68 protein-coding genes and 1 pseudogene (1 of these 69 running past the window's edge) are annotated in these 53,613 nt (G+C 68.6%); 19 read left to right on the top strand and 50 right to left on the bottom strand.

Features of this window, described 5'->3' with window-relative positions; translation table 11 throughout:
- Positions 1 to 27, top strand: partial view of a universal stress protein gene (locus tag JDV09_RS08545; RefSeq protein WP_221368678.1) — the 3' end only. It extends 879 nt beyond the left edge of the window; only the last 27 of its 906 coding nucleotides appear in the window; the start codon falls outside the window, past its left edge; its stop codon occupies positions 25 to 27.
- Positions 28 to 40: 13 nt separating this feature from the next.
- Here the strand turns inward: JDV09_RS08545 and JDV09_RS08540 are convergent, their stop codons facing one another.
- The 3 genes from JDV09_RS08540 to trxA all read right to left on the bottom strand — a co-directional run bounded on the left by JDV09_RS08540 (position 41) and on the right by trxA (position 1,966).
- Complete coding sequence (locus tag JDV09_RS08540) at positions 41 to 1,225, bottom strand: alpha/beta hydrolase family protein (protein ID WP_221368717.1); 1,185 nt, start codon at positions 1,223 to 1,225, stop codon at positions 41 to 43.
- Positions 1,226 to 1,396: 171 nt separating this feature from the next.
- On the bottom strand, positions 1,397 to 1,561 hold the full coding sequence (locus JDV09_RS27685) for a DUF8730 family Cys-rich protein (RefSeq protein ID WP_504740348.1): 165 nt from the start codon (positions 1,559 to 1,561) through the stop codon (positions 1,397 to 1,399).
- A gap of 33 nt (positions 1,562 to 1,594) precedes the next feature.
- On the bottom strand, positions 1,595 to 1,966 hold the full coding sequence (gene trxA, locus JDV09_RS08535; protein WP_221368677.1) for a thioredoxin: 372 nt from the start codon (positions 1,964 to 1,966) through the stop codon (positions 1,595 to 1,597).
- Positions 1,967 to 2,168: 202 nt separating this feature from the next.
- Here trxA and JDV09_RS08530 point away from each other — a divergent pair, with 202 nt between their 5' ends.
- From JDV09_RS08530 to JDV09_RS08520, 3 genes are read left to right on the top strand one after another with little or no spacing between them, the layout of a single operon-like run.
- Positions 2,169 to 2,747 (top strand): rhodanese-like domain-containing protein, encoded by a 579-nt coding sequence (locus tag JDV09_RS08530; RefSeq protein WP_221368676.1) that lies wholly within the window; start codon positions 2,169 to 2,171, stop codon positions 2,745 to 2,747.
- A 5-nt stretch (positions 2,748 to 2,752) separates the two neighbouring features.
- Positions 2,753 to 3,628, top strand: a complete 876-nt coding sequence (locus JDV09_RS08525; RefSeq protein ID WP_221368716.1) for a sulfite exporter TauE/SafE family protein — start codon at positions 2,753 to 2,755, stop codon at positions 3,626 to 3,628.
- 58 nt (positions 3,629 to 3,686) lie between these two features.
- Positions 3,687 to 3,950, top strand: coding sequence for a metal-sensitive transcriptional regulator (locus JDV09_RS08520; RefSeq protein WP_221368675.1), 264 nt, complete (start codon positions 3,687 to 3,689; stop codon positions 3,948 to 3,950).
- A gap of 172 nt (positions 3,951 to 4,122) precedes the next feature.
- Here the strand turns inward: JDV09_RS08520 and JDV09_RS08515 are convergent, their stop codons facing one another.
- From JDV09_RS08515 to JDV09_RS08470, 10 genes are all read right to left on the bottom strand, one after another.
- On the bottom strand, positions 4,123 to 4,380 hold the full coding sequence (locus tag JDV09_RS08515) for an ANTAR domain-containing protein (RefSeq protein WP_221368674.1): 258 nt from the start codon (positions 4,378 to 4,380) through the stop codon (positions 4,123 to 4,125).
- Positions 4,381 to 4,439: 59 nt separating this feature from the next.
- Positions 4,440 to 4,700: an acyl carrier protein gene (locus JDV09_RS08510; protein WP_221368673.1), complete on the bottom strand. Its 261-nt coding sequence runs from the start codon at positions 4,698 to 4,700 to the stop codon at positions 4,440 to 4,442.
- A 7-nt stretch (positions 4,701 to 4,707) separates the two neighbouring features.
- Entirely contained in the window at positions 4,708 to 5,919 is a 1,212-nt protein-coding gene (locus tag JDV09_RS08505; RefSeq protein WP_221368672.1) for a dihydrolipoamide acetyltransferase family protein, read from the bottom strand.
- Positions 5,916 to 6,893 carry an alpha-ketoacid dehydrogenase subunit beta gene (locus tag JDV09_RS08500; protein WP_221368671.1) on the bottom strand — a complete coding sequence of 326 codons (978 nt, stop codon included), beginning with the start codon at positions 6,891 to 6,893 and terminating at the stop codon, positions 5,916 to 5,918. The genes JDV09_RS08505 and JDV09_RS08500 overlap by 4 nt, the downstream gene beginning before the upstream one ends.
- A complete protein-coding gene (gene pdhA / locus JDV09_RS08495) occupies positions 6,890 to 7,876 on the bottom strand; it encodes a pyruvate dehydrogenase (acetyl-transferring) E1 component subunit alpha (protein ID WP_221368670.1) in 987 nt (328 codons plus the stop codon). Before pdhA ends, JDV09_RS08500 begins: the two co-directional genes overlap by 4 nt.
- Positions 7,873 to 9,669 carry an acetate--CoA ligase gene (acsA, locus tag JDV09_RS08490; RefSeq protein ID WP_221368669.1) on the bottom strand — a complete coding sequence of 599 codons (1,797 nt, stop codon included), beginning with the start codon at positions 9,667 to 9,669 and terminating at the stop codon, positions 7,873 to 7,875. The genes pdhA and acsA overlap by 4 nt, the downstream gene beginning before the upstream one ends.
- Positions 9,666 to 9,932, bottom strand: a complete 267-nt coding sequence (locus JDV09_RS08485) for a hypothetical protein (protein WP_221368668.1) — start codon at positions 9,930 to 9,932, stop codon at positions 9,666 to 9,668. The genes acsA and JDV09_RS08485 overlap by 4 nt, the downstream gene beginning before the upstream one ends.
- A gap of 169 nt (positions 9,933 to 10,101) precedes the next feature.
- A complete protein-coding gene (locus JDV09_RS08480) occupies positions 10,102 to 10,995 on the bottom strand; it encodes a universal stress protein (protein ID WP_221368667.1) in 894 nt (297 codons plus the stop codon).
- A gap of 37 nt (positions 10,996 to 11,032) precedes the next feature.
- On the bottom strand, positions 11,033 to 11,290 hold the full coding sequence (locus JDV09_RS08475; protein ID WP_221368666.1) for a DUF1918 domain-containing protein: 258 nt from the start codon (positions 11,288 to 11,290) through the stop codon (positions 11,033 to 11,035).
- Between the two features lie 26 nt (positions 11,291 to 11,316).
- Entirely contained in the window at positions 11,317 to 11,991 is a 675-nt protein-coding gene (locus JDV09_RS08470; RefSeq protein ID WP_221368665.1) for an SRPBCC family protein, read from the bottom strand.
- Between the two features lie 123 nt (positions 11,992 to 12,114).
- Here JDV09_RS08470 and JDV09_RS08465 point away from each other — a divergent pair, with 123 nt between their 5' ends.
- The 3 genes and pseudogenes from JDV09_RS08465 (at position 12,115) to JDV09_RS08455 (ending at position 16,264) form a co-directional block, all read left to right on the top strand.
- A complete protein-coding gene (locus JDV09_RS08465) occupies positions 12,115 to 13,779 on the top strand; it encodes an NAD(P)/FAD-dependent oxidoreductase (protein WP_221368664.1) in 1,665 nt (554 codons plus the stop codon).
- Between the two features lie 151 nt (positions 13,780 to 13,930).
- Positions 13,931 to 15,379 (top strand): annotated as a pseudogene (locus tag JDV09_RS08460) (ATP-binding protein); the annotation flags it as partial.
- 30 nt (positions 15,380 to 15,409) lie between these two features.
- Positions 15,410 to 16,264, top strand: a complete 855-nt coding sequence (locus JDV09_RS08455; RefSeq protein WP_221368715.1) for an LLM class F420-dependent oxidoreductase — start codon at positions 15,410 to 15,412, stop codon at positions 16,262 to 16,264.
- A gap of 4 nt (positions 16,265 to 16,268) precedes the next feature.
- Here the strand turns inward: JDV09_RS08455 and JDV09_RS08450 are convergent, their stop codons facing one another.
- Positions 16,269 to 16,967: an LpqN/LpqT family lipoprotein gene (locus tag JDV09_RS08450; RefSeq protein WP_221368663.1), complete on the bottom strand. Its 699-nt coding sequence runs from the start codon at positions 16,965 to 16,967 to the stop codon at positions 16,269 to 16,271.
- 138 nt (positions 16,968 to 17,105) lie between these two features.
- Here JDV09_RS08450 and rfbB point away from each other — a divergent pair, with 138 nt between their 5' ends.
- Positions 17,106 to 18,113: a dTDP-glucose 4,6-dehydratase gene (gene rfbB, locus JDV09_RS08445; RefSeq protein ID WP_221368662.1), complete on the top strand. Its 1,008-nt coding sequence runs from the start codon at positions 17,106 to 17,108 to the stop codon at positions 18,111 to 18,113.
- Positions 18,110 to 18,715 (top strand): dTDP-4-dehydrorhamnose 3,5-epimerase, encoded by a 606-nt coding sequence (gene rfbC / locus JDV09_RS08440; protein WP_221368661.1) that lies wholly within the window; start codon positions 18,110 to 18,112, stop codon positions 18,713 to 18,715. The genes rfbB and rfbC overlap by 4 nt, the downstream gene beginning before the upstream one ends.
- A gap of 16 nt (positions 18,716 to 18,731) precedes the next feature.
- On the opposite strand, the gene JDV09_RS08435 is transcribed toward rfbC, so the two are convergent.
- Positions 18,732 to 19,712 (bottom strand): prolipoprotein diacylglyceryl transferase, encoded by a 981-nt coding sequence (locus JDV09_RS08435; protein WP_221368660.1) that lies wholly within the window; start codon positions 19,710 to 19,712, stop codon positions 18,732 to 18,734.
- A gap of 712 nt (positions 19,713 to 20,424) precedes the next feature.
- On the opposite strand from JDV09_RS08435, the gene JDV09_RS08430 reads away from it, so the two are divergent.
- From JDV09_RS08430 to mmsB, 5 genes are all read left to right on the top strand, one after another.
- Positions 20,425 to 21,042, top strand: a complete 618-nt coding sequence (locus tag JDV09_RS08430) for a TetR/AcrR family transcriptional regulator (RefSeq protein ID WP_221368659.1) — start codon at positions 20,425 to 20,427, stop codon at positions 21,040 to 21,042.
- A 94-nt stretch (positions 21,043 to 21,136) separates the two neighbouring features.
- Positions 21,137 to 21,631: a hypothetical protein gene (locus JDV09_RS08425; RefSeq protein WP_221368658.1), complete on the top strand. Its 495-nt coding sequence runs from the start codon at positions 21,137 to 21,139 to the stop codon at positions 21,629 to 21,631.
- A 248-nt stretch (positions 21,632 to 21,879) separates the two neighbouring features.
- The gene (locus tag JDV09_RS08420; protein ID WP_221368657.1) at positions 21,880 to 23,397 is read left to right on the top strand and encodes a CoA-acylating methylmalonate-semialdehyde dehydrogenase; all 1,518 of its coding nucleotides are present in this window, start codon (positions 21,880 to 21,882) and stop codon (positions 23,395 to 23,397) included.
- A gap of 14 nt (positions 23,398 to 23,411) precedes the next feature.
- The gene (locus JDV09_RS08415; protein WP_221368656.1) at positions 23,412 to 24,578 is read left to right on the top strand and encodes an acyl-CoA dehydrogenase family protein; all 1,167 of its coding nucleotides are present in this window, start codon (positions 23,412 to 23,414) and stop codon (positions 24,576 to 24,578) included.
- A gap of 24 nt (positions 24,579 to 24,602) precedes the next feature.
- The gene (mmsB, locus tag JDV09_RS08410) at positions 24,603 to 25,475 is read left to right on the top strand and encodes a 3-hydroxyisobutyrate dehydrogenase (protein WP_221368655.1); all 873 of its coding nucleotides are present in this window, start codon (positions 24,603 to 24,605) and stop codon (positions 25,473 to 25,475) included.
- Between the two features lie 128 nt (positions 25,476 to 25,603).
- Here the strand turns inward: mmsB and JDV09_RS08405 are convergent, their stop codons facing one another.
- Complete coding sequence (locus tag JDV09_RS08405) at positions 25,604 to 26,398, bottom strand: HAD family hydrolase (protein ID WP_255605026.1); 795 nt, start codon at positions 26,396 to 26,398, stop codon at positions 25,604 to 25,606.
- A gap of 61 nt (positions 26,399 to 26,459) precedes the next feature.
- On the opposite strand from JDV09_RS08405, the gene JDV09_RS08400 reads away from it, so the two are divergent.
- Together JDV09_RS08400 and JDV09_RS08395 are read left to right on the top strand one after the other, a co-directional pair.
- Positions 26,460 to 27,122, top strand: coding sequence for a response regulator (locus JDV09_RS08400; RefSeq protein WP_221368653.1), 663 nt, complete (start codon positions 26,460 to 26,462; stop codon positions 27,120 to 27,122).
- Between the two features lie 7 nt (positions 27,123 to 27,129).
- Positions 27,130 to 28,350, top strand: a complete 1,221-nt coding sequence (locus tag JDV09_RS08395) for a GAF domain-containing sensor histidine kinase (protein ID WP_221368652.1) — start codon at positions 27,130 to 27,132, stop codon at positions 28,348 to 28,350.
- Positions 28,351 to 28,455: 105 nt separating this feature from the next.
- On the opposite strand, the gene JDV09_RS08390 is transcribed toward JDV09_RS08395, so the two are convergent.
- From JDV09_RS08390 to secY, 6 genes are all read right to left on the bottom strand, one after another.
- Positions 28,456 to 28,974 carry a MarR family winged helix-turn-helix transcriptional regulator gene (locus JDV09_RS08390; protein ID WP_221368651.1) on the bottom strand — a complete coding sequence of 173 codons (519 nt, stop codon included), beginning with the start codon at positions 28,972 to 28,974 and terminating at the stop codon, positions 28,456 to 28,458.
- Between the two features lie 49 nt (positions 28,975 to 29,023).
- A complete protein-coding gene (locus JDV09_RS08385) occupies positions 29,024 to 29,740 on the bottom strand; it encodes an anti-sigma factor family protein (protein ID WP_221368650.1) in 717 nt (238 codons plus the stop codon).
- Positions 29,737 to 30,252 (bottom strand): sigma-70 family RNA polymerase sigma factor, encoded by a 516-nt coding sequence (locus JDV09_RS08380; RefSeq protein ID WP_221368714.1) that lies wholly within the window; start codon positions 30,250 to 30,252, stop codon positions 29,737 to 29,739. Before JDV09_RS08380 ends, JDV09_RS08385 begins: the two co-directional genes overlap by 4 nt.
- Before the next feature lie 93 nt (positions 30,253 to 30,345).
- On the bottom strand, positions 30,346 to 31,152 hold the full coding sequence (map, locus tag JDV09_RS08375; RefSeq protein ID WP_221368649.1) for a type I methionyl aminopeptidase: 807 nt from the start codon (positions 31,150 to 31,152) through the stop codon (positions 30,346 to 30,348).
- A gap of 10 nt (positions 31,153 to 31,162) precedes the next feature.
- On the bottom strand, positions 31,163 to 31,708 hold the full coding sequence (locus JDV09_RS08370) for an adenylate kinase (RefSeq protein ID WP_221368648.1): 546 nt from the start codon (positions 31,706 to 31,708) through the stop codon (positions 31,163 to 31,165).
- Positions 31,705 to 33,042, bottom strand: coding sequence for a preprotein translocase subunit SecY (secY, locus tag JDV09_RS08365; RefSeq protein ID WP_221368647.1), 1,338 nt, complete (start codon positions 33,040 to 33,042; stop codon positions 31,705 to 31,707). The genes JDV09_RS08370 and secY overlap by 4 nt, the downstream gene beginning before the upstream one ends.
- Positions 33,043 to 33,341: 299 nt before the next feature.
- Between secY and JDV09_RS08360 the strand changes: the two genes are divergently transcribed.
- The 3 genes from JDV09_RS08360 to JDV09_RS08350 are packed head-to-tail and all read left to right on the top strand — an operon-like array spanning position 33,342 to position 36,110.
- On the top strand, positions 33,342 to 34,280 hold the full coding sequence (locus JDV09_RS08360; protein ID WP_221368646.1) for an SAM-dependent methyltransferase: 939 nt from the start codon (positions 33,342 to 33,344) through the stop codon (positions 34,278 to 34,280).
- A complete protein-coding gene (locus tag JDV09_RS08355; protein WP_221368645.1) occupies positions 34,281 to 35,186 on the top strand; it encodes an SAM-dependent methyltransferase in 906 nt (301 codons plus the stop codon). It abuts the gene before it with no gap.
- A gap of 9 nt (positions 35,187 to 35,195) precedes the next feature.
- Positions 35,196 to 36,110, top strand: coding sequence for a class I SAM-dependent methyltransferase (locus JDV09_RS08350; RefSeq protein WP_221368644.1), 915 nt, complete (start codon positions 35,196 to 35,198; stop codon positions 36,108 to 36,110).
- A 27-nt stretch (positions 36,111 to 36,137) separates the two neighbouring features.
- Here the strand turns inward: JDV09_RS08350 and JDV09_RS08345 are convergent, their stop codons facing one another.
- The 28 genes from JDV09_RS08345 to rpsJ form a co-directional block, all read right to left on the bottom strand.
- A complete protein-coding gene (locus JDV09_RS08345; RefSeq protein ID WP_308124058.1) occupies positions 36,138 to 36,545 on the bottom strand; it encodes a type II toxin-antitoxin system VapC family toxin in 408 nt (135 codons plus the stop codon).
- Complete coding sequence (locus JDV09_RS08340) at positions 36,542 to 36,760, bottom strand: type II toxin-antitoxin system CcdA family antitoxin (RefSeq protein WP_221368642.1); 219 nt, start codon at positions 36,758 to 36,760, stop codon at positions 36,542 to 36,544. Before JDV09_RS08340 ends, JDV09_RS08345 begins: the two co-directional genes overlap by 4 nt.
- A gap of 35 nt (positions 36,761 to 36,795) precedes the next feature.
- Entirely contained in the window at positions 36,796 to 38,595 is a 1,800-nt protein-coding gene (gene sppA, locus JDV09_RS08335; protein WP_221368641.1) for a signal peptide peptidase SppA, read from the bottom strand.
- 24 nt (positions 38,596 to 38,619) lie between these two features.
- Positions 38,620 to 38,937, bottom strand: a complete 318-nt coding sequence (locus JDV09_RS08330) for a DUF732 domain-containing protein (protein ID WP_308124057.1) — start codon at positions 38,935 to 38,937, stop codon at positions 38,620 to 38,622.
- Positions 38,938 to 39,135: 198 nt separating this feature from the next.
- Complete coding sequence (gene rplO / locus JDV09_RS08325) at positions 39,136 to 39,576, bottom strand: 50S ribosomal protein L15 (RefSeq protein WP_221368639.1); 441 nt, start codon at positions 39,574 to 39,576, stop codon at positions 39,136 to 39,138.
- Positions 39,577 to 39,580: 4 nt separating this feature from the next.
- Positions 39,581 to 39,760, bottom strand: a complete 180-nt coding sequence (gene rpmD, locus JDV09_RS08320; protein WP_221368638.1) for a 50S ribosomal protein L30 — start codon at positions 39,758 to 39,760, stop codon at positions 39,581 to 39,583.
- A 5-nt stretch (positions 39,761 to 39,765) separates the two neighbouring features.
- Positions 39,766 to 40,446, bottom strand: coding sequence for a 30S ribosomal protein S5 (gene rpsE, locus JDV09_RS08315; RefSeq protein WP_221368637.1), 681 nt, complete (start codon positions 40,444 to 40,446; stop codon positions 39,766 to 39,768).
- Between the two features lie 43 nt (positions 40,447 to 40,489).
- A complete protein-coding gene (gene rplR, locus JDV09_RS08310) occupies positions 40,490 to 40,900 on the bottom strand; it encodes a 50S ribosomal protein L18 (RefSeq protein ID WP_221368636.1) in 411 nt (136 codons plus the stop codon).
- A 3-nt stretch (positions 40,901 to 40,903) separates the two neighbouring features.
- Positions 40,904 to 41,443 carry a 50S ribosomal protein L6 gene (gene rplF, locus JDV09_RS08305; RefSeq protein WP_221368635.1) on the bottom strand — a complete coding sequence of 180 codons (540 nt, stop codon included), beginning with the start codon at positions 41,441 to 41,443 and terminating at the stop codon, positions 40,904 to 40,906.
- A 14-nt stretch (positions 41,444 to 41,457) separates the two neighbouring features.
- On the bottom strand, positions 41,458 to 41,856 hold the full coding sequence (gene rpsH / locus JDV09_RS08300; RefSeq protein ID WP_221368634.1) for a 30S ribosomal protein S8: 399 nt from the start codon (positions 41,854 to 41,856) through the stop codon (positions 41,458 to 41,460).
- A 103-nt stretch (positions 41,857 to 41,959) separates the two neighbouring features.
- Complete coding sequence (locus JDV09_RS08295; RefSeq protein ID WP_079925896.1) at positions 41,960 to 42,145, bottom strand: type Z 30S ribosomal protein S14; 186 nt, start codon at positions 42,143 to 42,145, stop codon at positions 41,960 to 41,962.
- Between the two features lie 4 nt (positions 42,146 to 42,149).
- A complete protein-coding gene (rplE, locus tag JDV09_RS08290) occupies positions 42,150 to 42,743 on the bottom strand; it encodes a 50S ribosomal protein L5 (RefSeq protein ID WP_221368633.1) in 594 nt (197 codons plus the stop codon).
- Between the two features lie 2 nt (positions 42,744 to 42,745).
- Positions 42,746 to 43,063, bottom strand: coding sequence for a 50S ribosomal protein L24 (gene rplX, locus JDV09_RS08285; RefSeq protein ID WP_221368632.1), 318 nt, complete (start codon positions 43,061 to 43,063; stop codon positions 42,746 to 42,748).
- Positions 43,064 to 43,432, bottom strand: a complete 369-nt coding sequence (gene rplN / locus JDV09_RS08280; RefSeq protein WP_003883432.1) for a 50S ribosomal protein L14 — start codon at positions 43,430 to 43,432, stop codon at positions 43,064 to 43,066. It abuts the gene before it with no gap.
- Between the two features lie 290 nt (positions 43,433 to 43,722).
- Entirely contained in the window at positions 43,723 to 44,601 is an 879-nt protein-coding gene (locus JDV09_RS08275) for a formylglycine-generating enzyme family protein (RefSeq protein ID WP_221368631.1), read from the bottom strand.
- A gap of 5 nt (positions 44,602 to 44,606) precedes the next feature.
- The gene (locus JDV09_RS08270) at positions 44,607 to 45,311 is read right to left on the bottom strand and encodes a hypothetical protein (protein ID WP_221368630.1); all 705 of its coding nucleotides are present in this window, start codon (positions 45,309 to 45,311) and stop codon (positions 44,607 to 44,609) included.
- A gap of 2 nt (positions 45,312 to 45,313) precedes the next feature.
- On the bottom strand, positions 45,314 to 47,665 hold the full coding sequence (locus JDV09_RS08265) for an arylsulfatase (protein ID WP_221368629.1): 2,352 nt from the start codon (positions 47,663 to 47,665) through the stop codon (positions 45,314 to 45,316).
- Between the two features lie 261 nt (positions 47,666 to 47,926).
- Positions 47,927 to 48,229 (bottom strand): 30S ribosomal protein S17, encoded by a 303-nt coding sequence (gene rpsQ, locus JDV09_RS08260; protein WP_221368628.1) that lies wholly within the window; start codon positions 48,227 to 48,229, stop codon positions 47,927 to 47,929.
- Positions 48,229 to 48,462: a 50S ribosomal protein L29 gene (gene rpmC / locus JDV09_RS08255; RefSeq protein ID WP_221368627.1), complete on the bottom strand. Its 234-nt coding sequence runs from the start codon at positions 48,460 to 48,462 to the stop codon at positions 48,229 to 48,231. The genes rpsQ and rpmC overlap by 1 nt, the downstream gene beginning before the upstream one ends.
- Complete coding sequence (gene rplP, locus JDV09_RS08250) at positions 48,462 to 48,878, bottom strand: 50S ribosomal protein L16 (protein WP_221368626.1); 417 nt, start codon at positions 48,876 to 48,878, stop codon at positions 48,462 to 48,464. Before rplP ends, rpmC begins: the two co-directional genes overlap by 1 nt.
- A 2-nt stretch (positions 48,879 to 48,880) precedes the next feature.
- Positions 48,881 to 49,720, bottom strand: a complete 840-nt coding sequence (rpsC, locus tag JDV09_RS08245) for a 30S ribosomal protein S3 (RefSeq protein ID WP_221368625.1) — start codon at positions 49,718 to 49,720, stop codon at positions 48,881 to 48,883.
- On the bottom strand, positions 49,720 to 50,235 hold the full coding sequence (gene rplV, locus JDV09_RS08240; protein ID WP_221368624.1) for a 50S ribosomal protein L22: 516 nt from the start codon (positions 50,233 to 50,235) through the stop codon (positions 49,720 to 49,722). Before rplV ends, rpsC begins: the two co-directional genes overlap by 1 nt.
- Positions 50,236 to 50,517: a 30S ribosomal protein S19 gene (gene rpsS, locus JDV09_RS08235; protein WP_003892827.1), complete on the bottom strand. Its 282-nt coding sequence runs from the start codon at positions 50,515 to 50,517 to the stop codon at positions 50,236 to 50,238.
- A gap of 18 nt (positions 50,518 to 50,535) precedes the next feature.
- Entirely contained in the window at positions 50,536 to 51,372 is an 837-nt protein-coding gene (gene rplB, locus JDV09_RS08230; protein ID WP_221368623.1) for a 50S ribosomal protein L2, read from the bottom strand.
- Between the two features lie 36 nt (positions 51,373 to 51,408).
- Positions 51,409 to 51,711 carry a 50S ribosomal protein L23 gene (gene rplW, locus JDV09_RS08225; RefSeq protein WP_221368622.1) on the bottom strand — a complete coding sequence of 101 codons (303 nt, stop codon included), beginning with the start codon at positions 51,709 to 51,711 and terminating at the stop codon, positions 51,409 to 51,411.
- Positions 51,711 to 52,373, bottom strand: a complete 663-nt coding sequence (rplD, locus tag JDV09_RS08220; protein ID WP_221368621.1) for a 50S ribosomal protein L4 — start codon at positions 52,371 to 52,373, stop codon at positions 51,711 to 51,713. Before rplD ends, rplW begins: the two co-directional genes overlap by 1 nt.
- A gap of 1 nt (position 52,374) precedes the next feature.
- Positions 52,375 to 53,028: a 50S ribosomal protein L3 gene (gene rplC, locus JDV09_RS08215; protein ID WP_221368620.1), complete on the bottom strand. Its 654-nt coding sequence runs from the start codon at positions 53,026 to 53,028 to the stop codon at positions 52,375 to 52,377.
- 23 nt (positions 53,029 to 53,051) lie between these two features.
- Positions 53,052 to 53,357 (bottom strand): 30S ribosomal protein S10, encoded by a 306-nt coding sequence (gene rpsJ / locus JDV09_RS08210; protein ID WP_003883485.1) that lies wholly within the window; start codon positions 53,355 to 53,357, stop codon positions 53,052 to 53,054.
- Between the last annotated feature and the right edge of the window lie 256 nt (positions 53,358 to 53,613).

Genomic DNA, 53,613 nt, shown 5'->3' with positions numbered 1-53,613 from the left:
CCGGTGATCGTCGCACGCCGGAGTTGACCGGCACGGGCCCTCAGCCGGTCAGTGTGCCCCGCTGATCGGGGGGCTCCCCCTCGCCGGTTTCGGCCACCAGACCGGACTGCACCAGCGCGTCGGTGACGAAGCGCTGCACCGGCCGGGACTGGAAGAAGCCCGCGTGACCACCGTGATACCACTCGATGTTGGGTTCACCCCAGTGTTCCCAGAGCCTTTGGACCTGGTCACGCGGATGCACCACCTGGTCGGCGAGCCCCGCATAGATGAACCGCCCCTGCTCCGGGACCAGCGGCGTCAGCGCCAACGGCGAGATCATCCGGCCGAGCGGGCGGGCCAGGTCGATGGTTTCGCGTCGCGGGTCGTCGCGATGCAGTCCGGAGTGCCGGCCGAGCAGCTCGACGAGATCGGCCACGGGCACGCCCAGAACGGCGCAGGTCAGGTCGTCGTCCAGGCTGGCGACCAGCGCCGCGACGAAGCCGCCCAGCGACAATCCGTACAGGCCGGCGTCCGCGCCGGGCTGCTGCCGGCGGATCCAGCCCAGCAGGCCGCGGACGTCCCACACCGCGTTGGCGGTGGAATGGACGTCGTCGAGAATGTCCTCACCGGGGAACACGGCCCCCTTGGGCAGCCCCTTGGCCCGCGGCCCGTGCATCGGCAGGACCGGCAGCACCACGTTCAAACCCAGCCGTTCATGCAGATACCACGCCCGAAACAGGGCCAGATCGATGGCCGCGCGACCCATCTCGGTGCCGTGGATGCACACCAGCCACGGCCTCGGCTCGCGGTGTCGCAGCAGCAGCCCGTACCCGTGACACACAGAATGGTATCCGAGCCAGCGCTTGCCCCCGGGCGCACCGGGCAGCGGGCGGTAAGCACTGTCCCATCTCAGCCGGAAGTAGGACCTGTTGCGCCGGCGCACGGGTGTGACCTCGACGTTCTTCAGCGGCCCAGGCGCCCGGAAGAAATCCGCCGGGTCGTCCAGAAAGCCACGCTCGCCATAGAAGTCGAGGGCGTCGACCACCTCGGTGTGGATTCGTTCGAAGGCCTGCGGTTCGCTGACCGGACGGCGCACCCGCAGACCGAGCAGCACCACCTCGTCGCGCAGCGCCTCGGCGGCCAGCGCGACCGTGGGGCGGGCGATCGGCATCTGCGCGGGCCCGTCGTCGAGGTAGTCCCGCCACGACCGCGCGTAGTACCGCCCGGCCCGGGTCAACGGCCGCATCACCGTGCGCAGATGCTCCGCCCCGGGCACACGCCCCGTCACGGGTTTGCGTGTCTGCGGATCCGGCTCCTCGGATTCGGGAACGTCCACGACACCGACGCTAGCGGCACCGTCGCCGGTTCCGCAGGAGACCTTGGTCACCGGTGCACCCGCAACAGACATCGCGCGATGTCAGAACCACCGGCGACGGCGCGGCGCCGCTCCACCGGTATCCCCACTCGGCGGACAGGTGCACCGCTGCCCCTGCGGGACGTTGCGCATCACCTCGTCGACGTGCTGCCCACATCCCTGCCACGTGGTCTTTCCGCATACCGGGCAGACGGCCGTGTAACACATGAGATTCCTCCTGATCGGGTTGGTGTGAAAGTGCTAGCTGTGCGCGGCGGCCTTGCGCTCCGCGATCTTGGCGCGCACCCGGTCCATGTCCAGGCCCTTGACCTGGCCGATGAGGTCCTCCAGAGCGGCGGGCGGCATCGCGCCGGGCTGGCTGTAGACCAGCACACCGTCGCGGAACGCCATCACCGTCGGGATGGACTGGATGCCGACGATCGCGGCGAGTTGCTGCTCGGCCTCGGTGTCCACCTTCGCGTGCACCACGTCCGGGTGCGCGGCGGCGGAACGCTCGTAGGTCGGGGCGAACGCACGGCACGGGCCACACCACGACGCCCAGAAGTCCACCAGGACGATCGGGTTGTCGGTGATGGTGGCCTCGAAGTCCGCCAGGGTCAGGTTGGTGGTCATGTCCGGTCCTTTCGACGTCGTCTTCGACGGGGGCCTTCGAGTCGGGTGCGCCCGCGGAGCTACGCCAATTCTCTGTATACCCCTACGGGTATGTCAAGTACCGGGTGGGGTATTTTCATTCCCTAGTTGACAATACCCCTTGGGGTATGTATTCATAGATGAAGACACATACCCCCCGGGGTTTCACGAGAGGATCTGTTTCATGACCGCACCGATGCCCGCCAAGATCGACTCGGCCGATCTGAACCAACTGCTGCGCTCCTCGTCGGCACCGCGCGTGCTCGATGTCCGGACGCCCGGCGAGTTCGAGACGGTGCACATGCCCGGTTCCTACAACGTGCCGCTCGACCTGCTCAACGAGCACCGCGACGAGATCCTGTCCCACGTCGACCAGGACGTGGTACTGGTGTGCCGCTCGGGCCAGCGCGCCACGCAGGCCGAGGAGACGCTGCGCCGGGCCGGGGTGACCAACGTGCACATCCTCGACGGCGGCATCACCGCCTGGCAGGCCAAGGGCTTCAACGTCAACCAGGGCGCCCAGCGCTGGGATCTGGAACGCCAGGTCCGGCTCGTCGCCGGTCTCATCGTCTTCATCAGCGTGCTGGCCAGCATCTTCGTGCCGGGCCTGAAGTGGGTGGCGTTCGCCGTCGGCGCCGGCCTGACCTTCGCCGCGGTGAGCAACACCTGCGCGATGGGCATGCTGCTGGCGAAGCTGCCGTACAACCGCGGCGCCAGCTGCAACCTGCAGACCGTCGTGGCCAAGTTGGTGGACGCGAAATGAGCGCCATGATCGTGCTGACGGTCGCGCTGGCCGTCCTCGTCGGCGTGTCGCTGGGCCTGCTCGGCGGCGGCGGATCGATCCTGACCGTGCCGTTGCTGGCCTACGTGGCCGGCATGGACGCCAAGCAGGCGATCGCCACCTCGCTGCTGGTGGTCGGCGCGACCAGCGCGGTGGGAGCGATCTCGCACGCCCGCGCCGGCCGGGTGCAATGGCGCACCGGGCTGGTGTTCGGGGTGGCCGGCATGACCGGCGCCTACGCAGGCGGCCTGCTGGCCCATTGGATCCCGGGTTCGGTGCTGCTCATCGGTTTCGCGGTGATCATGATCGCGACCGCGGTGGCCATGCTGCGCGGCCGCAAGAACGTCGACCCCGACGCGGCCCCGAAGTCGCTGCCCGTCGGAAAGGTGATCCTGGAGGGCCTGGTCGTCGGCCTGGTCACCGGCCTGGTGGGCGCGGGCGGCGGATTCCTGGTGGTGCCCGCACTGGCGCTGCTCGGCGGGCTGCCGATGCCGATCGCGGTCGGTACCTCGCTGGTGGTCATCGCGATGAAGTCGTTCGCCGGGCTGGCGGGCTACCTGTCCAGCGTGCAGATCGACTGGGGCGTGGCCGCCGCGGTCACCGCCGCCGCGCTGGTGGGCGCGCTGCTGGGCGCCCGGCTGACCTCCGTGGTCAACCCGGACTCGCTGCGCAAGGCCTTCGGCTGGTTCGTGCTGGTGATGTCCACGGTCATCCTCTGGCAGGAAGTCCATCTGCTGGTCGGGATCGCCGCCGCGGTCATCGTGGCCTTCGCCGGGGTGGTGACCTTCCTCTGCGGCCGCAACGAGAGTTGCCCGCTGCGCCGGAAGGCCCAGCCGCCCGCGGAGAGCGTGCCGACGAGCTGAGCGGTAGATATACCCCCATGGGTACCATGGGGGTATATCTCGGAAAGGAGATACGACCATGTCGGAAGACGACGACGCCCGCACCGCGGTGCTGAACCGGTTGCGCCGCGCGCAGGGTCAGCTCGCCGGGGTCATCTCGATGATCGAACAGGGCCGCGAGTGCCGCGACGTGGTCACCCAGCTCGCTGCGGTGTCGCGGGCCCTGGACCGGGCCGGCTTCAAGATCGTCGCCACCAACCTGCGTGAGTGCGTGAACGGTGACGGCGGCGCGAAGAAGATGGACGAGACCGAACTGGAGAAGCTCTTCCTCGCACTCGCGTAATGAGCCGGGCGAAGGGGACGCGCTGAGCGCATGACATCGAATCGCCGGCCGGTGACCTGTCAGCAGGCACCGGGCGGCGCGGGGGGTGGATGTCGGGCGCTCAGCGCTCCGGCGTATTCCGGGCAGTGGGCGAACATCGGGTCGGTGTTGTCGGGCACCGTGTTCGCCGGCGTCAAGCCGGGTGACAGAGGTCGGACAGCCCCAGTAGATCGGCCCACCGGGCAGCCACCTCATCGCGGTGGTCGAACCGCCCGGCATCCCCACTCGCCAGCTCGACCAGCGCCCTGCTCAGCGCACTCACGCCGATGCCGGTATCTCGAGCGGCCTGGGCCAGTTCACTGAACGCCGCTTTCCGCGAGCAGTGACGCCTGCCCACCAGTACCCCGACGGCGACGTCCAGGTCGGTTCGGGTGACCGCATTCCTCAGCATGTATTCCTCCGGTTGTCGTTTCTCGTCTCGCGCCGAAGCGCTGCGGGGCGCAGGGCCCGTCAGCCCGAGGACAGCGCCGCGTGAGCTTGGACGTACTCGATGAGGTCGTTCAGCGTGCGCAGCTTCTGGTAGTCGGCTTCGGGGATGTCGACGTTGAGGCGCTTGTGGATTCCCAACAGGACGTTCAGCCAGTCCATCGAGTCCAGATCCACCTGGTCGCGCAGCAGGACCTCGTCGCGGATGTCCTGCGGGTCGACCTCGGGGGCGATCGCCGTGAGCGCCGACAGGATCTCGTCACGAATGTCGTTTCGCGTCATCATGGCACCGTCATTTCTCCAGGAGTTCCGGCTGTTGCAGCAGGTCGTTGATCGCAGCGAGGAACAGTGCGCCTCGATGCCCGTCGCTGGCGCGGTGGTCGGCGGCCACACTTACCTGCACCGTCGTGGCGATGCGGATGCCGCCGTCGACGGCGCAGACCTTCTCGGTGGGCCGACCGAAACCCACCAGCGCCACCTGCGGCGGGTAGATCACCCCGAAGACGGTGGCCACCCCCTGATCCCCCAGATTCGTGACGGTGATGGTCGGATCCGACATCTCCGAACTGCGCAGCGTGCCGGCCCGGGCCCGTGCCACCAGGTCGGACAGGTCGGCCATCAGCTCGTCGAGTTTCTTGCCGGGCACGTCGTGGATCGCCGGCGCGACCAGGCCCCCTCCCCGCAGCGAGATGGCGACCCCGACGTGCACACCGTCTGCCGGTTGGTACCCGTCGTCTCGCCAGAATCCGTTGAACTCGGAAAATCGCTGCGCGGCAACACCGACGGCCTTGATCAGCAGCGCGGCCGACAGCACCCGCTCGGTGATCGGTCGCTGCGCGTTGCGTTCGGCCAGCCACTGTCGTGACGACTCCATCAGCACTTCGTCGGCGAGGTAGTAGTGCGGGATCTCGCGCTTGGACCGGCTCATCGCGGCAGCGATCGCTTTGCGCATCTCGGCTGCGCGATCGGCCGCCGAACGCGGCGTGGTCTTACTCGGCGCCGGCGCCGGCGGGGCCGCCGCGGCGGCGTGCTCGACGTCGTTGATGGTCACCGCACCCTGCGGACCGGTTCCGCTGACCGCGTCGAGGTCGACCTTCAGCGAGGCGGCGAGCCGTCGGGCGGCGGGGGACACCCAACGGCGGTGCGTGGGAGCGGGTCGCGCGGCAGCAGGCGATTCGGCGGCGGCCGCCGGCGCCGCAGCGGGTTGCGCCGCTGCGGATTCGGCGACGGTCGTCGGCGCGGGGGCCGCGGCCCCGCCCGGCTTGTCACCCGGTTCCAGCAGCGTCGCCAGCGTTGTTCCCACCTGCACGGTCTGCCCGACCGGAACGAGTAACTCGCCGACGATCCCGTCGTGCCAGCACTCGACTTCCACTGCGGCCTTGGTGGTTTCGACCACCGCGACGATCTGGCCGCGGGTCACCCCGTCACCGGGCTTGACGAGCCACTGGTCGAGCGTCCCCTCGTCCATGTCCGCACCGAGCGCGGGCATCTTGAACTCGATCACGACTGGTTCCCGACCAGGTTTCGCACCGCCGCGACGATGTCGTCACGCTGCGGCAATGCCGCCTGCTCCAGGTGTTTGGCGTACGGCATCGGGACTTCTGCACTGCATACCCGGGCGACCGGGGCGTCGAGATCGAAGAACGCGTTCTCGACGATCTGGGCGGAGATCTCGCCGGCCAGGCTTCCCGTTTGCCAGGCCTCGTCGACGATCACGGCGCGATGCGTCTTACGGATCGACTCGATGAACGTCTCGGTGTCCAGCGGACGCAGCACCCGCAGGTCGATCACCTCGCAGTCGGTGCCGTGCAGCGCGAGCTCGTCGGCGGCGTCGAGGACCTTGGGCAGGCAGCCGCCATAGGTGATCAGCGTGGCGTCGGATCCGGTGCGCCGCACCGCCGCGCGCGAGATGTCGCTCGGCTGCAGCGATTCCACGTCGGTTGCGGTGTTGTACAACGCGACGTGTTCGAATATCACGACCGGATCCGGGTCGGCCTGTGCGGTGACCAGCATGCCGTAGGCATCCTGGACCGTCGCCGGCGCGAGCACCTTGATGCCCGGGACGTGGGCATACCAGCCCTCCAGGCTGTGCGAGTGCTGGGCCGCCAACTGCCGGCCCGCCCCGGTCGCCATCCTGATCACCACCGGTACCGAGAACTGCCCTCCGGACATGTGTCGCAGCGTGGCCGCGGTGTTGACGATCTGGTCCAGTGCCAGCAGGCTGAAGTTGACCGTCATCACCTCGACGATCGGCCGTAATCCCCCCAGCGCCCCGCCGATTCCGACGCCGACGAAACCCAGTTCCGACAACGGGGTGTCGCGTACCCGTTCTGGACCGAACTCCTCCAGGAGCCCCTTCGACGCGGCGTAGGTTCCGCCGTAGCGGCCGACGTCCTCGCCCATCAGCAGCGCGCGGGGATCGTCGTTCAGGATGTCGCGGATCGCGTCGTGGATCGCGGTGCGATAGGTCGTCTTCATCGGACCCCCTCCGGAATCGGGGTGAGCACGTCGCGTTCGAGATCTCCGACGTCCTCCCAGGTTCCGGCTTCGGCGAACGCGACCGCATCGGCCACCTCGGCATCGGCCGCCTCCTCGATCGCGGTGATGTCGTTCTCGTCGAGGACTCCCGCACTCAGGCACCGGTCGGCGAACGCCCGGATCGGATCGCGGGTACGCCACTGTTCGACCTCGGCCTTCTCGCGGTACAGCTCCGGGTCGAACATCGAATGAGCGCGGAATCGGTACGTGCGGAACTCGATGAAGAACGGCCCGCCGACGGTGCGGATATGGTCGGCCGCCTGCTGCGCCGCGTCATGACACGCCGTCACGTCCATTCCGTCGACCGCCAGCGTCGGCACGTTGTAGGACGCCGCCTTGGCGGTCAGGTCGGTCTGCGACTGGGCGCGCTCGAGCGCCGTCCCCATCGCGTAGAGATTGTTCTCGCAGCAGAACAGCACGGGCAGGCGCCACAGCGCCGCCATGTTCAGCGATTCGTGAAACGCACCCTCGGCGACCGCCCCGTCACCGAAATAACATGCCGTGACCCGGTTCCGGTGTTGCATCGCATCCGCGAGCCCCAGTCCCACCGCGATCGGCAACCCCCCGGCGACGATCGCGTTGCCACCGTAGAACCTGCGGGCGGCATCGAACAGGTGCATCGATCCGCCCCGGCCCCGCGAGCAGCCCTCCTGTTTGCCGAACATCTCGGCCATGATCGCGGTCATCGGCACACCGCGAAGCAGCGCATGCGCGTGTTCCCGGTAGGTCGCCACGACCGCGTCTTCGGCGTCGAGTGCCCGCAGCGATCCGGCGGCCACCGCCTCCTCCCCGACGTAAAGGTGCAGGAAGCCACGGATCTTCGTCTCGCCGTAGAGTTCGGCGCACTTCTCTTCCATCCGGCGCACCCGCACCATGTCCGACAACAGGGCGCGCGACAGGTCTTGGGACAGAACGTCGCTCATGAACGCACCGCCCCGGCATCGGCATGCTCCGGGGTCTCGATGGTGGAGGTGTCACCCTCGGGCAGGCCGAGTTCGCGGGCCTTCAGCAGCCGCCGCATGATCTTGCCGCTGCGGGTGTGTGGGAGCGCGTCGACGAACTCGATCTGCTTGGGCGCCACCGCTGCGCCCAGCCGGACGCGCGCGTGCGCCATCAACGCGCGTCGGAGCTCCTCGTCCGGGGAGTAGTCGTCCTTCAGCGTGACGAAGGCCTTGATGAGTTCGCCCATGGTCTCGTCCGGGATTCCGATGACCGCCGCTTCGGCGACCGCGGGGTGGTCGGTCAGCGCGTTCTCGACCTCGAACGGACCGATGAGGTGGCCGGCCGACTTGATGACGTCGTCGGCGCGGCCGACGAACCAGAAGTAGCCGTCCTCGTCGCGGTGGACCAGGTCGCCGGTCAGGTACAGCCCGTCGGCGAAACTGTCGCGGTAGCGCTTCTCCTGGTTGAGGTACCCGCGGAACATCGAGGGCCAGCCGGGTCGCAGCGCCAACTCACCGTCGACTCCGGGTTCGGTGACGACCTCCACCGAGCCGTCGTCTCGGCGGTGGACCACCGAAGCCTCGACCCCGGGCAGCGGGCGGCCCATCGATCCGGGCTTGATGTCGAACGCCGGGGTGTTGGCGACCATGATGCCGCCGGTCTCGGTCTGCCACCAGTTGTCGTGGATGGGCAGGCCCAGTACCCGCTGGCCCCACCACACCGCCTCCGCGTTGAGCGGTTCGCCGACACTGGCGATGAACCGCAGGTTCGGGAACGAGAACCGGGCGGCGAGTTCGGGGCCGGCCTTGATCAGCATGCGGATCGCGGTCGGTGCGGTGTACCACACGCTGACACCCTGGCTCTGCAGGATCCGGTACCACCGTTCGGCGTCGAAGTCGCCCTCGTCGACGACCGACGTCACACCGTGCAGAAGCGGCGCGATGACGCCGTAGGACATGCCGGTCACCCAGCCGGGATCGGCGGTGCACCAGTAGATGTCGTCGGCATGCAGGTCCAGCGCGTACAAGCCGGTGACGTAGTGCATGGTCACCGCGCCGTGCACGTGCAACGCCCCCTTCGGGGTTCCGGTCGTCCCGCTCGTGAAATGGAGCAGGGCCGGATCCTCGGCGGTGGTCGGCTCGATCGGCGCGTCATCGCCCACCGCGTCCATCGACGGCCAGAACCCCACCGTGCCGGGCGCCGAGTCGTCGGCGGCGTCGTCGACGATGAGTACGTGCCGCAACGACGGCACCCGGTCGCGGATCTTGGCGACCTTCCTGTCGTAGTGCGCGCGGGTGGTTACCAGGACATTGGCCTCACCCAGGGTGAGCCTGGTGGCGATCGGCTCGGGGCCGAACGCCGAGAACAGCGGCGACACGACGCTTCCGTTGCGCAACGCCCCGAGGATCGCGATGTAGAGCTCCGGGCAGCGGCCGGCCAGGGTGAACACCCGATCGCCTTTTTCGACGCCCAGCCCCCGCAGCACGTTCGTGAAGCGCCTCGCCGATCGCCCCAGTTCGGCATAGCTGAGATCGGTGACGGTCGGCTCGCCGTCACCGCCGTCGGCGGGCACGAAGCGCAACGCGGTACGCAGGCTCGCCGGACCGTCGGTGTGCCGGTCGACGGCGGCGTAGGCGATGTTGCACCCGCCACCCCCCATTCCGGCGCAGACATCCGGGACGTCCTCCCAGGCGAACGCGGCGCGCGTGGCGTCGTAATCGGCGAGATTCGGGGCGACCCGCCAGCTCTCGGCGTCCTTGTGGATGACGCTCATGACACCTTTCCCGGGCTCACCTGGGGCAACACGCCGGCCCGGATCGCGGCGCCGATGTTGGCCATGACGCGGTCCAGCAGTGCCTCGTAGGCCGAACCGTCATCACGAAACGCCTCATGCCCGCGGTGGCGCAGGAACGCGTCCAGTCGCTGCTCGATGGACCAATCCTGGTAGATCTCCCCGGCGAACTCCGAGGACAGGAACTGCCAGGCGACGTCGTCGAGCCGATCGCGGGTGCCGACGATTGGGTCTGTCGACGCCATTCTTGCGCTCCTCTCAAGCGGCCTCTCGAGAGGCCGAACGTCCCTATGGTCTGCCTCACTGCCGGGCAGCGATAGAGACGAAAGTCACATCACGACGATAGGCGCTCCCCGCCGTGCCCTGCACCCGGCCCCCGCATCAACCGCATCGATGGCGCCATCAACAGCGCCGTCAATGGCGACGCGCCACGATCACCGGCACCCGGGCGTCCCTGGCCACGGCCGCGCCGACCGATCCGAGCAACGCACCGCGGACCTCACCGCGGCCGTGGCTTCCGAGGACGACGAGCTGCGCCCGCTCGCCCTGGATGAGCAACTGACGCGCCGGGTTCGAGTACCGGATGACGTGGTGGACGCGGACTGCCGGAAAGCGGTCCCGCAACGGCGACAGGGACCGGGTGAGGGTGGCCTCGGCCGCCTCCATGAACACCGGATCCCGATGTCCGCTGGCCGGCGGCGCCTCGGCGTCATGGCACGCATGCACCGCCAGCAGGTCCACGCCCCGCCAGAGCGCTTCCTCGAAGGCGATCTCGGCCGCGAGCTTCGAGGAACGCGACCCGTCGACCCCCACCAGCACCGGCCGATGCGCACGCCACTCCGGGGCAGGGTCCTCGCGGACGATGGCGACGGGACAATGCGCATGATGGAGCAGCCCGCGGACGACCGGACCCAGCTCTCGGCGGTGCCTGCCGGCGATCCCGTGATGGCCGACCGCGATCATTTCTGCCGTCTTGGACAGACCGGCGAGCGTCGACGCCGGGTGCCCATGTGGATGGGCGGAGGCGATCTCGGGGATGTTCTCCCCGCTGTCCGCGGCGGCCGCAACGGAGCGGGCGATGACATCGTCGATGTCGGTGTCGCGGGGTTCGAGGACCTCGTCGGGGATTCGGCCGGCGGGCTGGGCCATCGTCGATGCCGGCGCGGTGGACTCCGCGACGACATGCACGACCGTCAGCCCCACGTTGCGAAACACCGCGGCCTGCGCAGCCCAGCGCACGGCGACGAGCGAATGTTCGGAGCCGTCGGTGCCCACCACGATCCCGGCAGGAGCTTTCCGTTCTGACATGTCGAAACTCCTTCGTGGGCTGGAGGATACAGATCGATCAATGCCGATGGACGTTTTCCTGGAACTCTGTCATCCGGTGTTGGGCCCGTTCGTCGGCCGCCCGCTGTTCGGCGGCGGTGACGATGATGGCATCCGATCCCGGAAAAACCGTCGCCTCGTGCTCGGAGTCCAGCCAGCGCACCACGTACGGCGGTGACCCGTCGTGAGAGTGCACGTCGGTGATCAACCCTCGCCGGTCCGGTCGATCGACGGTTGTACCTTTGATCACCAGCCAGTCACCAACTTCGGCCTTCATGGATACTCCCCTCTCCGCCGCTCGGGCTAGCCCACGCCGTGTCGATCGGGCCCCGCGACCGGCGCAGACACTACCCGCTGAACCTGGCCTTCGACCCGTCGTTTGATGCCGAGCAGCATGCCTCGGGTGATGAACGCCCTGGCCGGCCCGATCAGCTCGGCCACCACGACCTCGGCAGGGTGACGAAGCGCCAACCGTGACCTGATCAGCAGCCGGCACCGGCCGTCCCCGTACGGGATCACCCGGAACGACCACACCACGTCCCAGGGCAGGCGTGGCTGCGCACGCAACACGATCGACTGTCCGTCGGTCATGTCCGCGACGCTGAGCTCGAGACCGTCGGCAAGGCCGAGCCAGCCCCTGGGTACCAGCCTGACCACGTCGCCGACGGCGATGTGCTGCCATTCCGGATGGATGCGGTCGGCGTTGTGGTAGCGCAGCCCCATCGCGTTCTCCAGCTTCTCGAAGCTGTAGAGGCCGCCGCGGTCCTGTCCCATCTGGACCAGCCACGGCCAGACCTGCTCGGCGGAGGCGTTGATCCACACGGCCTCGGTCGCCTGCAGAACGGGAGCCGCGAGGAGTTCGTCGCCCGGCATCGCCCCGCCGGATTCCGCCTTGGTGGTGCCCCAGTCGCGGAAGTAGCGCCGGGCGGCATACAGCAACGCGCCCGCTGCGAGCGCCTTCACCGTCTTGTGCGCCATGGTTCGAGCTTCGCCCCTCGACGGCGGGGGCACAAGGGCCGGTAGTCCTCTGCTCCCGCGTCGTGGGCCCGCCCGCCCGCCGGACAGGGATTTCCGCTGGACAGCGGGCGCATACTTGAACCGATGACCGGACCCGAACACCAGCCCCGAAAACCTGTGATCCTGACGGTCGACGACGATCCCGCGGTGTCCCGCGCGGTGGCCCGCGACCTGCGCAGGCACTACGGCGAGAAGTTCCGCATCGTGCGCGCCGAGTCGGGGCCGGACGCACTGGAAACCCTCAACGAACTCAAGCTGCGCGGCGAGACCGTCGCGGTGTTCGTCGCCGACTACCGGATGCCACAGATGAGCGGCATCGAGTTCCTCGAAGCCGCGATGGACATCTTCCCGATGGCCCGGCGGGTGCTGCTGACCGCCTACGCCGACACCCACGCAGCCATCGACGCGATCAACGTCGTCGATCTCGACCATTACCTGCTCAAGCCGTGGGACCCGCCGGAGGAGAAGCTCTACCCGGTGATCGACGCCCTGCTCGAGGCGTGGCGGGCCACCGGTGATCGGGCGATCCCGCACACCAAGATCATCGGCCATCCGTGGAATTCGCGATCCTCCGAGGTGCGGGAGTTCCTGGCCCGAAACCGGCTGTACTACAAGTGGTTTCGCTCCGACGAACCCAAAGGCGCACAGTTGCTGGAGGCGGCCGGCCAGACCGGCATGACGCTGCCGGTGGTGATCACCGAGCAGGGCGAGACACTGGTCGATCCGACCGACGCCGAGCTGGCCGCCACGCTCGGCCTGACGACCACCCCGTCGGGCGACTTCTACGACCTGGTGGTCGTCGGGGGCGGGCCGGCGGGTCTGGCGGCCGCCGTCTACGGCGCGTCGGAGGGTCTAAAGACCGTGCTGATCGAACGCACCGCCACCGGGGGACAGGCCGGACAGAGCTCGCGCATCGAGAACTACCTGGGCTTCCCGGACGGACTGTCCGGGGCGCAGCTGGCCGAGCGGGCCCGCAGGCAGGCCGAGAAGTTCGAGGCCGAACTGATCACCGCCGCCGAGGTGACCGCGCTGGAGGTGGACGGCAACGCCCGCACCGTCCGGCTGTCCGACGGGCGCTCGATCGGCACCCGCGCGGTGATCCTGGCGATGGGCGTGGAGTACCGGCAGCTGCCCGCGGAGGGATGCGCGGACCTGACCGGCGCGGGCGTCTACTACGGCGCCACCGCATCCGTGGCCGCCGACTGCGAGAACGACGAGGTGTACGTCATCGGCGGCGCCAACTCGGCGGGACAGGCCGCGATGCATCTGGCGCGCACCGCGAAGTCGGTGACGATCGTCAGCAGGCGCACGCTCGAAGACTCCATGTCCTACTACCTGGTCCAGCAGATCAGGGCGCAGGAGAACATCAAGGAGTTGCCGCACACCGTCGTGCACGCGGTCAGGGGCGACGGCCACCTGGAAGGGATCTGCCTGGAGAACACCGAGACGGGCGCGCGCGAGGAGTTCGACTGCGGCCGGATGTTCATCTTCATCGGCGCGGAGCCGCGCACCGACTGGCTCGACGGCGTGGTGGTCCGCGACGACCACGGGTTCATCGTTGCCGGCCCGGACCTGCGGGACGTCAGCGGGTGGACGCTGGAGCGCCCCCCGCACCACCTCGAGTCCAGCGTTCCCGGCGTGTTCGTCGCCGGGGACGTGCGTTCGGAGTCCGCCAAGCGCGTCGCGGCCGCGGTCGGTGAGGGCTCGATGGCGGTGATGCTGGTGCACCGGTATCTGGCCGAGACGTAACCGGGCGTACCGGAGATGGCCGACCTGCGGAATCAATGCCACGCGGCACGCGTTTCACTACATCACCGCGATCACCGCGATCACCGCCGTCATCGCCGTCACTGCCGCGTAGGGCCGCCCGGAGCCGAATAGGTCACAGGAAGGATTCCCCATGGGCGAGACATGCCTGCCCGACGAACTGCGCACCCTTTTCCTGTTCGAGGCGCTCACCGACGAACAGCTGCAGACGTTGTGCGAAAACGGCCACATCGCGACCTTCGAGCCGGGCCCGATCTGCACCGAGGGCGATCCGGCGACCTGCTTCTACGTGCTGATCGACGGCGAGTTGGTGATGTCGAAACGATCCGGCGGCGTCGCCATCGAAACCAACCGGACGTCGCAGCGGGGCGTGTACTGCGGCGCGTGGTCGGCCTACATCCCCGGCGAGGAGCAGGTCTACCAGGCCTCGGTACGGGTGACCCGGACCTCGCGGTTCTTCGTGCTGGACGCCGCCGCGTTCGCCGAGTTCATGCAGAAGGAGTTCCCGATGGCGGTGCACCTGCTGGAGGGACACATGGTCGGCGGGCGCCGCCAGCGTCAGATCCTCGGCCAGCGGGAGAAGCTGCTGGCCCTCGGTCAGCTCTCGGCCGGGCTGACCCATCAGCTCAACAACCCGGCCGGGGCGACCGCCCGCGCCGTCGCCGACCTGCGTGAGGGGGTCGGCAAGATGCGCCACAAGCTGGCCATGCTCGCCGACGGCAAGTTCACCCCGGCCGCGCTGAAGGTCCTGGTCAGCATCCAGGACGAGGTCGCCGAGCAGGTGGCCAAATCGAAGTCTCAGGAGCTCTCGGCGCTGGAGACCTCCGACCGTGAGGATCAGATCGGCGACTGGCTCTCCGATCACGGGATCGCCGGCGCATGGGATTACGCGCCGACGTTCGTCGACGCCGGCCTCGACGTCGACTGGCTGGAACGGGTCGAGGCCTCGATCGACGACGTCGACTGCTCGGCGACTCTTCCGGGGGCGCTCGGCTGGCTGAAATACACCATCGACAACGAGTTGCTGATGAACCAGATCGCCGAGGCCAGCAAGCGGATCTCGGCGCTGCTCGCCGGCGCCAAGCAGTACTCCCAGATGGATCGCGCGCCGTACCAGAGCGCCGACATCCACGAGCTGCTGCACAGCACGCTGATGATGTTCGGCAACAAGATCGGTAAGGAGAACCTGGTCAAGCTGGTCAAGCAGTACGACACGTCGCTGCCCGAACTGCTCTGCTACCCGGGCGATCTCAACCAGGTCTGGACCAACATCATCGACAATGCGATCCAGGCGATGGACGGTCACGGCACCCTGACGATCCGCACCATGCGCGAGAACGAGGACACGATCCGGGTCGAGATCGGCGACGACGGCCCGGGAATTCCCGACGACATCATCGAGCGGATCTTCACCCCGTTCTTCACGACGAAACCGTTCGGCGAGGGCACCGGGCTCGGCCTGGACCTGGCGTGGCGGATCGTCGTCGAAAAGCACCACGGCCACCTGTCGGTGCGGTCGGCGCCCGGGAACACCACGTTCGCCGTCTGCCTACCGCTGCAGGCGCCCGCCCCCGAGATCCCCACCGAGACCCGACACCGGAAAGGACACCGAATGACCGGAGGCGCCTCACTCAAGCCCGACATCGGCCGCTTCGGTGTGTGGACCGGCGCACCGGTCACCCCGGAGCAGGCGGTCGAGATCGAACGGCTCGGTTACGGCGCGGTCTGGGTGGGCGCCTCGCCGGCCGCGGACCTGGCGTTCGTCGAGCCGATCCTGGAGGCGACCCAGAACCTGCAGGTGGCCACGGGGATCGTCAACATCTGGACCGCCGACGCCGGCGAGGTCGCCGAGTCCTACCACCGCATCGAGTCGGCCCACCCCGGCCGGTTCCTGCTCGGCGTCGGGGTGGGCCACCCCGAACACACCCAGGAGTACCGCAAGCCGTTCCAGGCGCTGGTCGACTACCTGGACGCGCTGGACGCGGCGAAGGTGCCGACCAGCCGGCGCGTGGTGGCCGCGCTCGGACCCAAGGTATTGCAGCTGGCCGCCCAACGCAGCGCAGGCGCGCATCCCTACCTGACCACGCCGGTGCACACCGGGCAGGCGCGGGAGCTGGTGGGCCCGACGGTGCTGCTGGCCCCCGAGCACAAGGCGGTGCTCACCGACGACCCGGACAAGGCCCGGGAGGTGGGCCGCCGGACGGTCGACTTCTACCTCGGGCTGTCCAACTACGTGAACAACTGGAAGCGGCTCGGCTTCACCGAGGAAGACCTGGCCCGGCCGGGCAGCGACCGGTTCATCGACGCCGTGGTCGCCCACGGCAGCCCCGATCAGATCGCGGCACGGTTGTCCGAGCATCTCACGGCCGGCGCCGACCACGTCGCCATCCAGGTGCTGGGCGGTGCCGACGAGCTGCTGTCGACGCTGGAGGAGCTGGCCGGGCCCCTCGGCGTCGGGGGGCGCTGACCGCTCAGAATCCGATGCTGGTCTGATCGTCGATCACGGCCATCGCGTCGATCAGCTCGGGCTCCTGGTCCACCGGCCCCTGGGCGTCGAGGGCCAGCAGAAAGACGTTGTCCGGACCGGGGATCACGACGGTTTTTCGGGCGATGAACATCTGCTCCCCGTCGATGACCGCGGTGCCGGCGATCTGCACCGCGTCGAATCCGCCCAGCTGGCTGGGCTGGCCGGTCACCGGGCCGTCCCAGCCCGGCGCCCGGGTGACCGCGTTCGGTGCGTATTCGAGCAGTTTGTCGGTGTCGACCTCGCCGTCCAGGCGCGCCATCCGGGCGACGATCGCTGGCGGGTTCGGCGTCTGCGCGGCCGAGGTCAGCACGATCGCCCCATACGCGTCGGCGGGGATGTCGGCGCCGATGTCCTCCCACCCCGGTGGCATCGGCAGGTTCAGCTGCGGTGCGCCGGGGTCACCCCGCTTCACCGCGGTCTGGCCGACCCCCTGCTCGCGCAGGTATTCGTCGATGGTCTGGTTCTGCGCCGGCGCCGCCGGGGTGGGCAGGCCGGTACTCGGCTGCGCGGAGGTCGACGTCACCTCCGAACTCGACGTCACCACCGACGACGGGGTCGACGTGTCGGTGCCGGAGCCGCAGCCCGTCAGCCCGATCACTGCCGCCGCGGTGCCCAATGCACAGATCGCCACGGGTCGTCGCATGTCGTGCCCCCTCACCGGATTCGGAGCCGAACCCGCGTTCCAGCAGACCACAGTCGGCACCCCGTCGATGCCCGTTTCGACGCGATCGCGGTGACCGTCGCAGGGCGGGCAGGACACCGGCGACTAGTGTTTGTGGTCATGCGGTTGCTGGTCACCGGCGGTGCGGGCTTCATCGGCGCCAACTTCGTGCACGCCACGGTGCGCGACCGCGCCGATGTCGCGGTGACGGTGCTGGATTCCCTGACGTATGCCGGCAGCCGGGAGTCACTGACCCCGGTCGAGGCCGACATCCGGCTGGTGGAAGGCGACATCACCGATGCCGGCCTGGTCGGCAAGCTGGTCGCCGAGTCCGACGCCGTCGTGCACTTCGCGGCCGAGACGCACGTCGACAACGCGCTGGCCGACCCCGAGCCGTTCGTGCGCTCCAACGTCCTCGGCACCTTCACGATCCTCGAGGCGGTACGCCAGCACGGCGCCGGCACGCCGATCCGGCTGCACCACGTGTCGACCGACGAGGTGTACGGCGACCTTCCGCTGGACGACCCGGCACGGTTCACCGAGTCGAGCCCGTACAACCCGTCGAGCCCGTACTCGTCGACCAAGGCCGCCGCCGACATGCTGGTGCGGGCCTGGGTGCGGTCCTACCGGGTGGCCGCGACGATCTCGAACTGCTCCAACAACTACGGGCCCTATCAGCACGTGGAGAAGTTCATTCCGCGACAGATCACCAACATCCTGACCGGCAGGCGCCCGAAGCTCTACGGCACGGGCGCCAACGTGCGTGACTGGATCCACGTCGACGACCACAACGCCGCGGTGTGGCGGATCCTGACCGACGGCGCCCACGGCCGCACGTATCTGATCGGCGCCGACGGCGAGCGCGACAACCTGTCGGTGCTGCGCGCGATCCTGCGATTGATGGGTTGCGGCCCGGATGAATTCGACCACGTCACCGACCGGGCCGGCCACGACCTGCGGTATGCGATCGACCCGACGCCGTTGCGCGACGAGCTGGGCTGGAGGCCCCGCCACACCGACTTCGACGCCGGGCTGCGCGCCACGATCGACTGGTACCGCACCCACGAAGCCTGGTGGCGGCCGATCAAGGATGCGGTCGAGGCGACGTATGCGGAGCGCGAACAGTGAAGGCACGCGAGCTGAAGGTGCCCGGCGCGTGGGAGGTCAGCCCCACCGTGTACAGCGACTCGCGCGGCGCGTTCTTCGAGTGGTTCACCGATCCCGGGTTCGCCGCGTTCGCGGGCCACCGCCTGGACATCCGGCAGGTGAACTGCTCGGTGTCGCGGGCAGGCGTGCTGCGCGGGGTGCACTTCGCGCAGGTGCCGCCCGGCCAGGCCAAGTACGTGACGTGCATGCGCGGCGAGGTCTTCGACGTCGTCGTCGACATCAGGGTGGGGTCACCGACGTTCGGGCGCTGGGACGCGGTACTCCTGGACGATCGATCGCACCGCTCGGTCTATGTGGCCGAGGGCCTGGGCCATGCATTCCTGGCTCTCGACGATGATGCGACGGTGGCCTATCTGTGTTCGGCGGGCTATGACCCCGTACGGGAGCACACCATCAATGCGCTCGACCCCGCGCTCGACATCGCGTGGCCGGAAACCGTTGGGCCACACGTTCTTTCCGATCGCGATCGCGATGCACCGAGTCTCGAGCAGGCGCAGGCCCGGGGTCTGTTGCCGACCTGGGCGCAAACCCGGGACCATGTCGACGGTCTCCGCATGAGGTAGCTACCCGGCTGCGAACCTAGTCGCTGTCGCCACCGCCGGACTTCTCGCCACCGCCGGACTTCTCGCCACCGCCGGACTTCTCGCCACCGCCGGACTTCTCGCCACCGCCGGACTTCTCACCGGCATCGGACTTCTCACCGGAACCGGACTTCTCACCGGAATCGGAGGTATCCGACTTCTCGTCGGAGCCAGGCGTGTCGGCAGCTTCTGTGGCCTCGGACTCGCCTGCGGTGTCGGATTCCTCCTCCGACCCGCCTACGGCCTCGGGCTCCTCCGACCCGTCTGCGATCTCGGATTCACCGTCGGTGGGCGCCGTGACGTCCTCGACGGGCGCTTCCGGCGTTTCGGTGACCGCGTCCACGGCGTGCTCGTCAGCCCCCGCCCCAACTTCCGGCGTTTCGGAGGTCACCTCGCCGAGGCCGTCTCCCGTGTCGGCAACCCGTTCGGCCTGCCCGTCCGTCGCATCTGGCTCGGCGGACGCGGTCGAGGCATCGCCATCGACGGACTCCGCGACCGACGCCGCCGAGACCTGGGGCGCAAGGGCGAACACCTCGCTGCGGGGTTCTACGATGCCGGTGACCACGTTGCCAAGCGCGGCGTGGAGATCGTCGCGGACGAACAGCAGCACTCCCCCGAAGCCGTTGGCGGCATCCGCGCCATAGCCGTCGAAGTACGCCGAGACCAGATCCGACGGGAAGGAGTCCTGACCGAAGACCGCGTCACTGACGGCCAACGACACATAGCCGAGCACGCCACCCAGCCCACCGTCGACGAAACTGCTGACCAACTCCGACGGGACCGAACCTGCCGGAAACACCGCATCGCTGAACGTCGACAGCGCATAGCTGAGCACGCCACCCAGCTCGCCGTCCTTGTAGGCTTCGACCAGCCCGTCGACGAAGTCCTGCGCAGATTGGGTGGTCAGCAGCAGCGCATCTTCTGCCGAACTCACCGCGGCGACCAGGTGCAATCCCTCGACGAGGGCCGCGGGGTCCACCGACGCGACATCGACCCACGAGCCCTGAGTCGCGCTGAGCCGCACCTCCGTTTCCGAAACGACAGCTCGCTCTCGCATGGAGAGCGCCGGCGAAATGGCCGGTGCAGCGACCAGGGCGCCGACTGTGATCGCCGCTGCGCCGACGGAAAGCGGGTGTCGAATTGCCATCACATTCTCCTCAGCGGGTGGGAACAAAGCAACTCAGGCGAGCGTATAGCAACGCAATGTCCCGCGCGATTCGGGCTGCCGAATACCGTGATGGAGTTTTACCGATGTTCAACTCGAGACTGGGAAGTAGCTGACACTCTCATGTGCAAGAGCCACATTTCTGCTGTTAAAGAGCGGAATATCCCGGAAAGCATGTCTGCCGAGAAGCCGCGGAGTCCGACGGGGGTTTTCCAAAAGGCGGAGTTTTTCGGGGCTCACTGCCGCGATATACCGCCATTTACGGCAAACGAAATTGAATGCTGGTTGTGCGCGCGCCCGCGCGGACCGAACGACAGGGCGATCGGCGACGCATGGCCGGTTACAGCGGCGGCGGCGCCGCGGAAACGGGGCCGGCGTCCGGCCGTGAAACGCGTCCAGGACCCGACCTCGTACGGGCAGAATGGTAGAGGAATGAAGTGAGGGTCATCTATCATTTGTCGCCGACGCCACTATCAGCCGCCGTTATGGCGGGCGACACACTTCAGCGATTGCGATAATTCCCGGAATGCCCCCTGACCACCGACGATCCGACGCTGCCGCCAATACCGACAGGATTGTCACCGCCGCCCGCCTGCTGTTCGCCCGTGAGGGCGCGGGGGCGACGTTGAGCAAGGTCGCGGCGGCGGCGGGGGTGTCGGAAGCCACGCTCTACCGGCACTTCCCCAACCGTCAGGCCCTCGCAGTGGCGGTCTTCCAGGAGATCTTCGACCGCGACGTGCGCACGGCGATACTCGATCTCGACCTCGACCGGACATCGCTGCGGCAGATGGTCCTCGACATCATCGACGACTTCGCGACGACGATGATGCACCAATCGGAGTTGTTGTCATCAATCGACGGCCTCGCCGCGGTCACGGCGCGATTCATGACGCGCGACTCGGCACGCCTCGAGGACCTCATCGCCCGGACCAAGGCCGTCCGCCTGATCCGCGCCGACGTCACGGCCGAGGAGGCCGCGACGCTGATCGCGATGATCGTCGCCAGCGCGGTTCAGATGAACCTGCCTCGCGGTCCGCGTCGTCGCTACCTGGCACTCGCCTTCGACGCGCTCACTCCCCCAGCCTCCGAGCAGTCCGATTTCCGGCGTCGGCCACAACGGCACGCCGGGCCGGTGAAGCCGTGACGTGTGCCGCGCCGCCGGCGTGGTAACGCCGCCGCCGATGCCGACGATACGGATGAGCAAGCCGACAAGTGGTGATGCCCCGTGAGGAGAGTCCGTGCTCGATCCGAACCAGGTGTTCCACAGCATGTTGGCAATGAACGCGCTCTTCGCCTCGCTTGCATGGTGTTTGGCACGGCCGAACCGGGCTTCGATCCTGTCGGTGCTGGCCTTCGCCGCTCTCTGGCCCTTTGTCAACGGGCGGTTGGAGGGACGCATCCTCGCCGTTATCAGTCCTGGCCACGGAATCACGGAATCCGACCTGCTTTCCGTGTTGGCCGTCGTCGCGGTGGTCGTCCAGGTGGCCAGGAAGACCACGGCCCGCGTATCGGCGAAACCTCCTGCGGACGCCGGCCGTCCTGTGCCGGTCGACGTGGCCGCTCCGCCCCGCCCCAGCCGTCCGCGTGCCACCCGCCAGCCACATCTGTATCCACATCCACGACCGGCGTCAGCGCGGTGGTCCGAGACCAGGGCCGCAAGTGCGCCACCCGCCGACCGGGCGCCGACCGTGCCGATCCCGCTGAGCGACCCACGGAGGGCGCGCGTGGCGTGACTCGGTCTCATCGGGCCGCAGCCGCGATCCTTCGAGTTCTGCGGCAGCGCCACCGAGTGCCAGCGGCGCCACAACCAAGACATCCATAGCCGCTTCGAGCCAGCCGAATCCGCCCGAGGCCAACAGCCGGTCGACCACGGCCCGCGCCAGGTCGATGCCGCCATCGGAGCATCTCAGTGGGGGCGCTTGCCATCCCGAGGACAGGATTACTAGGATATCCAAGTATCCACGTTTCGGAAGGCTGACAAATGACCACACGGGTTCCCCATTTCATCGACGGCAAGCGCACCGAGCTGTCGTCCACCCGGACCGCCGATGTGATGAACCCGAGCACCGGAGCGGTGCAGGCGCAGGTGGTCCTGGCGTCCAAGGCGGACGTCGACAGCGCGGTCGCCTCGGCGGTCGAGGCGCAGAAGCAGTGGGCGGCGTTCAACCCGCAACGTCGGGCCCGCGTGATGATGAAGTTCATCGAGTTGGTCAACGCCAACATGGAGGAGTTGGCGGAACTGCTCAGCATCGAGCACGGCAAGACGATTCCCGACTCCAAGGGTGATATCCAGCGCGGCATCGAGGTCATCGAGTTCGCGATCGGCATCCCGCACCTGATCAAGGGTGAGTACACCGAGGGCGCCGGCACCGGCATCGACGTCTACTCGTTGCGCCAGCCGCTCGGCGTCGTCGCCGGCATCACGCCGTTCAACTTCCCGGCGATGATCCCGCTCTGGAAGGCCGGCCCGGCGCTGGCCTGCGGCAACGCCTTCATTCTCAAGCCGTCCGAGCGCGACCCGTCGGTTCCGGTGCGGCTGGCCGAGCTCTTCCTGGAGGCCGGGCTGCCTCCGGGCGTGTTCCAGGTCGTCCAGGGCGACAAGGAGGCGGTCGACGCGATCCTGACCCACCCGGACGTCCACGCGATCGGGTTCGTCGGCAGCTCCGACATCGCGCAGTACATCTACTCCACCTCCGCCGCCAACGGGAAGCGCTCGCAGTGCTTCGGCGGCGCGAAGAACCACATGATCGTGATGCCCGACGCCGACATGGATCAGGCGGTGGACGCGCTGATCGGCGCCGGATACGGCAGCGCCGGTGAGCGCTGCATGGCGATCAGCGTGGCGGTGCCGGTCGGCGAGGAGACCGCGAACCGCCTGCGCAACCGGCTCGTCGAGCGGATCAACCAGCTGCGCGTCGGCCACAGCCTGGACCCGAAGGCCGACTACGGCCCGCTGGTCACCGAGGCCGCCCTCAAGCGGGTCCGCGACTACATCGGCCAAGGTGTGGAGTCCGGCGCCGAGCTGGTGGTCGACGGCCGCGAGCGTGCCTCCGACGAGATGACCTTCGACGACGCGAGCCTCGAGGGTGGTTACTTCATCGGACCGACGCTGTTCGACCACGTCACCACCGACATGTCGATCTACACCGACGAGATCTTCGGACCCGTGCTGTGCATGGTCCGCGCGAAGGATTATGAGGAAGCGCTGAGCCTGCCGACCGAGCACGAGTACGGCAACGGCGTGGCGGTGTTCACCCGCGACGGCGACACCGCGCGTGACTTCGTCTCCCGGGTGCAGGTCGGCATGGTGGGCGTCAACGTCCCGATCCCGGTTCCGGTGGCCTACCACACCTTCGGCGGCTGGAAGCGCTCCGGCTTCGGCGACCTCAACCAGCACGGGCCGGCGTCGATCCAGTTCTACACCAAGGTCAAGACTGTGACGCAGCGCTGGCCGGCGGGTTCGCACGGGGCCGAGTTCGTCATCCCCACCATGAAGTAGGGCTGACGTTCCCGATGGACTACTTCGGCCTCGACGAGGACGAACGGGTGATCGCCGAAACGGCGGCAGCGTTCGCCGACAAGCGCCTGGCACCGTATGCGCTGGAATGGGACGAAAAGCACCACTTCCCGACCGACGCGTTGCGCGACGCCGCGGAACTCGGGATGGCCGCGATCTACTGCCGCGAGGACGTCGGCGGCACCGGGTTGCGGCGCATCGACGCGGTCCGGATCTTCGAGCAGCTCGCCATCGCCGATCCGACCGTCGCGGCGTTCCTGTCGATCCACAACATGTGCGCGTGGATGGTCGACACGTTCGGCACCGAGGAGCAACGCAAGACCTGGGTGCCCCGGCTGGCGTCGATGGACGCCATCGCAAGCTACTGCCTGACCGAGCCGGGCGCGGGCTCCGACGCGGGTGCGTTGCGCACCAAGGCCGTTCGCTCCGGGTCGGACTTCGTGCTGGACGGGGTCAAGCAGTTCATCTCCGGCGCCGGCTCGTCGGACGTCTACGTGGTGATGGCCAGGACCGGAAGTGAAGGGCCCCGCGGCATCTCGACGTTCCTGGTCGAAAAGGGCACGCCGGGGCTGAGTTTCGGCGCTGATGAGCAGAAGATGGGCTGGATCGCCCAGCCCACCGCCCAGGTGGTCCTCGACGGTGTCCGGGTGCCCGCCGAGGCGATGCTGGGCGGCGCCGACGGGGAGGGCACCGGGTTCGGCATCGCGATGAGCGGTCTCAACGGCGGACGTATCAACATCGCGGCCTGCTCGCTGGGCGGCGCGCAGGCCGCGCACGACAAGGCCGCCGCCTACCTGGCTGACCGGCACGCGTTCGGCGGGCCGCTGCTCGACGAACCGACGGTCCGGTTCACGCTGGCCGACATGGCCACCGCGCTGGAGACGTCGCGGATGATGCTGTGGCGGGCCGCCCACGCCCTGGACGACAACCACCCCGACAAGGTCGAGCTGTGCGCGATGGCCAAGCTGTACGTCACCGACGCCTGCTTCGACGTCGCCGACAAGGCCCTGCAGCTGCATGGCGGCTACGGCTATCTGCGGGAGTACGGACTGGAGAAAATCGTCCGGGATCTGCGGGTGCACCGCATCCTGGAAGGGACCAACGAGATCATGCGGGTGGTGATCGGCCGCGCGGTCGCCGGCCGGGCACGCGCCGGCGTCTAGCGCTGCTGAACACATGGAGGGTCGATGACGACTGTCGCGTTTCTGGGATTGGGCAACATGGGCGGCCCGATGGCGGCCAACCTGCTGGGTGCCGGCCACACCGTGCACGGCTTCGACCTGGTGGCCGCGCTGAAGGACGCGGCGGCCGCCAAGGGTGCGACGGTGTTCGACAGCGGCGCCGAGGCCGTCGTCGACGCCGACGTGATCATCACGTCGCTGCCCAACGGCGCCATCGTCAAGGCCTGCTACGCCGAGGTGCTGCCGGCGGCCAAGACCGGCGCGCTGTTGATCGACACCTCGACGATCTCGGTCGACGATGCGCGCACCATCCACGCCCAGGCCGCCGAGCGCGGGCTGGCCCAGATCGACGCGCCGGTGTCGGGCGGCATCAAGGGCGCGACCGCGGGCACGCTGGCCTTCATGGTCGGCGGTTCGGAAGATGCAGTCGCACGCGCCAAGCCGGTGCTGGAACCGATGGCGGGGAAGATCATCCACTGCGGCGCCTCGGGTGCCGGACAGGCCGCCAAGCTGTGCAACAACATGGTGCTCGCGGTGCAGCAGATCGCGATCGGCGAGGCGTTCGTGCTGGCCGACAAGCTCGGACTGCCCGCCCAGTCGCTGTTCGACGTGATCACCGGCGCCACCGGCAACTGCTGGGCCGTGCACACCAACTGCCCGGTGCCGGGACCGGTCCCGACGTCACCGGCCAACAACGACTTCAAGCCGGGCTTCGCGACCGCCCTGATGAACAAGGACCTCGGCCTGGCGATGGACGCGGTGAACTCAACGGGTTCGGCCGCACCGCTGGGCGCGCACGCCGCCGAGATCTACGCGAAGTTCGCCGAGGACAACGCGGACAAGGACTTCAGCGCCGTGATCGAGATGCTGCGGGGCTGACGTTCATACTGCACTGGCGGCGGGCTCCACTTGGAATTCCTCTCCGCCAGCGCAGTCTCAACGAGAGCTCAGGCCGCAGACGCAGTCTCAACGAGGGCTGACGCCGCCAGCGCAGTCTCGACGAGGGCTCAGGCCGCGGACGGCCTGTGCGAGTCCCGCCAGTGGTCGTGTATCCGCCGGCACTCGGCCATCCGCAGCGGTGCACCTGCCACGTCGTCCCGGTCGATCGCCACGGTCGGCATCCCGGCCACGGTGGCCGCACGCTCGGCGATGTGTGTCCCGACGAACGCCAGCGCGTCCGCGCCGGCAATGCCGAGTTCGGCCAGCGCGGCGGCGAACAGGTTGCCTTCGTGCGCGTCGTCGCCGGTGACCACCACCCCGGCGACACCCTCGCCGACGAGTTGGCGCACCAGCGGTTCGACCCAGGCGTGACTGCCGTTGCTGACGACGCCGATGCCGATGCCTGCGCCGAACGCCTCGGTGATCAGGTCGACCAGGCCGGCCCTCGGTGAGATGTCCGCGTCGAGGATGGTCTCGCCGAGGATCATCTCCTTCGTCACACAGATCTCGTCGACCAGGAGTTCGGCCAGCACGTCGCATTCCGTGCAGATGCCGCGCTTACGAAGTTCGGCGGCCACCCGCCGGCGCTCGTCGCTGAGCACCTGCAGCTGCCGGTAGCGCGACTCGGACCATTCGACGTCCAAACCGAGCTCGGCGAACGCCGCGTTGAACGCCGGGCGGTGCCCCGCGCTGTCGAGGTCGGCCAGGGCGTCCAGGTCGAAGATCATTGCTCGCAATGGCTGCACTTTCGTCTCGCCGGGCTGCGGCCAGTCCCACCAGAAGCGACCGGCTCGCCAAATTTTCTGCTGTGTGGGCTGCACAGGTAGATCGTGTCCCAAGTCACACGCCCGCGCCTCCCCCATGCGGGGGATTCCGGACGCCAAGTTGGCCGAGGGGCGCGGCAACCGCCTCTAAAGTGGGCATATGGCGACAGCTCCGCCGGTGCGGATCGTACTGGTAGACGACCACGAGATGGTCATCGAAGGGCTCAGGGCAATGCTGACGGCCTTCGAGAACCGGGTCACCGTCGTCGGGCACGCCGTCGGCGCCGATCGCGTGGCCAGCGTGGTCGCCGACCTCGACCCCGACATCGTGCTGTGCGACGTGCGGATGCAGGGGTCCAGCGGGCTCGATGTATGCCGCCAGCTGCGAGAACGCGACCCCGGCCGCAAGGTCGTGATGCTGTCGGTCTACGACGACGAGCAGTACCTGTTCCAGGCGCTGCGGATGGGCGCGTCGGGCTACCTGCTGAAAAGCATCAGCAGCGAGGAACTGGTCCGCCAGCTGGAATTCGTCAACAGCGGCGAGACCGCGATCGATCCCGGCATGGCGGCCCGCGCGGTCGACACCGCGGCGCGGATCCAGCGTGATGAGTTCTGGCCCGGCGCTCGGCAGGGCCTCACCCAGCGGGAGAGCGAGATCCTGGCGCTGGTGGTCAACGGGCTGTCCAACCGGGCCATCGCGGCCAAGCTGGTGATCGGCGACGAGACCGTCAAGACCCATCTGAGCTCGATCTACCGCAAGCTCGGGGTCAGCGACCGGACCACCGCGGTAGCCACCGCGCTGCGCGAAGGCATCTACCAGTGAGCACCCGGTGAACCCCGGGCCGCGGCCGCTGCTGGCCGCCGACCGCGAGCTGGCGCTGCTACGCGCGCTCATCCAGGCGGCGTCCAGCGGACCGGGGGTCGAACCGCTGGCCGCGGCGGCGGCGCGGATGATCACCGCCGCCACCGACAGCGACGTCTGCTTCGTGCACGTACTCGACGACACCGAGCGATCGCTGACGCTGGCGGGCGCCACGCCGCCGTTCGACTCTCAGGTCGGCAAGATCAGACTGCCCCTCGGGCAGGGCATCTCGGGATGGGTGGCCAGCCACCGCGAACCGGTGGTGATCCTCGACGACAAGGAGTCCGACCCCCGGTATCTGCCGTTCGAGTCGTTGCGCGGGCGCGATTTCACGTCAATGGTGTCGGTGCCGATGGAAACCGACCCCGGCGGCCTGGTCGGGGTGCTGAACGTGCACACGGTGGCCCAGCGGGAGTTCGGCGACCGGGACGTCGAGCTGCTTCTGGTGATCGGCAGGCTCATCGCCGGGGCCATGCACCAGGCGCGGCTGCACCGTCAGCTGGTCGCCCGCGAGCGGGCCCACGAGAACTTCGTCGAGCAGGTCATCGAGGCACAGGAGATGGAGCGGCGCCGGCTGGCCGGAGACATCCACGACGGCATCTCCCAACGGCTGGTCACGCTGTCCTATCGGCTGGACGCGGCGGCGCAGGCGGCGAAGTCCGGCGGCGACCGCGACACCCTGACCGAGCAGCTCGACCGCGCACGCGAGCTGGCCGAGCTGACCCTGCAGGAGGCCCGGGCGGCGATCAGCGGGCTGCGGCCACCGGTCCTCGACGATCTCGGGTTGTCCGGCGGTCTGGCCAGCCTGGCCCGCTCCATCCCGCAGATTCCGATCGAGGTGGACGTCGCCGACACCCGGCTGCCCGACCACATCGAGCTGGCGATCTACCGCATCGCCCAGGAATGCCTGCAGAACGTCGTCAAACACGCCCACGCCGACCACGCGCGACTGTTGTTCACCCTCGACCGGGGCGAGCACTCCGACATCGCGCGGCTCGAGATCGTCGACGACGGGGTCGGTTTCGACACCCTCGAGCATCCGCTCGGCGGGGACGAGATGGGCGGATACGGGCTGCTGTCGATGGCCGAGCGCGCCGAGATCGTCGGCGGGCGGCTCAACATCCGCTCGCGGCCGGGGTCGGGCACGGCGGTCACCGCGACCATCCCGGTGCCCGCGTCCGCGAAATAGCGTTCCGGCTCACGCACGGGGCGCCGATCACCGGCTCGCACACAGCGCCGATCACCGGCTCGCACACAGGGCCGATCACCGCCGTGGCTTCTCCCTCGCGACGGGTCAGTAGTCGCCCGCGTTGCGGCGCAGCGTCTGGATGGACGACGCGAGCGCGTGCGACTCCTGGTCGGACATTCCGATATCGGCGAAGACGTCGGCGTTGAGGGTGACCGTGGCGTCCTCGACGGTGGAGCGGCCGAGGTCGGTGATCCGCACCAGGGTGGTGCGGCCGTCGGTGGGGTGCGGAAGCCGTTCGACCAGCCCGTCGGATTCCAGCCGCCGGATCGCGTGGGTCACGCTCGTGACGTGGACCTGCAGACGGTCGGACGCCTTGGTGATCGGCAGCGCTCCGGTGCGGCTGAAGGCCAACAGCCTGAGCAACTCGAAACGGGAGAAGCTCAGATCGTAGGGCCGCAGCGCGGTCTCGACCCGGGCCAGCAGGATCTGGTGGGCGCGCATCACCGAGGTGACCGCGACCATCCCGTCCGCGACGTCACCCCAGCCGCTGCGCTCCCAGTTGCCGCGCGCCACCGCGATCGGGTCGGGCTTGTCGTCCTGATTCCCTGGTTGTTGCGAGGGCACGCCCCTTCATACCGCATACCGGACGGCACCCCGAATCGGTCCGCGCCGGCTAGAGCCGCTTTTCCAGCAGGACCGCACCGGAGTCCACCGACACCAACTGCACGGCGGCGATCTCTTCGGGCTGCAGCGGCGTGGTCGCGCTGGGCAGCGCGGTGGCGCCCGAGATGCCCAGCCAGGTGGCCACCTGGTCCCGGCTGCCGTCGTGTCCGACGACGACCATGCCGAGCGGTTCGGAAACGTCGTTGCGGGCGCCCCACTCACCGTAGGAGCAGGCCATGTCGATACGGGTGCCCCAGCCGTACCCGGTCAGGTCGACGGTCGCGTGGATCGGGGTGGGTGTCACCTCGGTCATCGGCGCCATCGACGCGCCCTGAGCGGCCGGTTGCTGCTCGCCGCGCTGCAGGCCGACGATCTCCGGCCGGGCCAGCACCGCCACCCCGCCGGCCAGCAGCACCGCGGCTGCGGCGGCCAGCGCCGCGGCCACCACCCGGGTCCGGCGACGCCCGGACCGAACCCGGGAAACCACCGTGTCCCGCAGGGGCGGCGGTGGGCCGTCCGGTTCGCCGTCCAGCGCGCAGACGTCGGCCAGGTCCACCTTGGCGAGCAGGCCGGGCATGCCGCTGAGCTCGGCGACCGCGGCCCGGCACGCCGGGCAGGCCGGCAGGTGTGTCTCGAACTCGCGCCGCTCGGTCGTCGACAGCGATCCGAACACGTAGGCCGCATCCCAGGTCGAGTACCGGTCGCGGCTGACATCGTGGACTGTCATCGCGTCACCCCCATCTCCTGCAGGCTCAGCCGCAGCGCGCGCACCGCGTAGTGCAGCCGGGACTTGACCGTGCCCTCGGCGATCTGGAGGTCCTCGGCGATCTGCGTGATCGACCAGCCCTGGTAATAGGCCCTTCGGATGACCGCCCGGTGTTGCTCGGACAGCTGATCCAGCGCCATGGTGAGCAGCAACCGGTCCAGCGCGGCGTCCACCTCGGTGGTCCCGTCGGCGGATCCGGCCTCTCTGGCCTCGGCGATGTCCTCGATGTCGGCGGCGTCGGTCTCGCGGCGGTACCGCGCGCTGCGCCGCTCGTCGATGACCAGGTTGCGGGCGACGGTGAACAGCCATGCCCGCGCGGAGTGCTCGGCCTCCGCCGCGGTGTCGGGGCGGTGCCGCCAGGCCCGCAACAGGGTCTCCTGCACCACGTCCTCGGCCCGGCTGCGATCGCCGGTGAGCCGCAGCGCGTAGCGCCACAATGCGGCGGCGTGTTCGTCGTAGAGCACGCGCATCATCGCCGCTTCCGGATCGTCGTGTTGGTCCACCGCCTGTCAGCCTCCGTCAGGGACACGACGCAGGGGGCGGTTCGGTTCAGATCGGGCGGTGCATCAATCGGCGGCGGCGGTGAGGATCCGGGGTCCGTCGTCGGTGACCGCGACGGTGTGCTCCCAGTGCGCGGCGCGCGACCCGTCGCCGGTCACCACGGTCCACTCGTCGTCGAGCACCACCGTCTTGGTGGTCCCGAGGGTGAGCATCGGTTCGATCGCCAGCACCGACCCCGGCGCCAGGTGCGGACCCCGGCCCGGGGCCCCCTCGTTGGGCAGGAACGGGTCCATGTGCATCTGCCTGCCGATGCCGTGCCCGCCGTAGCCGGCGACGATGCCGAACCTGCGGTCGTAGCGGCGCTCGGCGGCGCGGGTGCCCAGCTCGATGGCGTGCGAGACGTCGGTGAGCCGGTTACCGGGGATCATCGCCGCGATACCGGCCTCCATCGACTCCCGGGTGGCCCGGGACAGATTCTCGTCAGCGGGAATCAGGGTGCCGACGCCGAAGGTGACGGCGGAGTCGCCGTGCCAGCCGTCCAGGATCGCGCCGCAGTCGATCGACACCAGGTCGCCGGCGACCAGCACTTCGTCGGCCGACGGGATGCCGTGCACGACGCGGTCGTTGACCGACGAGCAGATGGTGGCCGGGAAGCCGTGGTAGCCCAGGAATGACGGGATGCCGCCGCCGTCGCGGATGACCGATTCGGCAACCTCGTCGAGCTCCAGCGTGGAGACGCCGGGGGCGGCGGCCTGCTGTACGGCCCTCAGCGCCGCGGCGACCAGCGCACCCGCGGCGGCCATCGTGTCCAGCTCGCCCGCGCTGCGCTGGGCGATCACCCTGCGCCCGCGCAGGCCCGGCAGTGAAACCATACGAACCTGTTTAGCGGCCGAGCGCCTTCAGCGCGCGGTTGAAGACCTCGTCGAGCTCGCCGACGGCGTCGACCGTCTTCAGGTTGGCGCTGTAGTAGTCCAGCAGCGGCGCGGTCTCCTCGCGGTACACCTTGAACCGGTTGCGGATGACGTCCTCGGTGTCGTCGGCGCGGCCACGGCCCTTGAGCCGGGTGACGAGCTCCTCCTCGGGAACCCGGAACTCGACGATCGCGTCCAGCGACAGGTTGCGCTTCGCGAGCATCTCGTCGAGCGCCTCGGCCTGCTCCACCGACCGCGGGAAACCGTCGAGGATGAACCCGGTCTGGGCGTCCCCGTCGTTGAGCCGGTCGTCGACCAGCGCATTGGTCAGCGAGGCGGGCACCAGGTCACCGGCGTCGAGGTACTTCTTGGCCTCCAGGCCGAGCTCGGTGCCGTTGCTGATGTTGTACCGGAACAGGTCTCCGGTGGAGATCTGCGGAACTCCCAGCTTCTCGGCCAGCTTGACGGCCTGCGTTCCCTTGCCCGCACCGGGCGGTCCCAACAACACGATTCTCACTTGAGGAACCCTTCATAGTTGCGCTGCATCAGCTGGCTTTCGATTTGTTTGACGGTGTCCAGGCCGACGCCGATCATGATCAGAACCGCCGTACCGCCGAACGGCAGGTTCTGTACCGCACCGGTGTTGCCGATCTCAAGGAACAAGTTCGGCAGAACAGCGATCACGCCCAGGTAGATCGAGCCCGGCAGGGTGATCCTGGACAGCACGAACCGCAGATAGTCCGCGGTCGGCTTACCCGGACGGATGCCCGGGATGAACCCTCCGTACTTCTTCATCTCGTCGGCACGTTCGTCGGGGTTGAACGTGATCGAGACGTAGAAGTACGTGAAGAAGATGATCAGGCCGAAGTAGATCGCGATGTAGACGGGGTCGGCCGGGTTGGTCAGGTAGTCGGCGACGAACGTCTGCCACCACCCGGTGCTGGGGGTGTCGCTGGCGCTCTGCACGAGCTGGGTGATCAGGTGCGGGATGTAGATCAGCGACGACGCGAAGATCACCGGGATGACGCCGGCCTGGTTGACCTTCAGCGGCAGGTAGGTCGAGGTGCCGCCGTACATCCGGCGCCCCACCATGCGCTTGGCGTACTGGACCGGGATGCGTCGCTGGCCCTGCTCGACGAACACCACGCCGACGATGATGATCAGTGCCGCGACACAGACCAGCGCGAAGACCATGCCGCCGCGGCTGTCCAGGATGGTCTTGCCCTCGACCGGAATGCGCGCGGCGATACCGGCGAAGATCAGCAGCGACATGCCGTTGCCGATGCCACGCTCGGTGACCAGCTCGCCCATCCACATGACCAGGGCGGCGCCCGCGGTCATGACGATCACGATGACGCCCAGCGTGACGAGGTTCAGCCCGTCGCTCTGACCCTCGATGATGTCCAGCGAGCAGCCCTGCAACAGGCCGCCGTTCTGGGCCAGCGCGACGATGCTGGTGGCCTGCAGCAGGGCCAGCGCGATCGCCAGGTAGCGGGTGTACTGGGTCAGCTTGGCCTGCCCCGCCTGCCCCTCCTTGCGCAGCTGCTCGAAGCGCGGGATCACCACGCCGAGCAACTGCACGATGATGCTGGCGGTGATGTAGGGCATCACGCCGACCGCGAACACCGTCAGCTGCAGCAGCGCGCCGCCGGAGAACAGGTTGATCAGCGAGTAGATCTGAGCCGAGTCACCGCCGCTCACCTGGGCGATGCACTGTTGCACGTTGGGGTAGTTGACCCCGGGCGACGGAATCGCGGCACCCACCCGGTAGAGGATGACGATGCCCAGCGTGAACAGGATCTTTCGCCTCAGATCGACCGTTCGCAGTGACGAGATGAAAGCCGAGAGCACTCTTTCCTCCTGCACGGCCGAGCGACTACGCGGCGTGCTCCGTGGCTGGCGTGACCAGCGTCTTGGTCAAGTATCGGGTTAAGTCGTGTGCGCGACGGCACGAGCAGGCAAAACGGCCTGCGCAAGTCACGCGTTCAAACAGTCTACGAGACTAACAGTTGCATCTACGTTGTCCCGAATCCGTACCCGCTGAGCAGCCACGAAAGCGATCGCCCAGCCGCGGGGCGTACAGTCGGCGACAGCTCATTAAATCGACTAACTAATGCCGTGGCGTCGCACGGCATCGGAGGGAGCTGGCAATGCCGCGAACCGCGCGCACTGACAATGACACCTGGGACCTCGCCTCCAGCGTCGGCGCCACCGCCACGATGGTCGCCGCCGCCCGCGCGGTCGCCTCCCGCGGCGAGCGGCCGCTGATCGACGACCCGTTCGCCGCACCGCTGGTGAACGCCGTGGGCATCGACTTCTTCGCACGGCTGGCGAACGGCGACCTGACCGCCGACGACCTGTCCGGCGAGGACTCCGCCACGCCGGCGGGCATGGGCCGGTTCACCGATGGCATGGCCGTACGCACCCGGTTCTTCGACGGCTTCTTCGCCGACGCCACGGCGGCGGGCATTAGGCAGGCCGTCATCCTGGCCTCCGGCCTGGATGCCCGCGGCTACCGGCTGAGCTGGCCGCGGGACATGGTGCTCTTCGAGATCGATCAGCCCGATGTGATCCGGTTCAAGACCACCACCCTGGCCGGTCTCGGCGCCGAGCCCACCGTCGACCTGCGGCCGGTACCGATCGACCTGCGTCAGGACTGGCCGGCTGCGCTGGCCGCCGCGGGCTTCGACGCGGCCCGGCCGACCGCCTGGATCGCCGAGGGTCTGCTGGGTTACCTGCCGCCCGACGGCCAGGACCGGCTGCTCGACCAGATCGGCGAGCTCAGCGCGCCGGGCAGCCGGCTGGCCGCCGAGGCGGTGCCCACCCACCACGACGTCGATCAGGAGGAGTTGCGCGAACGGATGAAGGAGTCCACCGACCGGTGGCGCAGCCACGGCTTCGACCTCGACTTCTCCGAGCTGGTGTTCCTGGGCGAACGCGCCGACGTGACCGACTACCTGCGTGAGCGCGGCTGGAGCGTCGACGGAGCGCCCGCCAACGAGCTGCTGACCCGGTACGGCCTGGCGCCGCTCGACGACGACGAGGGCTTCGGCGACGTCGTCTACGTGTCGGCGTCGAAGGCACGGTAGATGCGCACCGAGGGCGACACCTGGGATCTGGCCTCCAGCGTCGGGGCCACCGCCACCGGCGTCGCCGCGTCTCGCGCGCTGGCCAGCCTTGGACCGGATGCCCTGATCAGCGACCCGTACGCGGCCATCCTGGTCAAGGCAGTGGGCGTCGAGCACTTCATCCGGGTGGCCGACGGCGAGCTGGACTTCGGCGACGATCCGCTGTTGGGTTCCCGGCAGGTGTGCGAACAGATCGCGGTGCGCACCCGGTTCTTCGACGACCTGTTCCGTGCCGCGTGCGCCGACGGCATCCGGCAGGCGGTGATCCTGGCCTCCGGGCTGGACACCCGCGCCTACCGGCTGGACTGGCCCGCGGGCTCGGTGGTTTTCGAGATCGACCAGCCCAGCGTCATCGACTTCAAGACGCAGGTGCTGGCCGGGGCCGGGGTGCTGCCCGCCGCCGAGCACCGCACGGTCGGGATCGACCTGCGCGACGATTGGCCGCGCGCCCTGCGCGACGCCGGATTCGACCCGGCGCGGCCGACCGCCTGGATCGCCGAGGGCCTGCTGATCTACCTGCCCCCGGATGCCCAGGACCGGCTGCTGGACAACGTCACCGCGCTGTCGGCCGCCGGCAGCCGGTTGGCCACCGAACACATGGACCCCAAGGCGCTGACCGGCGACTGGGCCAGGGCCCTGACCGAGCGCAACCGCCGGTACGGCAGCACGGTCGACCTGACCGAGCTGTTCTACACCGGTCCGCGCACCGGTGCCGCCGACCGCCTGCGGGCTCAGGGGTGGCAGGTCACGGTGCAGCCCAGCACGCAGGCGTATGCCGCCAACGGGTTCTCACCGCCCGACGACACGCTGATGAGGATGGTCGGCGATTCCGGCTATCTCTCGGCGCGGCTGGGCGAGACACGGTAGGCAGTGGGGATGGCACGGACCGACGACGATTCGTGGGATCTGGCCTCCAGCGTCGGCGCCACCGCGACGATGGTGGCCGTCGCGCGGGCGCTGGCATCCCGGGAGCCGCAGCCGCTGATCTCCGATCCCTACGCCGCGCCGCTGGTACGGGCCGTCGGCATCGACTACTTCACCAGGCTGGTCGACGGCGACATGGCCGTCGATGAGGCGGCCGCGTCCGGGGTCCGGTTGCTGACCGACGCGATGGCGGTGCGCACCCGGTTCTTCGACGACTTCTTCCGCGATGCGGGCGCCGCCGGCATCCGGCAGGCGGTGATCCTGGCGGCGGGACTGGACGCACGGGCCTACCGGCTGCCGTGGCCGGCCGGCACCGTCGTCTACGAGGTCGATCAGCCGCAGGTGGTCGCCGCCAAGTCCGCCGCGATGGCGGAACTGGGCGCCACCCCGACCGCCGAGCGGCGCACGGTCGCCGTGGATCTGCGCGACGACTGGCCGCAGGCGCTGCGCGACGCCGGTTTCGACGCGTCATCACCGTCGGCGTGGAGCGTCGAGGGACTGCTGATGTATCTGCCGCCGGACGCCCAGGACCGGCTGTTCGACCACATCACCGAGCTGTCGGCGCCCGGCAGCCGGGTGTCCACCGAGTTCCATGGCGGCGACTTCGGTGCCACGCTGGCGGCGCGCGCCAAGGAGATCACCGGCGCGTGGCAGGGCTCCAGGTCCGAGGGCGTCGACCTGGACTTCTCCCAGCTGTTCTATCCCGGCGAACGCAATCACGCCGTCGACTACCTCGACGAGCACGGCTGGCGGGTGAGCACCCGCGGTCGCCCCGAACTGTTCGCCGACTACGGCAAGGTCTTTCCCACCGAGATGGCGCTTGCCCCGTTGCGCGATTCCGTGGCGATCACCGCGATCCGGGACTGAGCGCGGCGCCGGCGGTTGGCCGGCGCGTCAGGTGACAGCCTCGGCCTCAGGCCATGCGCGCGCCAAACGCTGATCGGTGGTCAGCAAGACCAGATCGGCCGCGTCTGCGAGTTCCACATAGAAGGCATCGGTGAGCCGGACAGTGTCACGACGCCTCCATGCTCCGGCGAGCAATGGCCCGAGAAGGTGCCGCGTCACCGGCGCTTGCCTCAACTCGTCAATGGCATTCTCGACCTCGGCACGGGTCAGGATGTCGGCGCGGTGGAGGCGCCCGAGTGCCGACAAAACCTCGGCGTCGAAGTGTGCCGGCGCGTGCATCACCGTGCCGGCCAGCCGGGCACGGACGGCCTGGAACCGATCACTCGTGCGAGCCAGCAGATCGACCATCACGCTGGCGTCGACGACCACCTGCTCCGAAGCACAAGTCGGACTCACGCTCCGAACTCGTCGCGCGCAGCATCGATCGCGTCCAACACATCGTCGTGCCGAGCTCCGGTGGTCCTGTCCTTCAGCGCGTCAAGCCATGAGTCAGTCGCCGAATTCTCCAACTCGGCGGCGATGGCGGCCTGCGTCAGCGCGGAGACGTTCAAGCCCCGCGCCCTGGCACGCTCCGCCAGGTCATCTGGGACATAGACGTTCAGCCTGGCCATACACACAAATATACACACAGTTGCGGCGGCAACAGCTAGAAGCGGTGTTCCCCCAGCCACAGCACGTTGGTGCCGGTCAGCGAGCGCTGGGTCTGGTCCAGCACCCCGGCCACCGAGCGAACGACCAGGCCGCCCAGCGCGTCCGGCAGCGACACCGCGGCGGGCTGCGACGACGGCTTGGGCCGCAGCATGTCCCGCAGCGAGGACCCGGGCAGGCTCTGGATCTCCACCTTGGTGTCGGCGTCGAGCCCGGCCAGCACCTTGGCACGGCGGATGGCGGTGCGCAGCCCGCCCAATTCGTCGACGAGCCCGCGCTCCAGCGCATCGGCCCCGGTCCACACCCGGCCCCGGGCGACCTCGTCCACCGCGTCGACGGTCATGTCGCGGCCCTCGGCGACCCGCCGCACGAAGTCGGTGTAGAACAGGTCGGCCTCGGCCTCCACCTGGGCCTGCTGCTCGTCGGTGAACGGCGCGTTTATCGACCAGGCGTCGGCGTTGGAGTTGGTGCGCACGGCGTCCGACCCGACACCGAGCCGGTCCTTGAGGTCGCGGGCGATCAACTTGCCGGTCACCACCCCGATCGAGCCGGTGATCGTGCCCGGGTTCGCGACGATCGCGTCGGCGGCCATCGACACGTAGTAGCCGCCCGAGGCGGCCACCGCACCCATCGATGCCACCACCGGTTTGCCGTGCTCGCGAGCGCGCACCACTTCGCGCCAGATGGTCTCCGAGCCGGTGACCGAGCCGCCCGGACTGTCGACCCGCAGCACGATCGCGGCGACGTCGTCGTCGGCGGCCGCCTGCCGCAGCGCCGCGGCGATGGTGTCCCCGCCCGCAGCCGAATTACCCAACGGGGAGAGCTGGCGCCCGCCCCGACCGCTGACGATCGGCCCGGCCACCGTCACCACCGCCACCGTCGGGCGGTCCTTGCGCCCCGGCAGGCTGGGCGACGGAACGGATGGCCGCTTAGTGTGCGCGTACCGGGCCAGATAGAGCCGCGGCGGGGCGTCGTCGGCGTCGGCGTCCCCGGTCTCCGGGGAGATCCCCTCGGCCCCGGCCAGTTCGGCGATCCGGGCGTAGGCCTCGTCGCGGAAGCCGATCCGGTCGACCAGCCCGGCGCTCACCGCGTCGTCGCGCAGCAGCGGCGCCCGGTCGGCCAGGCCGTCCAGCGCGGCGACGTCGATCCCGCGGGAGGTGGCCACCGCGTCCCACACCTGGGTGCGCAGGCTGTTGACCATCGCGGTGTCCGCTTCCCGGTGCGCGTCGGTGTACCCGTCCTGGGTGAACAGGTTCGCCGCGGACTTGTACTCACCGCGGGCGACGAACTGCGCCTCGACCCCGACCTTGTCCAGCGCATCGCGCAGGAACATCGCGCTGGTCGCGAAACCGATCAGCCCGACGGTTCCGGACGGCTGCATCCACACTTCGCCGAAGGCCGAGGCCAGGTAGTACGACAGCGTGCCCGGGTAGGTCTCCGACCAGGCCAGCGACGGCTTGACCGCGGTGAACGCGGCGATCGCGTCGCGCAACTCCTGCACCGGCCCGGGCGGGGCGGCCTGGATCTGCACCCGGGCGATCAGCCCGGCGACGCGGGGGTCCTCGGCGGCCCGGTGCAGAGCCTCGACCGCCTCGCGCAACAGCATCGGACGACTGCCCCCGATGACGCCGGACAGCACGGCCATCGGATCGAAGCCGGCGGCCTCCGGCGGCGCGGACTGCAGGTCCAGTTCGAGGATGCAGCCGTCGGGCACGCCCTGGTGACGGGCGGTGTCGACCCGCTTGATCAACCCACGCACATCGTCGAACCCCGGCACCCCGGACAGCAGAGAGAACATGCCACCGAGCGTACCGACGGGCGGCTAGCGCCCGAAGTAACGGCCGTACTGCGGGCAGTAGACGCCGACCGACAGTCGGGTCAGACCGATGGCCTGTTCGCGGCTCAGACCGTTGCCCGACAGCGTGTTCACCACACCGCGCACCACCGGGACCGGGTTGGCCTGACCGGTCAGACCCGTGGTGAGCATCTCGCAGATGCGCTTGCCCACCGTCGGCGCATCGTCGCTCGCCCCGAGCGAGATTCCCATCGAGGTCACCGCGTTGGTGAACTGCTCATCCTGGGTCTGGGCCAGGGCGGTCGCGGCACCGCCGGAGACGGTGAGGGCGGCGGCGATCGCCACGGCGACGACGGACCGACGGATACGGCGGGTACTTGCACGGGCGGCCAATGTTCTGCTCCTGAGATGTCTGCACGCGCAGTGTAGATCGCGCCGGGCGCCGGCGCTGTTACGCGGTGTCCAACACAAATACGGCGTCCAACACAAGAGCCCCCACCGTAACGGCGGGGGCTCCTGTTCGCGCGTTGACTTCAGCTGTGACTACAGCTCGGTGACGGTGCCACCCGCGGCGGTGATCGCCTCGCGGGCGCTGCCGCTGAACTTGTGCGCGGTCACGTCGACCTTGGCGGTGAGCTTGCCATCGCCGAGCACCTTGACCAGCACGTTCTTGCGAACGAGACCCTTGGCCACCAGCTCGTCGACGCCCACGGCGCCGCCCTCGGGGAACGCCTTGCCCAGGTCGCCGACGTTGACGACGCCGTACTCGGTGCGGAACCGGTTCTTGAAGCCCTTGAGCTTCGGCAGCCGCATGTGGATCGGCATCTGGCCGCCCTCGAACATCACCGGGACGTTTTTGCGGGCCTTGGTGCCCTTGGTGCCGCGGCCGGCGGTCTTGCCCTTGGAGCCTTCACCGCGACCCACGCGGGTCTTCGGCGTCTTCTCGCCCGGCGCGGGGCGCAGGTCGTGCAGCTTGATCGTCATGTGTCTAGACCTCCTCAACCGTCACGAGGTGGTGGACGGTCTTGATCAGTCCGCGGGTCTGCGGGGTGTCCTCCCGGACCACGGACTGGCGGATCTTGCGCAACCCGAGGGTGCGCAAGCTCTCGCGTTGCTTCCAGCGCGCACCGATGGTGCTGCGCACCTGGGTGATCTTGAGCTCTGCCATCGTTGTTACGCCGTTCCCTCACGCGCTGCGCTGGCGGCCAGGGCCTCCGCCTCACGGCGGGCCTTGAGCATGCCTGCGGGCGCTACATCTTCGATCGGCAGGCCGCGGCGGGCCGCGACCTCTTCGGGGCGCTGCAACAGCTTCAGCGCGGCGACGGTCGCGTGCACCACGTTGATCGCGTTGTCGCTGCCCAGCGACTTGGCCAGCACGTCGTGCACACCGGCGCACTCCAGCACGGCACGGCACGCGCCACCGGCGATGACACCGGTGCCCGGGCTGGCCGGACGGAGCATGACCACACCGGCGGCCGCCTCACCCTGGACCGGGTGGGTCACGGTGCCACCGATCAGCGGCACCCGGAAGAAGTTCTTGCGGGCCTCTTCGACACCCTTGGCGATCGCGGCGGGAACCTCTTTGGCCTTGCCGTAACCGACGCCGACCATGCCGTGACCGTCACCGACGATCACCAGCGCGGTGAAGCTGAATCGGCGACCACCCTTGACCACCTTGGAGACGCGGTTGATGGTGACGACGCGCTCGAGGTAGTTGCTCTTCTCGCCGCTGTCGCGGCCACCACGGCCTCCACGGTCGTCGCGGCGGCCACGGCCTCCACGGTCGTCGCGGCCGCCCCGGCCACCACGGTCATCGCTCGAGGGCCCGCCGGCTCCTACAGCCTGCTCGGCCATCATGCATTCCTTCCGGTTCGGTTCACATTGGTCAGTGTGCGCATCAGAACTTCAACCCACCTTCGCGGGCCGCGTCGGCCAGAGCCGCGATGCGTCCGCCGTAGCTGTACCCACCGCGGTCGAACACGACCTCGTCGATACCCGCGGCCTTGGCACGCTCGGCGATCAGCTGCCCGACCCGGGTGCTGTGCGCCTTCTTGTCGCCGTCGACGGCACGCACGTCGGCCTCGATGGACGACGCAGCCGCCAGCGTGACGCCGGCCAGGTCGTCGACCAGCTGCACGTGGATGTGCCGCGACGAGCGGTTGACCACCAGGCGCGGACGCGCGGCGGTGCCGGATACCTTCTTGCGCAGCCGGGCATGCCGGCGCAGCCGCGAGACGCGCCGCGTCTCGGAGATGTTCTTGCCGACCGGCTGATGCCCAGCCGCGGCGTCTTTGGTCTTGGTAGCCATCGCTTACTTACCCGTCTTTCCGACCTTGCGACGGATCTGCTCGCCTTCGTAGCGGATGCCCTTGCCCTTGTAGGGGTCGTTCTTCCGCAGGCGGCGGATGTTCGCCGCGATCTGGCCGACCTTCTGCTTGTCGATACCGGTGATCGAGAACTTGGTGGGCGTCTCCACCGCGAAGGTGACACCCTCCGGGGCGGTGATCAGCACCGGGTGGCTGTACCCGAGGGCGAACTCGAGGTTGCTGCCCTTGGCCACCACGCGGTAACCCACCCCGAAGATCTCCATCTTGGTGGTGTAACCCTGCGTCACGCCGGTCACCAGGTTGGCGATCAGCGTGCGTGACAGGCCGTGCAGCGACCTGTTGCGGCGCTCATCGTCGGGCCGCGCGACCACGATCGCGCCGGCGTCGTCGCGCGACACCGTGATCGGCTCGGCGACGTCCAGCGTGAGCGTGCCCTTGGGGCCCTTCACCGACACGTTCTGGCCGGCGATCGTCACGTCGACCCCGGCAGGCACCGGGACCGGCTGCTTTCCAATACGAGACATGTCTTAGAACTCCCTCACCACACGTACGCGAGGACCTCGCCGCCGACGCCCTCACGGGCGGCCTGGCGGTCGGTCCTCAGCCCCGACGACGTGGAAATGATGGCCACACCGAGCCCGCCGAGCACCCGCGGCAGGTTGGTGGACTTGGCGTACACCCGCAGACCGGGCTTGGACACCCGGCGCAGGCCCGCGATGCTGCGTTCCCGGCTGGGGCCGTACTTCAGCTGCACCACCAGCGACTTGCCCACCCGGGCATCCTCGGTGTGGTAGTCGCTGATGTAGCCCTCGGACTTGAGGATCTCGGCGATGTTGGCCTTGATCTTGCTGTGCGGCAGGGTCACTTCATCGTGGTACGCCGAGTTGGCGTTGCGCAGACGGGTCAAGAAGTCTGCGATCGGATCCGTCATGGTCATGACAGCCGGTTCACCTTTCTCGCGGCGGTTCCTCCGTGGTCAGTCCGGGAGGCCTACCGCAACCTGTTTCGAAGAGTTGGTCTTGTGTTGTCGCCGGCTGTCGTTACCAGCTGGACTTCTGCACACCGGGCAGTTCGCCCGCGTGCGCCATCTCGCGCAGGCAGATCCGGCACAGGCCGAACTTGCGGTACACCGCGTGCGGGCGGCCGCACTTGTTGCAGCGGGTGTAGCCGCGCACCTTGAACTTGGGCTTCTTGTTGGCCTTGTTGACCAGAGCCTTCTTTGCCATCTGCTCAGTTCTCCTTGAACGGGAAGCCCAGCGCCCGAAGCAGCGCACGTCCCTCGTCGTCGTTCGTCGCCGAGGTGACGACGGTGATGTCCATGCCGCGGGGCCGGTCGATGGAGTCCACGTCGATCTCGTGGAACACCGACTGCTCGGTCAGCCCGAAGGTGTAGTTGCCGGTGCCGTCGAACTGCTTGGCACTGAGGCCGCGGAAGTCGCGGATACGGGGCAGCGAGATGGAGATCAGCCGGTCCAGGAACTCCCACATCCGGTCGCCGCGCAGGGTCACCCGCGCGCCGATCGGCATGCCCTCGCGGAGCTTGAACTGCGCGATGGACTTGCGGGCCCGGCGGATCTCGGGCTTCTGGCCGGTGATCAGCGCCAGGTCGTTGACCGCGCCGTTGATCAGCTTGGCGTCGCGGGCGGCGTCACCGACACCCATGTTCACGACGACCTTGCTGACCCCGGGGATCTGCATGACGTTGGCGTAGCCGAACTCTTTCTGCAGGGCGTCGCGGATCTCTTCGCGGTAGCGCTGCTTCAGGCGCGGGAGCGTCTTCTCGGCCTGGGCAAGCGAAGCGCCGGGATGGGTTTCTGTGGTCATCTTCAGATGTCCTTGCCGTTGGTCTTGGCGATCCGGACCTTCTTGCCGGTCTCGTCGTCGATGCGGTAGCCGACGCGGGTCGGCTTGCCGTCGGAATCGAGCAGCATCACGTTGGACACCGCGATCGGCGCCTCCTGGGTGACGATGCCGCCGGAGGACGCGCCACGCTCGGTGCGCGACTCGGGGGTGTGCTTCTTGATCCGGTTGACGCCCTCGACGAGGATCTTGTTGCGCTCGGGGTAGGCCACCAGGACCTTGCCCTTGGCGCCCTTGTCCTTGCCGGAGATGACGAGCACCGTGTCGCCCTTGTGGACCTTCATCTACAACACCTCCGGGGCGAGCGAAACGATCTTCATGAAGCGCTTTTCGCGCAGTTCCCGGCCGACCGGCCCGAAGATGCGGGTGCCGCGCGGGTCGTTGTCGGCCTTGATGATGACGGCGGCGTTCTCGTCGAACTTGATGTAACTGCCGTCGGCGCGGCGGCGCTCCTTGACGGTGCGCACCACGACGGCCTTGACGACGTCGCCGCGCTTGACGTTGCCGCCGGGGATGGCGTCCTTGACCGTCGCGACGATGACATCACCGATGCCGGCATAGCGCCGCGACGAGCCGCCGAGAACGCGGATGCACAAGATCTCCTTGGCGCCCGTGTTGTCGGCGACCTTGAGCCGCGATTCCTGCTGAATCACTAGATCTCCTGACCTGGCTTTTGTGTGCACGCAGGATTACCGACCCTGACGTGCGCGGTCTTGTTGCAAATTCAGTCACCCAGGGGCACGCGGGGTCTTCTCACTGGAACATCCAATTCCGGATGAGAGAACCGAGGTCTGCCCGAGGCAACCCTTACATACTAGGTGAGCTCGGCGAATGCTCCAAATCGCCGTTCTCGACCGCCGACTGTGCGCTCAATGCGACAAATCGGCGCGGAAAACTCGCAGTAGATGCACGCTCGCCGAAGCAGACCGGACCGGTCCGCCGGTCAGCGGGCGCAGCGGAACCCGATGTGGGTGGTCGCGCTGTCCTGCGACTGCGGGGACCGGGCCGCCGGCCGGTACCGGTGGCAGTACTCCGGAGCGCACAGGTGCGAACCCCCCTTGAGCGCGTGGGTGATCGTCGGGTCCGGCGCCCCGGGGCCACAGCAGCCCGTCTCCAACGACGACTGCCCCACCCGGTGGTGGCCGGTGAACAGCGTGGTGGTCCACTCCCACACGTTGCCGATCATGTCGACCAGGCCGAAGCCGTTCGGCGGGAACGTCCCCACCGGGGAGGTGCCGGACCAGCCCAGCGCGCCGTCGTTGGCGTACGGAAAGTGCCCCTGCCAGGTGTTGGCCATCAGCCGGCCACCGGGCATCGGCTCGTCGCCCCAGGGGTATGTCGAGCTGGCGCCGGCACGCGCGGCGAACTCCCACTCGGCCTCGGTGGGCAGCCGCCGGCCGGCCCAGCGGGCGTAGGCCTGTGCGTCGGTGTAGCAGACCTGCACCACGGGATGCAGCGACTTGTCGACGATCGAGCTCTCCGGACCGAACGGGTGACGCCAGTCGGCCCCGGGCACCCACTCCCACCACTGCCGCCAGTCCCGCAGGTCGACCCGGCCGTGGGTGGGCCGGAACACCAGCGCGCCGGGAACCAGATCCTCCGGTGCGGCACCCGGATACAGCGCTGGATCGGGCGCGAGCTCCGCGACGGTCACGTAGCCGGTGTCGGCGACGAACTCGGCGAACTGCGCGTTGGTGACCGGGTGACGCTCGATGGCGAACGGCGCGACGACGACCGTGTGCACGGGCGCCTCTTCGGGGTAGAACTGCGTCGACCCCATTCGAAACGACCCGCCGTCCACCTCGACGAGTTCGGTGAGCATGGATCTCAGGGTAGGCCGATCTCGAAATCCTCGGTCACGGTCGCGGCGGCGTCGTCGAATCCCGCTGCCCCGGACGGGGCCTGGACGTGCACCGCGATCAGGTAGTCGCCCTGGGCCGTGCCCACATGCACGATGCGGTCCTCATACTGCACGGTCTCGGTGCCGTCGGACAGGATGCCGGTCAGCTTCTGCCCGGAGAAACCGCACATCTCGGCGGGCAGAACGCTCAGGGTGGTGATCACGTACCCGTCGGTCAGTTTGTCGGCATAGGCGCGGAACGCCGCCGCGGGATCCGCCGACGTCGCGGTGATCGACACGGTCGCCTCCTCCCCGGCCGGTCCCTCCAGCCGAGCCCCGACGTCACCGTCACCGGAGAGCATCGTCCAGCCGTCGGGCACCGCCACCGTCGCCGTGGGGGCGTCGGGATCGCCGACGCGCGCGACGGTCCGCAGCGGGGGCAGGTCGGTGGGCACACAGAGCTCTCCGGGCGCCGGCGGCGCGGAGGTGGGAACGACGCCGGGGACGTCGCCGGCGCCCTGCGGAGCGGGCCCCGTGGTGCCGGTGGGCAACGTGCGCGGCGCGGACGCCGACGTGGACGTCGGGGCCGCCGGGAGGTCCGCGGCGACGGGGGCTCCCCCGCTGTCCCGGGTGCAGCCGGCGACGAACAGCGCCGTAACCGTCAGCAGAACCGAGAGTGCCGTTCGCAGCATCGTCAGTCCTTGGCGAATGCGCGGTCGACGTCGCGCTCGAGGTCGGTGTACGGCGTTCCCGAGACGTCGGCGGTGACCCGGACGATGGTGCCGCCGGTGAACTCGAACGGGGCCCGGTAGGACCGCGAAACCGGTTGTCCGAGATTGCGTCCCACGCTGACCCCGCCCCCCGCCAGGCCGAAGATGACCGGGTGGGCCCGCACCCCGGACAGGCTCGCCACCGCCGCGCCGTCCACATAGAGGGTGGCGTCGCCGACCGGTGTGTGACTGCCCTCCACGGTGCCGGTGCGCGCGTAGCCGACACCGAGGACGTGGCACCCCAACGGTACCGGGTCGGGGGCGGCCACCAGTTGTTCGTCTTCGCCGAAGAAGTTGTAGACGAACGTCAGCCGGCCCTCGTCGAGGAAGAGCACGTACCCGCCGTGACCGGTGCCCTGCTTGAACAGCACCCCGTGCGCGTCCGGGCTGTCGACGTCGACCTCGGCCAGCAGCGAGAACGAGCGGCCGGCGATGTTCACGCAGGCGCCCACCGACACCTGCGCGGTGTTCGGGTAGTAGGTGTAGCTCGAACGATCGCCGGCCACCGACGGGCGCCACCGGCCGAGCATCTCGAACACCCCGAGGTCCGACAACGGCAACCCGTTGTACTTGGCCGCCTCGGAGAACCACAACGCCTGCAACTCGGCGAGCTTGTCCGGATTCTCGGCGGCCAGGTCGTGGCACTGACTGCGGTCGGACGCGATGTGGTAGAGCTCCCAGCGATCCTGGTCGAAATGCGACCAACCCGACGGCGACGCGGGGTGCACGGTGCCGGCGAACCATCCCCTGTGCCAGATGCCGCGGGTCCCGAGCATCGTGTAGAACTGCGTCTCCTTGCCGGTTGGTGCGTCCGGATTATCAAGGGCCACTTTGAAACTGACACCGTCGAAGGGACGCTGCGGAATCCCCTTCACCGATGCGGGCGGCACGATCTGCAGCAGGTCGTACACCGTCGGGGTGATGTCGCAGACATTGACGTAGTTGTCGCGGACCTCGCCGTGCGCGGCGATTCCGTTGGGCCAGGAGACGATCGCCGCGTCGGCGATGCCGCCTTCGTGCGAGGCGTAGCGCTTGTAGAGCTTGTAAGGCGTGTTGAACGCCATCGCCCAGCCGATCGGATAGTGGTTGTAGGTGCTCGGGCCCCCGAGGTCGTCGAAGAACCGCATGCTCTCCTCGACGGTGTCGATATAGCCGTTGAAGAACTTGCCCTCGTTGACCGATCCGTTCGGACCGCCCTCACCGCTGGCACCGTTGTCCGAGACCACCACGACGATGGTGTTGTCCAACTGGCCCGATTCGTCGAGATAGTCCAGGATTCGCCCGATCTGGGCATCGGTGTAGGACAGGAAGCCGGCGAACACCTCGGCCATCCGGCAGAACAACCGCTTTTCCTCGTCGTCGAGCGAGTCCCACGGCCGCACGGTGTCCTGTTCAGGCCACGGCTGCCCTTCGGGGCCCTGAACATCCAGATAGGGGTTGACCGGCGACAATTCGGTGCCGGGCCCGACGATGCCCATCCGTTTCTGATTCTCCAGCACGATCTCGCGGTAGCGCTCGTAGCCCATGTCGAACACACCGGAGTAGCGGTCCGCCCACTCCTTGAACACGTGATGGGGTGCGTGACCGGCACCCGGACACACATACGAGAACCACGGCTTGCCCGGTGCGATCGTCGTCGAATCCCGGATGAACTCGATTGTCTTGTCGGCCAGATCCTTCGAGAGGTGATAGCCCTCTTCGGGGGTGGCCGGCGGCTCGACGGGGTGGCCGTCGTAGATCAGCTCGGGGTACCACTGATCGGTTTCCCCGCCCATGAAGCCGTAGAAGCGCTCGAACCCGCGTGACAGCGGCCAGTGCCGCCGTGTCGCGGCGAGGTTGGACTCCTCGAGCGGGGTCAGGTGCCATTTGCCCACGCAGTAGGTGTTGTAGCCGTGCTCGGCGAGCACCTCCGAGATCAGCGCGGTGTCCTCGGGGATGCGCCCGTTGATGCCGGGGAAGCCCTCGGTGAACTCCTCGACGACGGCCATTCCCACGGTGGTGGCGTTGCGCCCGGTGAGCAGGGAGGCCCGCGTCGGCGAGCACAGCGCGGTGGTGTGGAACTGCGAAAGCCGCACCCCGCGTTCGGCGATGCGGCTCATTGCGGGCATCTCGACCAGTCCGCCGAAGCAGTCCCAGGTGGCGATGCCGACGTCGTCCCACACCACGTAGAGGACGTTGGGCGCGTCCGGCGCTGCCGCGGGGGCGGCGTAGGGCCCCCAGTCGGGTTCGGAGTCGCGGATGTCCAGCTCGATCTTGCCGTTGAACTCGGTTGCCATCTAGCCCCGTCCCGATCGATTCGGTGCCGCGTGCGCGGCGATCGCGGTGGAGACTACACCCGCGGGTTGCGTCAGGTCGGGGAAACGCGCAGCGCCGGCCCGTGCCCAACACTTCCGCCGAAATGGCATTCCGGCCGGCTCGCACTCGAACTTTCGCTGCCGGAATGCCATTTCGGCGGGGGCTGTGGGCGACGATGCGAAAGCCCCCGCCGCCGTGGGGCGTGCGGGGGCTCTGCGCAGGTGCGGTAGCGCCGGACGGGGCTACTTGGCCTTCTCGAGGATCTCCACGAGGCGCCAGCGCTTGGTCGCCGAGGTCGGGCGGGTCTCCATCAGCGAAACCCGGTCGCCGACACCGGCATCACCGTTCTCGTCGTGCGCCTTGACCTTCTTGGTGGTCCGGATGATCTTGCCGTACAGCGGATGCATCTTGCGGTCCTCGAGCTCGACCACGATGGTCTTCTGCATCTTGTCGCTGACGACGTAGCCGATCGCGGTCTTGCGCCGACCACGCGGCTTCTCGGTGCGCGGGGTCTTCGCGGGCCCCTTGGCATTTGCTTCAGCCATTACGAATCCTCACCTCCGGGTCCGGCGGCCAGACCCAATTCACGTTCCCGCAGCACGGTGTAGACGCGCGCGATCTCCTGACGGACCGTGCGCAGCCGGCGGTTGTTGGCAAGCTGGCCGGTCGCCATCTGGAAGCGCAGGTTGAACAGCTCTTCCTTCGACTCGCGCAGCTTGTCGGTCAGTTCGTCGTCGGTGAGCTCGCGCAGTTCGCCGGGCGTGATTCCGACAGCCATCAGAACTGCTCCTCTCTTGTGACGATGCGTGCCTTGATCGGCAGCTTGTGGATAGCCCTGGTCAGGGCGTCCCGGGCGATCTTCTCGTCCGGGTAGCTCAGCTCGAACAGCACTCGGCCGGGCTTGACGTTGGCGACCCACCACTCCGGCGAGCCCTTGCCCGAACCCATGCGGGTTTCGGCAGGCTTCTTGGTCAGCGGGCGGTCCGGGAAGATGTTGATCCAGACCTTGCCGCCACGCTTGATGTGCCGGTTGATGGCGATACGCGCGGACTCGATCTGCCGGTTGGTGATGTAGGCGTGCTCCAGGGCCTGGATGCCGTACTCACCGAAGCTGACCGAGGTCCCACCGCTGGCGATACCACGCTGCTTGGGGTGGTGCTGCTTGCGGTGCTTGACCTTACGGGGGATAAGCATGACTAGCTCTCCGTCTTCTCTGCCGGAACCGCAGCGGCCTCGGTCAGCGCCTGCGCCGTGCCGGCGTAGTCCACATCCTCGGTTGCGGCGCGGCCGGCGTCGGTGCTCGTCGCGGTGGTGCCCGACGCACCGCTGCGGCGCGGCCGGGTGCCGGACGGACGCTCCCGACGGGGACGATCCGCGGCGGGCGCGGCGGCGGACAGTTCACGCTTGCCACCGACGATGTCGCCCTTGTAGATCCACACCTTCACGCCGATGCGGCCGAAGGTGGTCTTGGCCTCGTAGAGGCCGTAGTCGATGTCCGCACGCAGCGTGTGCAGCGGCACCCGACCCTCGCGGTAGAACTCCGAGCGGCTCATCTCGGCGCCGCCCAGGCGACCCGAGCACTGCACCCGGATGCCCTTGACGTTGGGCTGACGCATCGCCGACTGGATGGCCTTGCGCATCGCACGGCGGAACGCCACGCGGTTGCTCAGCTGCTCGGCCACGCCCTGGGCCACCAGCTGCGCCTGGCTCTCCGGGTTCTTCACCTCGAGGATGTTCAGCTGGACCTGCTTGCCGGTCAGCTTCTCCAGGTCGGCACGGATCCGGTCGGCCTCGGTGCCGCGGCGACCGATCACGATGCCCGGCCGGGCGGTGTGGATGTCCACCCGAACCCGGTCACGGGTGCGCTCGATCTCCACGTCGGCGATGCCGGCGCGCTCCAGGCCGGTGGCGAGCAGCTTGCGGATCGCCACGTCTTCCTTGATGTAGTCCGCGTATTGCTTGTCGGCGTACCAGCGGGACTTCCAATCGGTGGTGATGCCGAGGCGGAAGCCGTGCGGGTTGATCTTCTGGCCCACTACTCCGAGCCCTCCTTCGCTTCTTCAGAAGCCTCAGTCTTGGGAGCCACCTTCTCGGCGGTGTCCGGTGTCGCCGACTTCGCGGCTCCGGCTGCCTTGCTGGCCTGCGCCCGGCGGGCGCGCGCCGCGCTCGCGGAGGCGCCGGCGCTCTTGCTCTTCTGCGGCCGGCTTTCCACGACCACGGTGATGTGGCTGGTGCGCTTGCGGATCCGGTAGGCGCGACCCTGCGCGCGCGGCCGGATGCGCTTGGCGGTGGGGCCCTCGTCGGCGTAGACGGCGGCGACGACCAGCGTCGCCGGATCGAGTCCCTCGTTGTTCTGCGCGTTGGCCGCGGCACTGGCGATCACCTTGGCGACCGGCTCGCTCGCAGACTGCGGCGCCCACCGCAGGATGTCGAGGGCCTCCTCGACGCTCTTGCCGCGGACCAGGTCGATGACGCGCCGGGCCTTGCTGGCCGAGACGCGCACGAAGCGCGCCTTGGCCTGCGCGGACGGATATTCAATCTGGGTTGTCATTTAGCGCCTCTTGGACTTCCGGTCGTCCTTGATGTGACCCTTGAAGGTCCGCGTCGGGGCGAATTCGCCGAGCTTGTGCCCGACCATCGCCTCGGTGACGAACACCGGGACATGCTTGCGACCGTCGTGGACGGCGAAGGTGTGCCCGATGAAGTCGGGGATGATGGTCGACCGACGGGACCAGGTCTTGATGACCTGCTTGGTGTTCTTCTCGTTCTGGACGTCGACCTTCTTGAGCAGATGGTCGTCGACGAACGGACCCTTCTTCAGGCTGCGTGGCATCGTGTGATCCTTTCCGGCCTAGCGCTTCTTGCCGGTGCGCCGGCGGCGGACGATGAGCTTGTCGCTCGGCTTGTTGGGCTTGCGGGTGCGGCCCTCGGGCTTGCCCCACGGGCTGACCGGGTGACGGCCGCCGGAGGTCTTGCCCTCGCCACCGCCGTGCGGGTGGTCGACCGGGTTCATCACGACACCGCGGACGGTGGGGCGCTTGCCCTTCCACCGCATGCGGCCGGCCTTGCCCCAGTTGATGTTGGCCTGCTCGGCGTTGCCGACCTCACCCACGGTGGCGCGGCAGCGCACATCGACCCGGCGGATCTCGCCGCTGGGCATACGCAGGGAGGCGTAGCTGCCTTCCTTGCCGAGCAGCTGGATGCTCGCGCCGGCCGACCGGGCCAGCTTCGCTCCACCGCCGGGGCGCAGCTCCACCGCGTGGATGACCGTGCCCGCGGGGATGTTGCGCAGCGGCAGGTTGTTGCCGGGCTTGATGTCGGCGTTGGCGCCCGACTCCACGACGTCGCCCTGCGACAGCCCGTACGGCGCGATGATGTAGCGCTTCTCGCCGTCCAGGTAGTGCAGCAGCGCGATGCGCGCGGTGCGGTTGGGGTCGTACTCGATGTGAGCGACCTTGGCGTTCACGCCGTCCTTGTCGTGACGACGGAAGTCGATGACGCGGTAGGCGCGCTTGTGCCCACCACCCTTGTGCCGCGTGGTGATCCGGCCGTGCGCGTTACGCCCGCCCTTGCCGTGCAGCGGACGAACCAGCGACTTCTCCGGATGGTCGCGAGTGATCTCGGCGAAATCGGCGACGCTGGCACCGCGACGGCCCGGGGTCGTCGGCTTGTACTTGCGAATTGCCATGGCTTCTAAGTCTTCCTGTTCCCTTGCTCCCGGCGGTTAGGCCGGTGCTCCGAAGAGGTCGATCGGCTTGCTACCCGCGGCCAGCGTGACGATGGCGCGCTTGGTGTCCTTGCGCTTGCCGTAGCCGGTGCGGGTGCGCTTGCGCTTGCCCTGCCGGTTGGCGGTGTTCACCGACGCGACCTTGACGCTGAAGATCTTCTCGATCGCGATCTTGATCTGCGTCTTGTTCGAGTCGGGCGCGACGATGAACGTGTACACGTTGTCCTCGATCAGCCCGTAGGACTTCTCGGAGATCACCGGGGACAAGATGATGTCGCGGGGATCGGTCACGGTCGCCATCAGGCCGAAACCTCCTGCTCCTGATCGGTGTTGGCGGTGTTGGCCGTGATGTAGGCGTCCAGCGCCTCGACGCTGAAGACCACGTCGTCGGCCTTGAGCACGTCGTAGGTGTTCAGCTGGTCCGGCGACAGCACGTGCACGCCGGGCAGGTTGCGAACGCTCAGCGCGCCGGTCTCGTCGGCGCGGCCGATCACGACCAGAACCTGCTTGCGGTCGGTCAAACCGGCCAGGAACGCCTTGGCGCTCTTGGTCGACGGGGTCTGCCCCTCGACCAGCTCGGTGATCGCGTGGATCCGGCCGTTGCGGGCCCGGTCGGACAACGCGCCGCGCAGGGCGGCGGCGATCATCTTCTTCGGGGTCCGCTGGCTGTAGTCGCGCGGCTTGGGGCCGTGCACGGTGCCACCGCCGGCGTACTGCGGTGCACGGGTCGAACCCTGCCGGGCCCGGCCGGTGCCCTTCTGCCGGTACGGCTTCTTGCCGCCACCGGACACCTCGCCGCGGGTCTTCGTCGAGTGCGTACCCTGCCGAGCCGCGGCCAACTGCGCGGTGACCACCTGGTGCATCAGCGCGATGTTGGGCTCGACGTCGAACAGCGCGGCGGGCAGCTGCACGCTGCCGTCCTTCGTACCTGCCGGCGTCAATACATCGATGGAAAGAGTCATGTTACTTTTCGCCTCGCTTGACTGCGGTGCGGACAACGACCAGCCCGCCGTTGCGGCCGGGGATGGCGCCCTTGATCAACAGCACGCCGTTCTCGGCGTCGACCTTGTGCACCTTGAGGTTCTGAGTGGTCACCCGGTCGTTGCCCATCCGGCCCGACATGCGGGTGCCCTTGAAGACCCGGCCCGGGGTGGCGCAGCCACCGATCGAGCCCGGTCGGCGGTGCACCGCCTGGGCGCCGTGCGCAGCCCCCTGGCCTTTGAAGCCGTGCCGCTTCATGGTGCCCGCGAAGCCCTTGCCCTTGCTGGTACCGGTCACGTCGACGTAGTTGCCGTCGGCGAAGATCTCGGCGGTCAGCTCCTGGCCGACCTCGTACTCGGCCGCGGCGGCCTCGTCCTCGAGCCGAAACTCGGCGAGGTGACGGCGCGGGTTGACACCGGCCGCGGCGTACTGCCCCGACACCGGCTTGTTCACCTTGCGCGGGCTGATCTCGCCGTAGGCGAGCTGGATCGCGCTGTAGCCGTCGCGCTCCGGGGTGCGGATGCGCGTCACAACGTTGGGCCCGGCCTTAACGACCGTCACCGGCACGACCTTGTTGTTCTCGTCGAACACCTGCGTCATGCCCAGCTTGGTGCCCAGAATTCCTTTACGAGCCATTTCTGTTCGTTCTCCTGGGGCTTCTACTGGATGTTGACGTCGACGCTGGCCGGCAGATCGATGCGCATGAGGGCGTCAACGGTCTTCGGGGTCGGGTCGAGGATGTCGATCAGCCGCTTGTGCGTGCGCATCTCGAAGTGCTCCCGCGAGTCCTTGTACTTGTGCGGGGACCGGATGACGCAGTACACGTTCTTCTCGGTCGGCAGCGGCACCGGGCCGACCACGCTGGCGCCCGTCCGGGTGACCGTCTCGACGATCTTGCGCGCAGAGGCGTCGATCGCCTCATGGTCGTAGGCCTTGAGCCTGATGCGGATCTTTTGTCCCGCCACGCTTCTCCTACCTCACTACTAACGGGCCCACGGTGTCCATGGAAACCCGGCTGGAAACCCTGCTGGGCCTGGCTGTGCCGCCGCTGTTCATCTGTCTGTGGTTCACCGACCCCCGCGGTCGGGCGTGTCGCCCTCGCGCACACTCGGCCGCGATGACATCATCACGCTCGAGGTGGGGACCGGATGCGCCCGCTGGGGGCGCCGGTCGCATGCCCCGGCCGACGGTCCAAACCGGCACCTACCGGCTCAGGGCAAC

Source organism: Mycolicibacterium xanthum (assembly GCF_019710635.1).
GTDB lineage: Bacteria > Actinomycetota > Actinomycetes > Mycobacteriales > Mycobacteriaceae > Mycobacterium > Mycobacterium xanthum.
Note: the sequence above shows the minus strand (reverse complement) of the source record. Positions and strands in the feature narration are given on the sequence as shown.

Coding starts and splice junctions, on each gene's coding strand:
- JDV09_RS08540 (WP_221368717.1), bottom strand. CDS start 1,225: ATGCGGCCGTTGACCCGGGCCGGGCGGTACTACGCGCGGTCGTGGCGG.
- JDV09_RS27685 (WP_504740348.1), bottom strand. CDS start 1,561: ATGTGTTACACGGCCGTCTGCCCGGTATGCGGAAAGACCACGTGGCAG.
- trxA (WP_221368677.1), bottom strand. CDS start 1,966: ATGACCACCAACCTGACCCTGGCGGACTTCGAGGCCACCATCACCGAC.
- JDV09_RS08530 (WP_221368676.1), top strand. CDS start 2,169: ATGACCGCACCGATGCCCGCCAAGATCGACTCGGCCGATCTGAACCAA.
- JDV09_RS08525 (WP_221368716.1), top strand. CDS start 2,753: ATGATCGTGCTGACGGTCGCGCTGGCCGTCCTCGTCGGCGTGTCGCTG.
- JDV09_RS08520 (WP_221368675.1), top strand. CDS start 3,687: ATGTCGGAAGACGACGACGCCCGCACCGCGGTGCTGAACCGGTTGCGC.
- JDV09_RS08515 (WP_221368674.1), bottom strand. CDS start 4,380: ATGCTGAGGAATGCGGTCACCCGAACCGACCTGGACGTCGCCGTCGGG.
- JDV09_RS08510 (WP_221368673.1), bottom strand. CDS start 4,700: ATGATGACGCGAAACGACATTCGTGACGAGATCCTGTCGGCGCTCACG.
- JDV09_RS08500 (WP_221368671.1), bottom strand. CDS start 6,893: ATGAAGACGACCTATCGCACCGCGATCCACGACGCGATCCGCGACATC.
- pdhA (WP_221368670.1), bottom strand. CDS start 7,876: ATGAGCGACGTTCTGTCCCAAGACCTGTCGCGCGCCCTGTTGTCGGAC.
- acsA (WP_221368669.1), bottom strand. CDS start 9,669: ATGAGCGTCATCCACAAGGACGCCGAGAGCTGGCGGGTCGCCCCGAAT.
- JDV09_RS08485 (WP_221368668.1), bottom strand. CDS start 9,932: ATGGCGTCGACAGACCCAATCGTCGGCACCCGCGATCGGCTCGACGAC.
- JDV09_RS08480 (WP_221368667.1), bottom strand. CDS start 10,995: ATGTCAGAACGGAAAGCTCCTGCCGGGATCGTGGTGGGCACCGACGGC.
- JDV09_RS08475 (WP_221368666.1), bottom strand. CDS start 11,290: ATGAAGGCCGAAGTTGGTGACTGGCTGGTGATCAAAGGTACAACCGTC.
- JDV09_RS08470 (WP_221368665.1), bottom strand. CDS start 11,991: ATGGCGCACAAGACGGTGAAGGCGCTCGCAGCGGGCGCGTTGCTGTAT.
- JDV09_RS08465 (WP_221368664.1), top strand. CDS start 12,115: ATGACCGGACCCGAACACCAGCCCCGAAAACCTGTGATCCTGACGGTC.
- JDV09_RS08455 (WP_221368715.1), top strand. CDS start 15,410: ATGACCGGAGGCGCCTCACTCAAGCCCGACATCGGCCGCTTCGGTGTG.
- JDV09_RS08450 (WP_221368663.1), bottom strand. CDS start 16,967: ATGCGACGACCCGTGGCGATCTGTGCATTGGGCACCGCGGCGGCAGTG.
- rfbB (WP_221368662.1), top strand. CDS start 17,106: ATGCGGTTGCTGGTCACCGGCGGTGCGGGCTTCATCGGCGCCAACTTC.
- JDV09_RS08430 (WP_221368659.1), top strand. CDS start 20,425: ATGCCCCCTGACCACCGACGATCCGACGCTGCCGCCAATACCGACAGG.
- JDV09_RS08420 (WP_221368657.1), top strand. CDS start 21,880: ATGACCACACGGGTTCCCCATTTCATCGACGGCAAGCGCACCGAGCTG.
- JDV09_RS08415 (WP_221368656.1), top strand. CDS start 23,412: ATGGACTACTTCGGCCTCGACGAGGACGAACGGGTGATCGCCGAAACG.
- mmsB (WP_221368655.1), top strand. CDS start 24,603: ATGACGACTGTCGCGTTTCTGGGATTGGGCAACATGGGCGGCCCGATG.
- JDV09_RS08405 (WP_255605026.1), bottom strand. CDS start 26,398: ATGGGGGAGGCGCGGGCGTGTGACTTGGGACACGATCTACCTGTGCAG.
- JDV09_RS08400 (WP_221368653.1), top strand. CDS start 26,460: ATGGCGACAGCTCCGCCGGTGCGGATCGTACTGGTAGACGACCACGAG.
- JDV09_RS08385 (WP_221368650.1), bottom strand. CDS start 29,740: ATGACAGTCCACGATGTCAGCCGCGACCGGTACTCGACCTGGGATGCG.
- JDV09_RS08380 (WP_221368714.1), bottom strand. CDS start 30,252: ATGATGCGCGTGCTCTACGACGAACACGCCGCCGCATTGTGGCGCTAC.
- map (WP_221368649.1), bottom strand. CDS start 31,152: ATGGTTTCACTGCCGGGCCTGCGCGGGCGCAGGGTGATCGCCCAGCGC.
- JDV09_RS08360 (WP_221368646.1), top strand. CDS start 33,342: ATGCCGCGAACCGCGCGCACTGACAATGACACCTGGGACCTCGCCTCC.
- JDV09_RS08355 (WP_221368645.1), top strand. CDS start 34,281: ATGCGCACCGAGGGCGACACCTGGGATCTGGCCTCCAGCGTCGGGGCC.
- JDV09_RS08350 (WP_221368644.1), top strand. CDS start 35,196: ATGGCACGGACCGACGACGATTCGTGGGATCTGGCCTCCAGCGTCGGC.
- JDV09_RS08340 (WP_221368642.1), bottom strand. CDS start 36,760: ATGGCCAGGCTGAACGTCTATGTCCCAGATGACCTGGCGGAGCGTGCC.
- sppA (WP_221368641.1), bottom strand. CDS start 38,595: ATGTTCTCTCTGCTGTCCGGGGTGCCGGGGTTCGACGATGTGCGTGGG.
- rplO (WP_221368639.1), bottom strand. CDS start 39,576: ATGACGATCAAGCTGCACGACCTGCGCCCCGCGCCGGGCGAGAAGACG.
- rpmD (WP_221368638.1), bottom strand. CDS start 39,760: ATGGCAGAGCTCAAGATCACCCAGGTGCGCAGCACCATCGGTGCGCGC.
- rpsE (WP_221368637.1), bottom strand. CDS start 40,446: ATGGCCGAGCAGGCTGTAGGAGCCGGCGGGCCCTCGAGCGATGACCGT.
- rplR (WP_221368636.1), bottom strand. CDS start 40,900: ATGGCTACCAAGACCAAAGACGCCGCGGCTGGGCATCAGCCGGTCGGC.
- rplF (WP_221368635.1), bottom strand. CDS start 41,443: ATGTCTCGTATTGGAAAGCAGCCGGTCCCGGTGCCTGCCGGGGTCGAC.
- rpsH (WP_221368634.1), bottom strand. CDS start 41,856: ATGACCATGACGGATCCGATCGCAGACTTCTTGACCCGTCTGCGCAAC.
- JDV09_RS08295 (WP_079925896.1), bottom strand. CDS start 42,145: ATGGCAAAGAAGGCTCTGGTCAACAAGGCCAACAAGAAGCCCAAGTTC.
- rplE (WP_221368633.1), bottom strand. CDS start 42,743: ATGACCACAGAAACCCATCCCGGCGCTTCGCTTGCCCAGGCCGAGAAG.
- rplX (WP_221368632.1), bottom strand. CDS start 43,063: ATGAAGGTCCACAAGGGCGACACGGTGCTCGTCATCTCCGGCAAGGAC.
- JDV09_RS08275 (WP_221368631.1), bottom strand. CDS start 44,601: ATGCTCACCGAACTCGTCGAGGTGGACGGCGGGTCGTTTCGAATGGGG.
- JDV09_RS08270 (WP_221368630.1), bottom strand. CDS start 45,311: ATGCTGCGAACGGCACTCTCGGTTCTGCTGACGGTTACGGCGCTGTTC.
- JDV09_RS08265 (WP_221368629.1), bottom strand. CDS start 47,665: ATGGCAACCGAGTTCAACGGCAAGATCGAGCTGGACATCCGCGACTCC.
- rpsQ (WP_221368628.1), bottom strand. CDS start 48,229: ATGGCTGAAGCAAATGCCAAGGGGCCCGCGAAGACCCCGCGCACCGAG.
- rpmC (WP_221368627.1), bottom strand. CDS start 48,462: ATGGCTGTCGGAATCACGCCCGGCGAACTGCGCGAGCTCACCGACGAC.
- rplP (WP_221368626.1), bottom strand. CDS start 48,878: ATGCTTATCCCCCGTAAGGTCAAGCACCGCAAGCAGCACCACCCCAAG.
- rplV (WP_221368624.1), bottom strand. CDS start 50,235: ATGACAACCCAGATTGAATATCCGTCCGCGCAGGCCAAGGCGCGCTTC.
- rpsS (WP_003892827.1), bottom strand. CDS start 50,517: ATGCCACGCAGCCTGAAGAAGGGTCCGTTCGTCGACGACCATCTGCTC.
- rplB (WP_221368623.1), bottom strand. CDS start 51,372: ATGGCAATTCGCAAGTACAAGCCGACGACCCCGGGCCGTCGCGGTGCC.
- rplW (WP_221368622.1), bottom strand. CDS start 51,711: ATGGCGACCGTGACCGATCCCCGCGACATCATCTTGTCCCCGGTGATC.
- rplD (WP_221368621.1), bottom strand. CDS start 52,373: ATGACTCTTTCCATCGATGTATTGACGCCGGCAGGTACGAAGGACGGC.
- rplC (WP_221368620.1), bottom strand. CDS start 53,028: ATGGCTCGTAAAGGAATTCTGGGCACCAAGCTGGGCATGACGCAGGTG.